Source organism: Streptomyces sp. NPDC025651, assembly GCF_055558735.1.
The window spans coordinates 57,552-114,537 of the sequence record NZ_JBVHLZ010000014.1 but is presented as its reverse complement, the minus strand read 5'-3'; the positions used below and the strand labels follow the sequence as shown (position 1 = coordinate 114,537).

Annotated in this window: 50 protein-coding genes (1 of these 50 running past the window's edge); 30 read left to right on the top strand and 20 right to left on the bottom strand. The window is 71.6% G+C overall.

Annotated features, from left to right (window positions below; translation table 11 throughout):
• Positions 1-79: 79 nt before the first annotated feature.
• Positions 80-793 carry a TetR/AcrR family transcriptional regulator gene (locus ACZ4D5_RS37320; RefSeq protein ID WP_467776916.1) on the bottom strand — a complete coding sequence of 238 codons (714 nt, stop codon included), beginning with the start codon at positions 791-793 and terminating at the stop codon, positions 80-82.
• A 136-nt stretch (positions 794-929) separates the two neighbouring features.
• Between ACZ4D5_RS37320 and ACZ4D5_RS37315 the strand changes: the two genes are divergently transcribed.
• From ACZ4D5_RS37315 to ACZ4D5_RS37300, 4 genes are all read left to right on the top strand, one after another.
• Positions 930-2,540: an ABC-F family ATP-binding cassette domain-containing protein gene (locus tag ACZ4D5_RS37315; RefSeq protein WP_467776915.1), complete on the top strand. Its 1,611-nt coding sequence runs from the start codon at positions 930-932 to the stop codon at positions 2,538-2,540.
• A 34-nt stretch (positions 2,541-2,574) separates the two neighbouring features.
• Positions 2,575-3,252 carry a histidine phosphatase family protein gene (locus ACZ4D5_RS37310; protein ID WP_467776914.1) on the top strand — a complete coding sequence of 226 codons (678 nt, stop codon included), beginning with the start codon at positions 2,575-2,577 and terminating at the stop codon, positions 3,250-3,252.
• Between the two features lie 12 nt (positions 3,253-3,264).
• A complete protein-coding gene (locus ACZ4D5_RS37305) occupies positions 3,265-4,173 on the top strand; it encodes an ADP-ribosylglycohydrolase family protein (protein WP_467776913.1) in 909 nt (302 codons plus the stop codon).
• 306 nt (positions 4,174-4,479) lie between these two features.
• Positions 4,480-6,282, top strand: a complete 1,803-nt coding sequence (locus ACZ4D5_RS37300; protein ID WP_467776912.1) for a DUF4153 domain-containing protein — start codon at positions 4,480-4,482, stop codon at positions 6,280-6,282.
• A gap of 93 nt (positions 6,283-6,375) precedes the next feature.
• On the opposite strand, the gene ACZ4D5_RS37295 is transcribed toward ACZ4D5_RS37300, so the two are convergent.
• From ACZ4D5_RS37295 to ACZ4D5_RS37285, 3 genes are all read right to left on the bottom strand, one after another.
• The gene (locus ACZ4D5_RS37295) at positions 6,376-7,860 is read right to left on the bottom strand and encodes an MFS transporter (RefSeq protein WP_467776976.1); all 1,485 of its coding nucleotides are present in this window, start codon (positions 7,858-7,860) and stop codon (positions 6,376-6,378) included.
• A gap of 223 nt (positions 7,861-8,083) precedes the next feature.
• Complete coding sequence (locus tag ACZ4D5_RS37290) at positions 8,084-8,692, bottom strand: rhomboid family intramembrane serine protease (protein WP_467776911.1); 609 nt, start codon at positions 8,690-8,692, stop codon at positions 8,084-8,086.
• Between the two features lie 123 nt (positions 8,693-8,815).
• Entirely contained in the window at positions 8,816-9,853 is a 1,038-nt protein-coding gene (locus ACZ4D5_RS37285) for a class I SAM-dependent methyltransferase (RefSeq protein ID WP_467776910.1), read from the bottom strand.
• A 136-nt stretch (positions 9,854-9,989) separates the two neighbouring features.
• Here ACZ4D5_RS37285 and ACZ4D5_RS37280 point away from each other — a divergent pair, with 136 nt between their 5' ends.
• On the top strand, positions 9,990-11,216 hold the full coding sequence (locus ACZ4D5_RS37280) for a nucleotide disphospho-sugar-binding domain-containing protein (RefSeq protein ID WP_467776909.1): 1,227 nt from the start codon (positions 9,990-9,992) through the stop codon (positions 11,214-11,216).
• A 71-nt stretch (positions 11,217-11,287) separates the two neighbouring features.
• On the opposite strand, the gene ACZ4D5_RS37275 is transcribed toward ACZ4D5_RS37280, so the two are convergent.
• The 4 genes from ACZ4D5_RS37275 to ACZ4D5_RS37260 form a co-directional block, all read right to left on the bottom strand.
• Positions 11,288-12,007: an ABC transporter permease gene (locus ACZ4D5_RS37275; protein WP_467776975.1), complete on the bottom strand. Its 720-nt coding sequence runs from the start codon at positions 12,005-12,007 to the stop codon at positions 11,288-11,290.
• 5 nt (positions 12,008-12,012) lie between these two features.
• Positions 12,013-13,002 carry an ABC transporter ATP-binding protein gene (locus ACZ4D5_RS37270; protein ID WP_467776908.1) on the bottom strand — a complete coding sequence of 330 codons (990 nt, stop codon included), beginning with the start codon at positions 13,000-13,002 and terminating at the stop codon, positions 12,013-12,015.
• 19 nt (positions 13,003-13,021) lie between these two features.
• Positions 13,022-14,062 carry a ketoacyl-ACP synthase III family protein gene (locus ACZ4D5_RS37265; protein WP_467776907.1) on the bottom strand — a complete coding sequence of 347 codons (1,041 nt, stop codon included), beginning with the start codon at positions 14,060-14,062 and terminating at the stop codon, positions 13,022-13,024.
• Between the two features lie 128 nt (positions 14,063-14,190).
• Positions 14,191-15,174, bottom strand: a complete 984-nt coding sequence (locus ACZ4D5_RS37260; RefSeq protein ID WP_467776906.1) for an aldo/keto reductase — start codon at positions 15,172-15,174, stop codon at positions 14,191-14,193.
• Positions 15,175-15,371: 197 nt separating this feature from the next.
• On the opposite strand from ACZ4D5_RS37260, the gene ACZ4D5_RS37255 reads away from it, so the two are divergent.
• From ACZ4D5_RS37255 to ACZ4D5_RS37220, 8 genes are all read left to right on the top strand, one after another.
• Positions 15,372-16,349 carry an aromatase/cyclase gene (locus ACZ4D5_RS37255; protein WP_467776905.1) on the top strand — a complete coding sequence of 326 codons (978 nt, stop codon included), beginning with the start codon at positions 15,372-15,374 and terminating at the stop codon, positions 16,347-16,349.
• Positions 16,342-18,048: a class I adenylate-forming enzyme family protein gene (locus ACZ4D5_RS37250; RefSeq protein WP_467776904.1), complete on the top strand. Its 1,707-nt coding sequence runs from the start codon at positions 16,342-16,344 to the stop codon at positions 18,046-18,048. Before ACZ4D5_RS37255 ends, ACZ4D5_RS37250 begins: the two co-directional genes overlap by 8 nt.
• An 83-nt stretch (positions 18,049-18,131) precedes the next feature.
• Positions 18,132-18,434, top strand: coding sequence for an antibiotic biosynthesis monooxygenase family protein (locus ACZ4D5_RS37245; RefSeq protein WP_467776903.1), 303 nt, complete (start codon positions 18,132-18,134; stop codon positions 18,432-18,434).
• 42 nt (positions 18,435-18,476) lie between these two features.
• Positions 18,477-20,153, top strand: a complete 1,677-nt coding sequence (locus tag ACZ4D5_RS37240; RefSeq protein WP_467776902.1) for an FAD-dependent oxidoreductase — start codon at positions 18,477-18,479, stop codon at positions 20,151-20,153.
• Between the two features lie 58 nt (positions 20,154-20,211).
• Positions 20,212-21,117, top strand: coding sequence for an SDR family oxidoreductase (locus ACZ4D5_RS37235; protein WP_467776901.1), 906 nt, complete (start codon positions 20,212-20,214; stop codon positions 21,115-21,117).
• Between the two features lie 63 nt (positions 21,118-21,180).
• A complete protein-coding gene (locus ACZ4D5_RS37230; RefSeq protein WP_467776900.1) occupies positions 21,181-22,461 on the top strand; it encodes an FAD-dependent monooxygenase in 1,281 nt (426 codons plus the stop codon).
• A 9-nt stretch (positions 22,462-22,470) separates the two neighbouring features.
• Positions 22,471-23,253 (top strand): cyclase family protein, encoded by a 783-nt coding sequence (locus ACZ4D5_RS37225; protein WP_467776899.1) that lies wholly within the window; start codon positions 22,471-22,473, stop codon positions 23,251-23,253.
• Between the two features lie 158 nt (positions 23,254-23,411).
• Positions 23,412-23,915 (top strand): nuclear transport factor 2 family protein, encoded by a 504-nt coding sequence (locus tag ACZ4D5_RS37220; RefSeq protein WP_467776898.1) that lies wholly within the window; start codon positions 23,412-23,414, stop codon positions 23,913-23,915.
• A gap of 126 nt (positions 23,916-24,041) precedes the next feature.
• On the opposite strand, the gene ACZ4D5_RS37215 is transcribed toward ACZ4D5_RS37220, so the two are convergent.
• Positions 24,042-24,890: an ABC transporter permease gene (locus ACZ4D5_RS37215; RefSeq protein WP_467776897.1), complete on the bottom strand. Its 849-nt coding sequence runs from the start codon at positions 24,888-24,890 to the stop codon at positions 24,042-24,044.
• Positions 24,887-25,843, bottom strand: coding sequence for an ABC transporter ATP-binding protein (locus ACZ4D5_RS37210; RefSeq protein WP_467776896.1), 957 nt, complete (start codon positions 25,841-25,843; stop codon positions 24,887-24,889). The genes ACZ4D5_RS37215 and ACZ4D5_RS37210 overlap by 4 nt, the downstream gene beginning before the upstream one ends.
• Before the next feature lie 274 nt (positions 25,844-26,117).
• On the opposite strand from ACZ4D5_RS37210, the gene ACZ4D5_RS37205 reads away from it, so the two are divergent.
• From ACZ4D5_RS37205 to ACZ4D5_RS37155, 11 genes are all read left to right on the top strand, one after another.
• The gene (locus ACZ4D5_RS37205; protein ID WP_467776974.1) at positions 26,118-27,389 is read left to right on the top strand and encodes a nucleotide disphospho-sugar-binding domain-containing protein; all 1,272 of its coding nucleotides are present in this window, start codon (positions 26,118-26,120) and stop codon (positions 27,387-27,389) included.
• A 131-nt stretch (positions 27,390-27,520) separates the two neighbouring features.
• Positions 27,521-28,792, top strand: coding sequence for a nucleotide disphospho-sugar-binding domain-containing protein (locus ACZ4D5_RS37200; RefSeq protein ID WP_467776895.1), 1,272 nt, complete (start codon positions 27,521-27,523; stop codon positions 28,790-28,792).
• Entirely contained in the window at positions 28,789-29,754 is a 966-nt protein-coding gene (locus ACZ4D5_RS37195) for an NAD-dependent epimerase/dehydratase family protein (RefSeq protein ID WP_467776894.1), read from the top strand. The genes ACZ4D5_RS37200 and ACZ4D5_RS37195 overlap by 4 nt, the downstream gene beginning before the upstream one ends.
• 122 nt (positions 29,755-29,876) lie before the next feature.
• Positions 29,877-31,187: a lipopolysaccharide biosynthesis protein RfbH gene (gene rfbH, locus ACZ4D5_RS37190; protein ID WP_467776893.1), complete on the top strand. Its 1,311-nt coding sequence runs from the start codon at positions 29,877-29,879 to the stop codon at positions 31,185-31,187.
• Positions 31,188-31,316: 129 nt separating this feature from the next.
• Positions 31,317-32,342, top strand: coding sequence for a ketoacyl-ACP synthase III family protein (locus ACZ4D5_RS37185; RefSeq protein WP_467776892.1), 1,026 nt, complete (start codon positions 31,317-31,319; stop codon positions 32,340-32,342).
• Between the two features lie 35 nt (positions 32,343-32,377).
• A complete protein-coding gene (locus ACZ4D5_RS37180; RefSeq protein ID WP_467776891.1) occupies positions 32,378-33,985 on the top strand; it encodes a class I adenylate-forming enzyme family protein in 1,608 nt (535 codons plus the stop codon).
• Between the two features lie 49 nt (positions 33,986-34,034).
• Positions 34,035-34,292, top strand: coding sequence for a phosphopantetheine-binding protein (locus ACZ4D5_RS37175; protein WP_467776890.1), 258 nt, complete (start codon positions 34,035-34,037; stop codon positions 34,290-34,292).
• A 141-nt stretch (positions 34,293-34,433) separates the two neighbouring features.
• Positions 34,434-35,183, top strand: coding sequence for a glucose 1-dehydrogenase (locus tag ACZ4D5_RS37170; protein WP_467776889.1), 750 nt, complete (start codon positions 34,434-34,436; stop codon positions 35,181-35,183).
• Between the two features lie 10 nt (positions 35,184-35,193).
• Positions 35,194-36,444, top strand: coding sequence for a nucleotide disphospho-sugar-binding domain-containing protein (locus ACZ4D5_RS37165; RefSeq protein WP_467776888.1), 1,251 nt, complete (start codon positions 35,194-35,196; stop codon positions 36,442-36,444).
• 225 nt (positions 36,445-36,669) lie between these two features.
• Complete coding sequence (locus ACZ4D5_RS37160; RefSeq protein WP_467776887.1) at positions 36,670-37,734, top strand: methyltransferase; 1,065 nt, start codon at positions 36,670-36,672, stop codon at positions 37,732-37,734.
• An 84-nt stretch (positions 37,735-37,818) separates the two neighbouring features.
• Positions 37,819-39,297: an NDP-hexose 2,3-dehydratase family protein gene (locus ACZ4D5_RS37155; RefSeq protein WP_467776886.1), complete on the top strand. Its 1,479-nt coding sequence runs from the start codon at positions 37,819-37,821 to the stop codon at positions 39,295-39,297.
• A 98-nt stretch (positions 39,298-39,395) separates the two neighbouring features.
• Here the strand turns inward: ACZ4D5_RS37155 and ACZ4D5_RS37150 are convergent, their stop codons facing one another.
• Entirely contained in the window at positions 39,396-40,022 is a 627-nt protein-coding gene (locus tag ACZ4D5_RS37150; protein ID WP_467776885.1) for a dTDP-4-dehydrorhamnose 3,5-epimerase family protein, read from the bottom strand.
• Between the two features lie 193 nt (positions 40,023-40,215).
• On the opposite strand from ACZ4D5_RS37150, the gene ACZ4D5_RS37145 reads away from it, so the two are divergent.
• From ACZ4D5_RS37145 to ACZ4D5_RS37125, 5 genes are all read left to right on the top strand, one after another.
• Entirely contained in the window at positions 40,216-40,461 is a 246-nt protein-coding gene (locus tag ACZ4D5_RS37145; protein WP_467776884.1) for a DUF6059 family protein, read from the top strand.
• Positions 40,454-42,250: an acyl-CoA dehydrogenase family protein gene (locus ACZ4D5_RS37140; RefSeq protein ID WP_467776883.1), complete on the top strand. Its 1,797-nt coding sequence runs from the start codon at positions 40,454-40,456 to the stop codon at positions 42,248-42,250. The genes ACZ4D5_RS37145 and ACZ4D5_RS37140 overlap by 8 nt, the downstream gene beginning before the upstream one ends.
• A gap of 131 nt (positions 42,251-42,381) precedes the next feature.
• Entirely contained in the window at positions 42,382-42,678 is a 297-nt protein-coding gene (locus ACZ4D5_RS37135) for an acyl carrier protein (protein WP_467776882.1), read from the top strand.
• Positions 42,675-43,472, top strand: coding sequence for a 4'-phosphopantetheinyl transferase family protein (locus ACZ4D5_RS37130; RefSeq protein ID WP_467776881.1), 798 nt, complete (start codon positions 42,675-42,677; stop codon positions 43,470-43,472). Before ACZ4D5_RS37135 ends, ACZ4D5_RS37130 begins: the two co-directional genes overlap by 4 nt.
• Positions 43,473-43,524: 52 nt before the next feature.
• Positions 43,525-44,133: a response regulator gene (locus ACZ4D5_RS37125; RefSeq protein WP_467776880.1), complete on the top strand. Its 609-nt coding sequence runs from the start codon at positions 43,525-43,527 to the stop codon at positions 44,131-44,133.
• A 49-nt stretch (positions 44,134-44,182) separates the two neighbouring features.
• Here ACZ4D5_RS37125 and ACZ4D5_RS37120 read toward each other — a convergent pair whose 3' ends face one another.
• The 9 genes from ACZ4D5_RS37120 to ACZ4D5_RS37080 form a co-directional block, all read right to left on the bottom strand.
• Positions 44,183-44,959, bottom strand: a complete 777-nt coding sequence (locus tag ACZ4D5_RS37120) for an oxidoreductase (RefSeq protein WP_467776879.1) — start codon at positions 44,957-44,959, stop codon at positions 44,183-44,185.
• Positions 44,960-45,031: 72 nt separating this feature from the next.
• Positions 45,032-47,209, bottom strand: a complete 2,178-nt coding sequence (locus tag ACZ4D5_RS37115) for a prolyl oligopeptidase family serine peptidase (RefSeq protein ID WP_467776878.1) — start codon at positions 47,207-47,209, stop codon at positions 45,032-45,034.
• A gap of 30 nt (positions 47,210-47,239) precedes the next feature.
• On the bottom strand, positions 47,240-47,698 hold the full coding sequence (locus ACZ4D5_RS37110; RefSeq protein WP_467776877.1) for a hypothetical protein: 459 nt from the start codon (positions 47,696-47,698) through the stop codon (positions 47,240-47,242).
• Positions 47,699-48,153: 455 nt separating this feature from the next.
• Complete coding sequence (locus ACZ4D5_RS37105) at positions 48,154-48,750, bottom strand: flavoprotein (RefSeq protein ID WP_467776876.1); 597 nt, start codon at positions 48,748-48,750, stop codon at positions 48,154-48,156.
• Positions 48,747-49,739: an LLM class flavin-dependent oxidoreductase gene (locus tag ACZ4D5_RS37100; protein ID WP_467776875.1), complete on the bottom strand. Its 993-nt coding sequence runs from the start codon at positions 49,737-49,739 to the stop codon at positions 48,747-48,749. The genes ACZ4D5_RS37105 and ACZ4D5_RS37100 overlap by 4 nt, the downstream gene beginning before the upstream one ends.
• A 116-nt stretch (positions 49,740-49,855) precedes the next feature.
• Positions 49,856-49,999, bottom strand: coding sequence for a hypothetical protein (locus ACZ4D5_RS37095; RefSeq protein ID WP_467776874.1), 144 nt, complete (start codon positions 49,997-49,999; stop codon positions 49,856-49,858).
• A 154-nt stretch (positions 50,000-50,153) separates the two neighbouring features.
• Entirely contained in the window at positions 50,154-51,080 is a 927-nt protein-coding gene (locus ACZ4D5_RS37090) for a T3SS effector HopA1 family protein (protein WP_467776873.1), read from the bottom strand.
• 95 nt (positions 51,081-51,175) lie between these two features.
• Positions 51,176-52,267, bottom strand: coding sequence for a class V lanthionine synthetase subunit LxmK (lxmK, locus tag ACZ4D5_RS37085; protein WP_467776973.1), 1,092 nt, complete (start codon positions 52,265-52,267; stop codon positions 51,176-51,178).
• A gap of 76 nt (positions 52,268-52,343) precedes the next feature.
• Positions 52,344-52,913, bottom strand: a complete 570-nt coding sequence (locus ACZ4D5_RS37080) for a helix-turn-helix domain-containing protein (RefSeq protein ID WP_467776872.1) — start codon at positions 52,911-52,913, stop codon at positions 52,344-52,346.
• A 453-nt stretch (positions 52,914-53,366) separates the two neighbouring features.
• On the opposite strand from ACZ4D5_RS37080, the gene ACZ4D5_RS37075 reads away from it, so the two are divergent.
• On the top strand, positions 53,367-56,986 hold the 5' portion of the coding sequence (locus ACZ4D5_RS37075) for an nSTAND1 domain-containing NTPase (RefSeq protein ID WP_467776871.1). The gene runs 64 nt beyond the window's last position; 3,620 of the gene's 3,684 nt are visible here — the first part of the coding sequence; its start codon is at positions 53,367-53,369; its stop codon lies beyond the right edge, outside the window.

The window sequence follows — 56,986 nt, the reverse complement described above, 5'->3', positions numbered from 1 at the left end:
CCATGGCTACGGGTGCCGGTGTCGGCGCGGAACTCGACGTCCGTTTTCAGCACTTCAGTTGACTGAGGTCCCGACGTCGTCACCGCCTGGCGTACGCGCCTTCGCGGGTGGCGGCGAAGGCTGCCGCCGCCGACTGCTCGGCGAGTGCCATGTCGATCGGCTCGCGCGTGATGAACACGCGGAGCAGCAGCGGGGCGGACACGGCGCGGACGAGGGCTGCCGCGTCGGTGTCCGGATCCGCCTCGCCCCGCGCCACGGCCCGCGCGACGACCGCCTCGCAGCGGCTGAACCGCTCGGCGTAGAAGGAGTGCAGGGCATCGGCGGCCCGTGCCGACTGGAAGGACGCCGCGACGAAGGCGGTGGGCGCCGCGGCCGCCGCGTCGTCGGAGAAGGAGTCGACCACCTCCCGGGCGAGCTCGCGGAGATCGCCCTCCAGGCTGCCGGTGTCCGGTGGCGTCCATGTGTCCTCGCCCGCCATGTCCAGGGCGTCGGCGACCAGCCCTTCGAGGCCGCCCCAGCGGCGGTACAGCGTGGTCTTGTGGACTCCCGAGTGATCGGCGACGTACTCGACGGTGAGGCCGGGGTAGCCGTGGTCGGCGAGGCCGCTCAGTACGGCGTCGCGCACGGCCGCGCGGGTGCGGGCCGTGCGGCCGCCGGGGCGGCGGGTGCCGGGCGCGGGTGATGCCGCCTCGGCTCGGTCAGGCTGCCCGGGTCCGTCGGTTCCAGGCTGTTCCGTACCCCCCGTACTCCGCGCGCCGTCGTTCCGGTCGGCCGTCATCGGCTTGTCCGCCATCGGTTCGTTCCTTCTCCGTCGCCCTGCCTCACAGGCAATCGCAACTCGTGTTGCGTTAGTCCGAGCAGTGTGCCACACTCGTCGTAATGCAACTGAGGTTGCGTTTGTTCGAGTGGATGCGAAACCGGGGGTGCTCTTGCCTACTCAGATCTCTCTGCATGGCGTGACCAAGGCGCGTGGCGAGCGGCTGCTGCTCGACGGAGTGTCGCTGGCGATCAGGCCGGGGGAGCGCATAGGCGTCGTGGGGGAGAACGGCGCGGGGAAGTCCACGCTGCTGCACCTGATGGCAGGCGACGAGCGGCCCGACGAGGGGGACGTCGTGACCGTCGCCGAGCGAGGGGCGGGGCTTCTCGCGCAGACTCCCCAGCTGCCGGCCGACCGCAGTGTCGGCGACGCGATCGACGCCGCGCTGGCCGAACTGCGGTCGATGGAGGGGAGGTTGCGTGATCTCGAGGCGGGCCTCGGCTCCGCGACCGAGCGGGAGATGGGGGAGTACGGCGATCTGCTGACGGCCTTCGAGCTGCGAGGTGGCTATGAAGCGGACGCGCGCGTGGACAAGGCGATGCACGGCCTGGGGCTCGGGCGCATCGGCCGGGACCGGGTCCTTGGCAGTCTGTCCGGCGGCGAGCAGGCGCGGCTCGGTCTGGCCTGCCTCATCGCTGCCGCACCCGAGGTCATGCTCCTGGACGAGCCGACCAACCACCTGGACGAGGGGGCGCTGGACTGGCTGGAGAGCGCCCTGTCCGCGCACCGCGGGACCGTGGTCGCGGTCTCTCACGACCGCACCTTCCTGGAGCGCGTGGCCACCGCGATCCTCGAAGTCGACGCCGACCGCCGGACCGTGGTGCGGCACGGCGGGGGCTATCAGGGACTGATCGCGGAGCGGGAGGCCGCCCGGCTGCGCTGGGAGCAGGAGTACGCGCAGTGGTGCGAGGAGACCGGCCGACTCCAGGAGTTCATGGCCACCACCGCCCACGCCGTCGCCGGCGGACGTGGCATGAAGGACAACAACAAGATGGCGTACGACCGGGCGGGTGGCCGGGTACAGGCCTCCGTCGCGGGACGCGTGCGCAACGCGCAGGAACGGCTCCGCAGACTGAGGGAGCGGCCGGTGCCCAAGCCTCCTGAGCCGCTCGCCTTCGCGGCGCGCCCTGTGGCGGGTGCCACCGAAGGGGCCCTGGTCACCCTGCGGGACGTGCGTGTGGGCGAGCGACTGGCCGTGGACGAGCTCACGGTGTCGGCAGGTGAACGGCTGCTGATCCACGGGGGCAACGGCGCGGGGAAGTCCACGCTGCTGCGCACCATGGCGGGCGTACTCGAACCCGACGAGGGCACGGTGGTCCGCAGAGGCCGGATCGGCTATCTCGCCCAGGAGATACCGGTACGACGCCCCACCGAGCGCGTCCTCGAGGTGTTCGGCAGGGGCTTGGGGCTCACCGAGGAGGAACAGACGGGGCTGCTCCTGTCGTACGGCCTGTTCCGCCCCCGTGACCTGCATGTACCCGTAGGCGCGCTGTCCGCGGGGCAGCGCAGGAGGCTGGCCCTCGCGCGGCTCCTGGCGAGGCCCGCCGACCTGCTGCTGCTCGACGAGCCCGCCAACCACCTGGCGCTCGGCCTGGTCGAGGACCTGGAGGCGGCGCTCGACCAGTGGACGGGAGCCCTGGTCGTCGTCTCGCACGACCGGTTGCTGCGTCGGCGCTTCACGGGCCGAATACGCCGGATGGAGTCCGGACGGCTACCCGACTGAGCCGCCCGCCGGTGAGCCGATCTAGGGTTTCCGCATGGCACGCCCACGGCGCATCATCCTGGTCCGGCACGGCGAGTCGGCCGGCAATGCCGACGACACCGTGTACGAGCGCGAGCCCGACCATGCGCTCGCGCTGACCGAGACGGGGTGGTCCCAGGCGGGGGACACGGGTAAACGCCTGCGGGAACTGCTCGGGCGCGAGCGGGTGAGCGTGTACGTCTCGCCGTACCGCCGCACCCATGAGACGTTGCAGGCGTTCCGGCTCGACCCCGAGCTGATGCGCGTACGGGAGGAGCCGAGGCTGCGCGAGCAGGACTGGGGGAACTGGCAGGACAGGGACGACGTGCGGCTGCAGAAGGCGTACCGCGACGCGTACGGGCACTTCTTCTACCGCTTCGCCCAGGGCGAGTCGGGGGCCGACGTCTACGACAGGGTGGGGGCTTTCCTGGAGAGTCTGTACCGCAGTTTCGAGGCGCCGGACCATCCGCCGAACGTCCTGCTGGTCACGCACGGGCTGACCATGCGGCTGTTCTGCATGCGCTGGTTCCACTGGTCGGTGGCCGAGTTCGAGTCGCTGTCCAATCCGGGAAACGGGGAGATGCGCATGCTCGTGCTCGGCGAGGACGGCAAGTACACGCTGGACCGGCCGTTCGAACGCTGGCGCGAGCCCGAGCCGTACGGCGTCACCGGATGGAACGGCGTCACCGGATAGAGTGGCAGGGCGATGACCGCTGACTCCTCTCCCGACCTGCGCCTGGAGCGCGCTCTGGCCAGCCTGCGCGGACTGGCGGTGGGGGACGCGCTGGGCTCACAGTTCTTCGTGCCCGCGCACTACCCACTGCTCAAGCGCCGACAGCTGCCCGACGCTCCTTGGCAGTGGACCGACGACACCGAGATGGCCTGCTCCGTGCTGGCCGTTCTCATCAAGCACCGACGGATCGATCAGGACGCGTTGGCCCAGTCGTTCGCCGGGCACCACGACTTCGACCGTGGCTACGGCCCCGCCGTGAACCGCCTGCTCAGGCAGGTGCGGGAAGGCGGGGACTGGCGGGAGCTGGCCTCCGCGCTCTTCAAGGGGCAGGGGTCCTGGGGCAACGGCGCCGCGATGCGGATCGCCCCGCTCGGCGCCTGGTACGCCGACGACCCGGAACAGGCGACGCACCAGGCGGAGATCTCGGCCTACCCCACGCATCAGCACCGCGAGGCCGTCGTCGGGGCCATGGCCGTGGCGGCGGCCGCCGCGTTGACGGCCGACCCCGTGGGGCCGCCGACACCCAAGGCGCTCCTCGACGGCGTCATCGCGCTGGTGCCGCGCAGCGCCGTGGGAGCGGGGCTGCGCCGGGCGCGCGACATGCTCGACTACGGCGACGCCGGGACGGTCGCGGCGGTGCTCGGGTGCGGGCGGCGCACGACGGCCCATGACACGGTGCCGTTCGCGCTGTGGTCGGCCGCCCGTGGCCTCGACTCGTACGAGCGGGCCATCTGGGACACCGCGCAGGTGGGCGGCGACATGGACACGACCTGCGCCATCGTGGGCGGCGTGGTCGCGTCCCGTGAGAGCGGGGCGCCGCCCGCCGAGTGGCTGGAGCGGACCGAGGCGCTGCCCGGCTGGGTTCCCCTCGGGGCGGTCTGACGGGGAGGGGAAGGGCCCGATTTCCGGGGCCCCGGCTTCCGGGGGGGCCTGCTTTCCGGGAGGCGAGCGGATTGCGTGTGCCTGGTTTCCCGAGGCCCGGTCTGCGGGAGGCCGCACTGTCACGGTCGTGCCACAGGCGGGACCGGGCCGGGGGCCATGGGCCGGGGTCCGGCTAGCCTGGGGCGGGCCGCTGGTTGATCTTGGCTTGCGTGCGTTGAACGAGATGCCGGTTCGGGCGGCCCTGCGGCCGCCTGCGCGCGCCGTGCGGCCTGCGCTGTGCGCGTGGACCGGCCGGGAGGGGGTCCCGTGTCCGAGGAACCAGTCAGACGTGATGCGTCCGGTGCGTCCAGTGAGCCCAGTGCATCAAGGGCATCAAGCCCATCCAGTGAGCCCAGTGAGCCCAGTGAGCCCAGTGAGCCCAGTGCGCCCAGTGCGCCTAGTGCGCCTAGTGCGCCTAGTGCATCTCATCCATCCAGTGCGTCCGGTGTGCCCGATGCGACAGATGCTCTGGGAGTGACTGGTGGCGCTGGTGTGACTGGTGCGACTGGTGTGGGTGAGCCGCGTGATGCCGTGCCCGTGTCGGGGGCGCCTCGGCCGCATGCCACCTGGAATTACCCCGCGCCCCAGCGCACGCCACTGCTCGATGACCTGAGGGCAGGGGCGCCCGGTCCTGTCCGGACGGCGACGTTGGGCTGTGTGCTCGCCACCGGTGTGCTGAGCATGCTGTTGCTCGGCGACGGCCTGGCGTTGAATCTGCTGATCGTCGCCGTCCCGGCCGCGCTCGCCGCCTGCTTCGCGGCCCGGGCGGCCGGTCGCCGGCCCCGTCCGTGGTCGCTGACCTGGGCCGTCGGTGCGCTCGCCCTGCTCGTTGTGCCCGCCCTGCGTGACGCGGGATGGCCTTCGTTCCTCGCGATCGTCGCTTCGGTCGGGCTCGCCTCGCTCGCGCTGCACGGCTGCCGGACCTGGCCCGGCGTACTCCTGAGTCCCCTCGGCATCTTCGACGCGGTCCTCAGCGGTCTCGGCTGGGGCTGGCGCGGGGTGCGTGAGCGCGCGGGCGGTGCGCGCGGCGCCGGGCCCGTGCTGCGGGCGGTGGGGGTGGCCGCCGTGCTGCTCCTGGTCTTCGGGGCGCTGTTCGCCGGTGCCGACGCCGCCTTCGCCGACCTGCTCGGCGAGCTGATGCCCGACGCCTCCCTGACCGGAAGCCCTTGGCGCGTCCTGCTGCTGGTCCTCGGGGTGGTCGGCGCCCTCGCGGCGGCGCACACCGCGGCCGCTCCCGTGCGCTGGGACCGGCTCGTGGTGAAGCCGGGCCGAGCCCGCGGACGGGTCGAGTGGGCGTTGCCGCTGATCGTGCTCAACGTGCTGTTCGCGGCGTTCAACGCGGTCCAACTCGCCGTCCTCTTCGGCGGGTACGACACCGTCCTCGACAAGACGGGCCTCTCGTACGCCGCCTATGCGCGGCAGGGCTTCTGGCAGTTGCTGCTCGCCACCCTCCTCACGCTGCTCGTCATCGGGTTCGCGCTGCGCTGGGCCCCTCGCGACACCCCTCGCGACCGCAGGCTGGTGCGCGCGGTGCTCGGCACGCTGTGTGCGCTGACGCTCGTCGTGGTGGCGTCGGCGGTGCGCCGCATGGACATGTACGTGGAGGCGTACGGCCTGACCAGGCTGCGGATCTCGGTCGTCGGCGTCGAGCTCTGGCTCGGCGTGGTCATCCTGTTGATCATGGCAGCCGGGGTGTGGGGCGCACGGTGGCTGCCGCGTGCCGTCGCCGCCAGTGCGGCAGCCGGTGTGCTGGCCTTCGGGCTGCTCTCGCCCGACGCCCTGATCGCCGAGCGCAATGTGCAGCGCTACGAGGACACCGGCAAGTTCGACTTCGACTACACGCGGCAGCTGTCCGCCGACGCGGTTCCGGCCCTGGACGAGCTGCCGGAACCGCAGCGCTCCTGTGCGATCAAGCCCATCGCCGACGGTCTGGGCGCCGGGCGCGGCCCTTGGTACGCGACGAGCCTCGGGGAGTCCAGGGCCCGGCGGATCATCGAGGAGCGGCCGCCGTCGGTCGACCCGGGGGTGTGCGCGGAGAGCGTGGACACCTCGTACTCCCCGAACCGCTAGGGTCCCCGTGTTCCTCGAACCGCTAGGTTCCCCTTACTCCTAGAACCGCTGGTTTCCCCGTACTCCTCGAACCGCCAGGTCCCGCGTGCCGGGTCAGCCGGCCGCGGGCCCCGCGGCGCCCGCCGTGCCGGACAGGGCGTCGAGGTCGCTCTTGCGTACGCGGATCACGAGCGTGGCGGTGGCCAGGGCGATGAGGGCCATGGCCACCGCCGGCAGGAAGGCGGTCGAGATGCCCTCGGAGAGCACCTCGTGGCCCCACGGCGCGGGGAGTTCATGGGTCTTGGCGAACTCGGCCTTCTGCTCCGGTGTGGCACGGGCCATGAAGTCGGCCATCTGTTCCTTGCCCTCGTCCCGGCTCGCCGTGCCGAAGACCGTGGTGAGGATGGAGAGGCCGAGCGAGCCGCCGACCTGCTGGGTGGCGTTGAGCAGTCCGGATGCCGCGCCCGCTTCGTGGGGAGCCACTCCGGAGACCGCGGTCAGCGTCAGCGTCACGAAGTTCAGGCCCATGCCGAAGCCGAACAGCAGCATGGGGCCGAGCACTCCACCGACGTACGAACTGTCCGGTCCGAGCAGGGTCTGCCAGCCGAGCCCCAGGGCGACGATGACCGAGCCCGTCACCATGAACGGCTTGGGGCCGAGGACCGGAAGGAACTTCTGCGACAGGCCCGCGCCGATCGCGATCACGACGGTGACCGGCAGGAAGGCCAGGCCCGCTTCGATCGGGGTGTAGTTCAGGACGTTCTGGACGAAGAGCACGATGAAGAAGAACATCCCGAACATCGCGGCGGCCAGGCTGAGCATGATCACATACGTGCCCGACCGGTTGCGGTCGGCGAACATGCGGAGCGGAGTGATCGGTTCCTTCGCCCGGTTCTCGACCATCACGAACGCCAGGAGCAGGACGACCGCCGCGCCGAACGACCCCAGGGTGAGGCTGTCGCGCCAGCCTTCCTCGGACGCGCGGATGAATCCGTAGACCAGGGCGGCCATGCCGGCCGTCGAGGTCAGCGCGCCCAGGAAGTCGAAGCGGCCCGGGTGGCGCTGGGATTCGCTGATGTAGAGCGGGGTGAGGACGGCGATCAGGATGCCGATGGGTACGTTCACGAACAGGACCCAGCGCCAGTCGAGCCACTCCGTGAGCATGCCGCCGGCCAGCAGGCCGATCGCGCCACCGCCCGCGGAGACCGCGGCGAACACACCGAACGCGCGGTTCCGCTCGGGGCCTTCGGGGAACGTCGTCGTGATGAGCGCCAGCGATGTGGGCGACGCGATGGCGCCGCCGACGCCCTGGAGGGCGCGCGCGGCCAGCAACTGCCAGGGCTCCTGGGCGAATCCGCCGAGGAGCGAGGCGAGGGTGAAGAGGAGGATGCCGGTCATGAAGACGCGGCGGCGTCCCAGGATGTCACCGGCCCGGCCGCCGAGGAGCAGCATGCCGCCGAAGGTGAGGGTGTACGCGCTGACGACCCAGGTGAGGTCCGTCGTGGAGAAGTCGAGCGCGCCCTGGATGTGGGGCAGCGCGATGTTCACGATCGTCGCGTCGAGCACCACCATCAGCTGGCACGCCGCGATCACGGTCAGGGCGACGCCGGGGCGCGGAGGGCGCGAGGGGCGTGCGGTGCGGTGGGGCTCGGGTGTGGATGATTTCGTGCGTGTCTGATCGTGGGTCACGAGCGTTCCCCCGGAAGTGTGTTAGTGAACGCAGCCGTTCACTACGGGGGATGCTAGCGAGCGCGTGAGTGTGAACACAAGCGTTCACTAAGGGAGTTGGGCCCGCTGTGGGCGCCGTCACAGGGCGGCTGTGTCAGGAGCGGCGGCGGCGTCGCAGGAGGAGGGCCGCGCCGAGCGCCGCGCCGGTCAGGGTCGGCAGGCCGTGGATGTCGCGGAACGCGGTGTCCACCACGGCCCCCGCGAGGACCGCGCCGCCCCAGATCCTGACCCGGTTGAGCAGCGGGCGGGGCCAGCCGCGCCCACCGGCCGCCAGGAAGAGCCAGGCGACGAGGCCGCCGGCCAGGCCCAGGACCGCGATCGAGTTCCCCGCGCCGTGCGGCTGCCAGCGGTATCCGAGGGCTTCGCCGACCGCCGCGGGCACCAGGTACAGGGCCAGCATGGCCTGGGAGCCGAGGAGCCGCTCCACCGGTACGCCGAGGAGCGCGATCCCCGGCACGGTGACCGCCGCCTGCCACGCGGGGCTCTGCACCAGGAGCGGGGTGAACGTCCGCCACCACTCGCCCGACGCGAGCGCGTCGGGGTCCCGCCGGAGCGCGTCGAGGACCCCCGGGTGCACGAACTGGGACGCGGTCACCACGCCCGTGACCAGGAGCACGACCGCCGTCGCCACCGGTACCCGGCGTCCGCGGGGCGTGGTCGCCGGGGCGGGGCCGCCTGCTGTCGGGGGCTTGCTGGTTTCCATGTACGACGTACTCCTGTCGCCTGCTGGTCCGGTGGGGGCCGGGAGTTCAAGGGATACCTCATCCCCGTGACCATGCTGCACGGCCCGCTCGAGCAACGCCGGAGGCGGGCCGGACCGGGGTCCTCAGGGTGTGCCGGGACGGCTCGCGACCAGGATGCGCAGCGGCAGCCCCGGGCGGGCGGTGAGCTCGGTCTCGGTCAGCCCGGCGGCGCTCAGCATCGCGCGGTGCGCGGCGGTCGAGTGCATCTCGCCGCCCGCCGTCCAGGAGAGCATCAGGAGCCCGAGGAGATGGGCGTGCGGCTCCTCGGCGTGCGGCTGGTCGCCGGTGGTGAAGCCGAGCACGACCAGACGGCCGTCCGGCTTGAGCGCGCCCGCCAGGCGGCGCACCAGCTCCGCGGCGCGCTCCGGCGCGAAGTGGAAGAGCAGGTTGCCCACCACGATCACGTCGTACGGCCCGTCGAGCGGCACCTCGAAGGCGTCCCCGGGAAGCAGCTCCACCCGGTCGCGGACCCCGAGCCGCTCGGCGTGCCCCTCGGCGACCGCGAGAACGCTCGGCCAGTCCTGCGAGTGGATGACGGCCCGCGGCAGGCGCTGGGCGAGGACGTAGCCGGAGAGGCTGTGGCCGCAGCCCACGTCGAGCACCTTCGGTGCGGGCCGCCCGGCCGCCCAGGGTTCGAGCACGTCGGCGAGCAGGCCGGCGGCGCGCAGGGTGCCGAAGGTGGTGTGGGTGGCGAAGTCCGTCCAGTACGGGAAGTCGGGGCGCAGCGCGTCGACGCCGGGCACCGGAGTGCCTTCGCGCACGGTCGACGCGAGCCGCCCGAGCGCCTCCCACTCGCCGGTGCTCGCGGCCACCGCGGTGATGCCGCCGCAGTACGAGGGGGTGCCGGGCACCAGCAACTCATCGACGCCCGGGGCGAGTTCGTACCGCCCTTCGCGCTCGTCCAGGAGGCGCAGCGCGGCCAGGGCGCCGAGCAGCAGGCGGGTGCCGCGTTCGTCGGCGCCCAGCCGCGCGGCCACGTCGGCGGCGTCGGCCGGCCCCTCGGCCAGCGCTCCGAAGACACCCAGCTCGACACCGGCCCGCAGCACGGCGGTGGTCTTGAAGCCGGCCATCATCTCGAACAGCCGCTGCGGGGTCAGCTTCGCGGGTTCCGCTTCGGTCATGGTCACTCCTTCCGACGGGCCGCCGGACGGTCGGCCGCCGTCATCGTGGGTGCGGCGGCTGCAGTACGGCTCGAGCTCCGGTCCAGCGCCGTCGGTGATGCTGCGCTCCCATCCGACCCCCTGAGGAGGGCGCCACGTGCGTGTGCTGTTCACCGTTTCCGCCTGGAGAGGGCACTGGTATCCGCTGGTGCCCCTCGGCTGGGCCCTGCGGTCCGCGGGGCACGAGGTGCGGGTGGCGTGCGCGCCGTCCCAGAGCGAGGGGATCGCGAGGGCGGGGCTGACCCCGGCACCGGTCCTCGGCGAGGTCGACATGGTCTTCCTCGGCCGCCTGCAGAATGTGTGGAACGCCCAGGAGGGCAGCTGGCCCTACCCCGCACTGCCCCCGCACCCGGTCACCGGCGAACCGATGGGCGCGCTCGGCGACTTCTCCTTCGCCGAGTTCGCCAGGGAGAGCGGCGGCAGGCTCGCCGAGCCGACCCGGCAGGGCTTCGACGCGGTCGTCGACTTCGCCCGGCAGTGGCGCCCCGACCTGGTGGTCCACGAACTGCTCAGCCTGGAAGGGGTGTTGGCGGCCCGGGTGCTCGGCGTGCCCTCGGTGCTCCACCTGTGGGGCCCGGTCGGCACCGAGGAGGACGAGCCCGGTCTGCGGCTGCGGCCCGAGGACCCCACCGGCGCGTTCCGCCGCCACGGGGCGGGCGACTTCAGGCCCGACTTCATCGAGTACGTCATCGATCCCTGCCCCGCCGCCCTGCGCCCGCCGACCTCCGCGACCCGGCTGCCGATGCGCTACGTGCCGTACAACGGACCCGGCGCGGAGGTGAGACGGAGTCCGGGCCGCTCGGAGCGGCCGCGGGTCTGTGTGGTGTGGGGGAACTCGGCCACCCGGATGGTGGGCCCGCAGGCGTTCGTGCTGCCCGACGTGGTCGAGGCGGTCGCGGGCCTCGGCGCGGAGGTGGTCCTCACCGCCAACGCGGACGACGTCCGGGCCCTGGGTGAACTGCCGGAATCCGTAAGGGTCCTGGAGCAGACGCCGCTGCATCTGCTGCTGCCGCACTGCGACGCCGTGGTGCACCACGGCGGTGCGGGCACCGTGATGACGGCGGTCGCCGCCGGGGTGCCGCAGCTCGCGCTGCCCTGCGCGATGGACCAGTTCCTCAACAGCCGTCGGGTGGCGGCCACGGGCGCGGCGATCGACCTGCCCGCCCACCGGGTGGACGTGGCGTCGGCGCGGGCCGCGGTCGCGGAACTGCTCGGACGGGCCTCGTACCGTACGGCGGCGGCCGCGCTGCGCCGGGAGTCCGGCGAGCTGCCGAGCCCGCTGCGCCTCGTCCCGCGTCTGGAGGAGCTGGCGGCGGCGCGCTGAGCGGTCGCCCGAACGCCGACGGCCCGCCCGGATCTCCGGGCGGGCCGTCGGCGTTCGGGCCGGGGCGCGGGTCAGACGCGGACCTCGTCACGGCGGTACATCCAGGCGGCGAGGGCACCGAACAGGGCGAGATAGGCGCCGAGCACCAGGACGTCGGAGACCGCGGGGGCCTCGCCGAGCTGGGCGTGGTGCCCCAGTTCGGCCAGGTGGTACGTGGGGGTCAGCTCGGCGACCGTCCGCATCCAGGACGGGAAGAGCTCCACCGGCCAGAACAGCCCGCCCACCATGGAGAAGCCCATGTTCACCACCATCAGCCCGATGGTGATGGACGTGGTGTTGAACATGTAGCCGAGCATCACGCTCAGCGCGCAGAAGACCAGGCTGCCGAGCCACACCGCGACGGTGGAGCCGAGCCAGTGCGAGGCGGGCATCCGTACGCCGTTGAGCAGCCCGCCGAAGGCGAAGATGGCCACCGTGGCGCTCAGGCTGACCACCGCGGCGGTCAGCACCTTCACGGCGATGTACTGACTGCTGGTCATCGAGGTCAGCCGCAGCTGCCGGGTCCACCCCACCTCGCGCTCGGCGGCGATCCGTGGTCCGCCGGTGTTCAGGGCGGCGCCGATGGCGCTGAACACCGCCATGGAGACCAGCAGGTAGTTGGCGGCCGATGTGCCGCCGAGGGACGAGTCGTGCCCCCGGGCGGTCGACAGGTAGATCACGATCGGCATGCCGATCGTGAACAGGATGAAGCGCCAGTCCTTGAAGGCGCGCTTGATCTCCAGTTCCAGCATGACGGTCAACGGACCTTCTCCTTGTCGGAGTTCGTGCGGGGGGAGTCCGGGCCGGTGCCACCGGGATCCGGCTCGGCCGAGGCCTCGGCCGTCAGGCTCAGATAGGCCTGCTCCAGGCCGAGGCCGGTGATCTCCAGGTCCCGCGGCCGCAGTTCGCCGAGGACCAGGGCCTCGACGGTGGCGTCGGAGTCGGAGCTGTGCAGCTCCACCGACTCGTGTCGCAGCTGGGCCTGGACGACGCCGGGCAGCCGGTGCAGGTCGTCGAGGGCCGCGGTGGCGGAGGAGAAGGTGAGCCGGCGCAGTCCGGTACGGGCCTTCATCGCGGCCGGGGTGGAGTCGGCGAGCAGCCGGCCCTGGTGCATCACCAGGATCCGGTCCGCCGCGCTGTCGGCCTCCTCCATGTAGTGGGTGGCGAACAGCAGGGTCCGCCCGGCCCGCGTCTGGGCGCGCATGTTCTCCCAGAACCGGTTGCGGGCGGCGACGTCCATGCCCGCGGTGGGCTCGTCGAGCACGATCAGGTCGGGGTCCTCCACGATGGCCAGCGCGAAGCGGATGCGCTGGCGCTGGCCCCCGGAGAGCTTGTCCACCCGGTGGCCGGCGATGTCCTCGATGTCGGCCTGGCGCATGATCTCCGCGATCGGCAGCGGATGCCGGGCGAGACGGTGCACCAGGCGGATGAGGTCGCGGACCTTCACCTCGGGCATCAGCCCGCCGCTCTGCAGCATCGCGCCGACCCGGCCCTCGCGGATGGCCTCTGCGGGCCGCAGCCCGAAGAGCCCGACCCGCCCGGAGTCGGGGCGGATCAGCCCGAGCAGCATGTCCAGGGTGGTCGACTTGCCGGCGCCGTTGGGGCCGAGCAGCCCGACGGCCTGGCCGGGCTCGACCCGGAAGTCGATGCCGGTCACGGCGTGGACCTCCCCGTAGCGTTTCGAGACGCCCTCGGCGGAGATGGCGGGCGCCCCTTGCGATACCGGGTGCCCGATGGCGGATCCCATACGGATCGGTCCCTTCGGCTCAGTTGTCGTACGTGGCCCAGGCGGGCCGGCGGAGGATGTCGACGACGGCGCTCGACCAGGTGAATCCGGCGCCGATCCCCATCAGCAGGCAGCGGTCGCCGGGCCTCACGGTTCCGGTGTCCACGAGGTGGCCGAGGCTGGCGAACTGGTCGCCCGCGCCGAGGTGGCCCACGGTCCGGAACCAGGACCAGGCGGTGCGGTCCGGGTCGATGCCGAGCGGGGCGGCGTAGTTGGCGTCGAAGCGGCGCCGTCCGAAGTGCGGCAGGACGAACCAGTCGATGGCGTCGAGCTCGGTCTCCGCGTCCTTGAGCGCCCGCTGGAGCGCCTCGCGCTGACCGGCGGCGCTGCGGGTGACCGTCTCGCTCATGCTCGCGGTGGCGAGGAACCCCTTCTGGCAGGCCTTCACGTCCAGCGGGGTGCGCAGCGTGAAGGGCGCGGGGCCGAACGGGTCGGTGCCGCGGTGCATGCCCTCGAGCTCCGGGTCGGAGACCGTGCTCAGGCTGACCAGCCGGGCGTAGCCGTCCTGGTTGGAGAGCACCAGGGCGGCGGCGCCGTCCCCGAACACGGTGCCGGGGTCGCTGAACCAGCGGTCGATGCCCGGCGCGCAGAACCGGTCGGCGGCGGCGGTCAGCACGGCCGAGGGGCCGTGGGCCGCGGTGAGATGGGTGGCGGCCAGTTCGAGGGCGGCCATCCCGCCGTTGGACATCTGCCGGATCTCGACGGCGGGGCAGCTGTTGCCGAGGGCGACCCGCTGTACGTAGGAGGCGGGCGGCCACATGTCGTGGCCCTGGTAGTAGACGTTGGCGTACAGCAGCAGCTCGATGTCGCCGGGAGCGAGACCGGAGCGCTCCAGGGCCTGGCGGGCGGCGTGCGCGGCCATTTCGGGGGCCGCCTCGTCGGCGGAGACCGTGGCCGAGACGAAGTCGGTGCGCGCCACCTGCTCGGTGCGGCACTGGCCGAGGGCGGCCGCGTCGGCCACGGTCAGCGCGGGCGGCAGCCGGCTTCCGTTGCCGGCGACGTACACGTCGTCGTACTTCATGCGAGCCTTTCGCTGTGGGTCGGGTCCCGGCGGCGGGACGATGGTGGCCGTCGGCCCTGGAGCCTCGGTGGGGTCGGAATGGAGCCGTCCGGCTCTGCGTCCGGCTCCGCTGTGCAGGGCAGGGGGGATCAGGCGGGTCGGGGGCGTGCGGGCCGTTGCGGGAGCCGGGATCCGGCGACCGCGTCGGCCGGGAAGCAGGCGGCGAGCCGCTCCAGGTGAGCGGGGCCGAGCCGCTCGGCGGCGGCCGCGATGTTCTCCAGGAGGTGGGCGCGGCGCACGGTGCCGGGGATCGGGACGACGTCCGTGCCCTGGCCGAGCACCCAGGCGAGCGCGATCCGGTCGAGCGGGACGCCCGCGTCGGCGGCGACCGCGGCGGCCTCGGCGAGCAGGGTCCGGTTGTGCCGGGCGTTGGCCGGTTCGAAGCGCGGGTGGTTGCGCCGGTAGTCGTCCGCCGCGAGTCCGTCGGCGGCCAGCGTGCCGGTGAGGAAGCCGCGCCCGAGCGGGCTGCAGGCCACCAGGCCCACGCCGAGCTCCCGGGCCGTCGGCAGCACCTCGTCCTCCACGTCGCGCGACCACAGCGAGTACTCGGTGGCGACCGCCGCGACCGGGTGGACCGCGTGGGCCCGGCGCAGTACGTCCGCGGAGACCTCGGACAGGCCGATGTGGCCGATCTTCCCCTCGGCCACCAGCTCCGCGAGACCGCCGACGCTCTCCTCCACCGGCACCGCCGGGTCCACCCTGGCCAGGTAGTACAGGTCGATGCGGTCGGTGCCGAGCCGTCGCAGCGAGGCCTCGCAGGCCCGGCGCAGGAACCGGGGCGAACCGTCGAACGCGGTGGGCCGTCCGGGACCGGAGAAGACCGCGCCGCCGCGGGTGGCGAGCACGGCCTCGTCGCGCCGTCCGGCCAGGGCGCGCCCGAGGAGCCGCTCCACGCTGCCGCCGCCGTAGAAGTCGGCGGTGTCGAGGAACGTGACACCGCGGTCGACGACCTCCCGCACGAGATCGAGCGCGGCGGCTTCCTCGATGCCGCCGTAGCCGCCCGTCAGGCCCAGACAGCCCCAGCCGATGGCGGAGACGAGGGGGCCGCCGGTGCCCAGCTGCTTGCGTTCCATGGCGTCCTTCCGTAGGGGCCCGCTTCCGTGGGGGCCCAGCCTGACGGGACCGGCTAGAGGTCCGGTCGACCCTCAACTGCCCTGGTCCCGGCCGTCCTTACGGCGTCCAGTGCGCCTCCAGTGACCTTGGATCCGGGGTTGCGAACGTGCGACGCGGTGGCAAGCCGCCACCCGACCCCTGATCGAGAGGACTGGCCGTGTCGAAGCCGGAACCCCAAGTCGTCGAGCGGAGCGTCGAGGTCCAGGCGCCCGCGGAGGTCGTGTTCGATCTCGTCGTCGATGTCGAGCGCTGGCCCCAACTGCTCGGTTCGGTGGCCCATGTGGAGCGCACGGCGCGCGGTGACGCCGCCGACGAGGCGCGGATCTGGGCGGTGCGCGGCACCGACCAGGTGGCAGCCTGGACCTCGCACCGCACGCTGGACCACGAAGGCCTGCGGATCGCGTTCCGCAACGACCCGCCCGCGGGCCCCGCCACCGAGTCCGGCGGCGAGTGGCAGGTGGTGGAGCGGGCGGACGGCACCAGCGTGCTGACGGTGCGTCATGTCTTCACACCGGCGGCCGACATGCCCGCCCCCGCCGTCGAGGCGATGGCCGCGGGCATCGACCGGCACTGCGAAGTGCAGCTCGGCGAGCTCAGGTACGCGGCGGAGTGCCGCGAGGAGCTTGCGGAGCTCACGATCTCCTTCGAGGACCCGCTGTTCATCGGAGGCACCGCCGAGGACTCGTACGCCCTGCTCTACCGCGCCCGCGAGTGGCCGGAGCGCTTCCCGCACGTCACCCGGATCGACATGACCGAGGACGTGCCCGGCATCCAGTTCTTCGACATGGACACCCTCAGCCCCGACGGGCGTGCGCACACCACCCGTTCGGTGCGCGTCTGCACCCCGTACAACAAGATCGTCTACAAGCAGATCAGCCTGGCCCCGCTGCTCACCGCCCACACCGGGCACTGGCTGTTCACCGAGACGCCCGAGGGCGTCGTCGCGAGCGCCCGTCACACGGCCACCATCAACCCGGCCGCGCTCGACCTGCTCGCCCCGGGGGCCACCGTGCAGGACGCCCGCCGCTATCTGCGCAAGGCGCTCAGCGCCAACAGCGTGGCCAACCTCCGGGCCGCCAAGGAGTACGCGGAGGAGCGCTACGAGCGCCGCGCGCAGGAGCGTACGCATGCCTGACGGCGCGAAGGCCGAGCAGGGCGCGGCGACCGGGCAGGGTGCGACGGCTGAGCAGGGCGCGACGGCCGAACGCGTCGCGTCGACCGGGCAGGGCGCGACGGCCGAGCACGTTGCGACGGCCGACCGCTGGCGGCGGCCCCTGGAGCTGCCCCGGCTTCCGCTGGGTGACCTGCCGCGGCGGGCCGCCGGGCGCTGGCCCGACCGGGTGGCGCTGCGCCGCGGCCAACAGGCCTGGACCTTCGCGGAGTTGGAGGCACGGACGGCCCGTTGCGCGGCGGCCGTGGCCGGTGCGGCCGGGCCCGGCGCGGTGATCGGCGTGGCCACCGTCCTCGATCCGGTCTTCGCCCCCCTCTACTACGGCGTGGCCCGCGGCGGCGGTACGGCCGTGACGCTCAATCCGCTCGTCGGCGGCGAGGCGCTGTGCCACGTCCTCGCCGCGTCCGGCGCCCGGCTCGCCTTCCTCACCCGGGAGATGGCCGAGAAGATCGCGCCGCTGCGGGACCGGCTGCCGGACCTGGCGACCGTGGTCGTGCTCGACGGGGAGGCCGCCCCGCCCGAAGGGACGCTCGCCCTCGACACGCTGCTCGACGAGGCGACGCAGGCATCGGCCGCGTCGGGCGCGTCTGGTGCGTCGGCGGTCTCCGGCGCCTCCGGCGCCGGGGTGCCCGACCTGGACGCGACGGCCTGTCTGCACTTCACCAGCGGGACCACCGGAGCCCCCCGGGCCGTCCGCCTCAGCCACCGCGGCCTCACCGCGAACGCCGCGCAGACGGCGCAGGGGCAGGGGCTCGACGACACCTGTGTCACCCTCAACCAGCTGCCGCTGTTCCACATCATGCATCTCAACTCGGCGGTGTGGGCCGGTGCCACCCAGGTGCTCTGCCCGGACGGCGACCCCGCGGCCGCCGTCGCCGCGGCCGACGAGCACGGCGCGACCCACTGGTTCAGCATCCCCGTGCGGCTGGCCAGGATGGCGGCCGATCCCGGCCTCGCGAGGCTGAAGCCCCGGACGGTGCGCGGCATCTTCTGCGGCGGCTCGGCGCTGCCGCCCGGTCCCGCGCGCGTCCTCGCCGAGCACTTCGGCTTCCCGGTGGTGCAGGGGTACGGCCTCGCCGAGGCGTCCCCGACCGTCACCCTGGACCTGCCCGAGCGCCCCAGGCCCGGCTCCTGCGGCCCCCCGGTCGCGGGCACCGAGGTGCGGGTGGTGGACATCGAGACCCGGCGGGTGCTCGGCGCCGGAGCGCGCGGCGAGATCCAGATCAGGGGACCGCAGCTGATGTCCGGGTACCAAGGGCCGGACGGGGGCGCGGAGTTCGAGGCGGACGGCTGGTTCTCCACCCGCGACGTCGGCCATCTGGACGGGGACGGCTACCTGTTCGTCGCCGACCGGCTCGGCGACGTCTTCAAGTGCGACAACGAGATCGTCGCGCCCGCCGAGGTGGAGGGCGTACTGGCCCGGCACCCCGCCGTCCGCGACTGCGTGGTCTTCGGCCACCCCGACGAGTTCAGCGGCGCCGTCACGCACGCCCTCGTGGTGCTCGCCGGGGACGTCGAACCCGCCGACGTGGCCGAGGCCGTCAACCGCCACCTGGCGCCGTTCCAGCGGATCCGCTACATCGACGCGGTCACGGCCGTGCCGCGCGGCCCCGGCGGCAAGGTCCAGCGCCGCCGACTGCGCAGGGACACGCTCGGCGTCTGAGAAGCCCCTGCGAAAACCCGCGGAAGCAACCGCGGAAGACCCACGGAAGACCCACGGAAGAAACCAAGGAAAGAGGAAAAGAAATGGCCACGCTCATCAACGAACTCAAGGTCATCGGCTCCACCGAGGACTTCGAGCGCATCACCGCAGGCATCACCGAGTACATGCGCGAACAGCCCGGCTACATCGGCCACAAGATGCTCCGCTCGCTGCGCCGCCCCAACGTCTTCGTCGAGATCGCGGAGTGGGAGAAGCCCGAGGACCACGTCCGCGCCGTCACCAGCGAGGGCTTCCGCAGCCGCGTCCAGGCGCTGGCCGGCGTCATCGAGAAGCCGTCCCCCGACCTGTACGAGCTGCTCCACGACAGCGAGGCCCCCGCGGCCTGAACCCCGGGCGGCGGTCAGTACGAGAGGAAGGCGTGAGAACACGTGCAGGAAACCGTTGAAGTCCTTGTTGTCGGCGCCGGCCCGGTCGGTCTCACCGCCGCCTACGAACTCACCAGGCGAGGCGTCAGGGTGCGGCTGGTGGACGGGGCCGACGGCCCGGCCACCACCAGCCGGGCCATCGCCACCCATCCACGGACCTTGGAGACGTACGACCAGATCGGCGTGCTCGACGAGATGCTCGCCCGGTCGCGGCGGATCACCGCGTTCACCGTGTTCCAGAACGGGCGGCGCCTCGCCCGGCTCGACGCCGACTACGGCGCCAGCCCCACCCGCTTCCCCTTCACCGTCACCATCGACCAGGTCACCACCGAGGAGGTGCTGCGCACCGCGCTCGCCGGGCTCGGCGTGACCCCCGAGTGGGGCGTGCGCCTGGAGACCTTCAGCCGCCGTGCGGAGGGCGTCACCGCCACCCTGCGGCACGCCGACGGCACCGCGGAGAGCGTGGACGTGCCGTGGCTGGTCGGCGCCGACGGCGGCCACAGCACCGTACGCAAGGTGCTCGGGCTGCCGCTGATCGGCGAGTCCAACGAGACCTGGCTGCTCGCCGACGCCACCGTCGAGACCGAACTGCCGCCCAACAGCATCTACTTGATCCGTGCCGAGGGCGGCACCCTGATGATGGCGCCGATGCCCGGCGAGAACCGCTGGCGGATGCTCGACACCGTCGACGTCGACTACGACGGGGACGGCGAGGCGGTCGCCGCCCGCTTCGCCCGCAAGCTCAGCGCGGGCGTCGGTCACCCGGTGCGGGTCGCACGCCCCGGCTGGGTCTCCGTCTTCACCGCCCAGCAGCGGATGGTGCCGTCCATGCGGCTCGGCCGGGTCCTCGTGGCCGGTGACGCCGCGCACGTGCACAGCCCCGCCTCCGGCCAGGGCATGAACACCGGCATCCAGGAGGCGTACAACCTGGCCTGGAAGCTCGCGATGGTGCTGCGCGGCCAGGCCGCCGACGCCCTCCTGGACACCTACGGCACCGAGCGGGTGCCGATCGGCCGTGCCCTGCTCGGCTCCACCAAGCGCGCCACCCAGCTGGTCGCCCTGAAGAACGCGCTGGCCGGCCTCGCGCTGCCGGTGGTCTTCGGCCTCGTACGCCGTATCGCGCCGCTGCGCGTCAAGATGCAGCGCACCGCGCTCGGCCGGGTCTCCGGCCTGAACGTCGGCTATCCCGAGAGCCCGCTGACCGCCACGGCCGGTGCCGCCGGTGCCGCCCGTGCCGCCCGTGCCGCCGAGGCGGCCCCGCGCGGCCCGCGCCCCGGTGAACGGATCTGTCAGGTCATGCCCGAACGGGCCGCCGCCACCGGCTGGCGTGCGCTCTTCGACGAACTGCGCGATGTGCGCTGGACCCTGCTCGTCCACGAAGGGGGCCAGGCCGCCGCGCGGGCCGCCCGCGAGGCCGCCGCGGCGTACGGCCCCTTCCTCTCGGTCCGCACCGTCGGCGCGGCGGGTCCCGACGAGGGCACGAAGCCGCTCGCCGACCCCGACCGCGTCCTGCGCGACGACCTCGCCACCGTGCCCGGCGGCTGGCTCCTCGTCCGCCCCGACGGCTATGTCGCCGCCCGCGGCACGGCCCTGACGGAGCGGGCGCTGGCGGCGGCGTTCGCGCCGGTGCTCGGGGACCGGGTGCGCGAAGCGGTTCCGGCCGCCACCGCCGATTCGTGACCGGCCCCGCCGCGCGGGCGCGGGCCCGGGGCACGGGCCCAGAACTTCCGGAGGAACTGTGAACGCCACGAATGCCATAGACGTGAACGCCGTGGACACCACGAACGCCACAGACGCCACGAACGCCACAGACACCAAGAGCACGGAGAGCACCGAGAGCACCTTGAACGCTGCGAACGCCGCGCACACCGTGAATGCCCCGACTGAGGCCTCGACGCTGGGACTTGACGGGCGAGTCGCCCTGATCAGTGGTGCCTCCCGAGGGCTCGGCCTGGCCATCGCCAGGAAGCTGTGCGCCTCGGGGTGCGACGTGTACCTCAACTACGCCACCAGCGACGCCGACGCCCAGGACGCCGTCGCGTCGCTGCGCGGCCTGAAGGGCACCGCCACCGCGGTGAAGGGCGACATCACCCTGCCCGGCACGCTGCCGGAGATCCTCGCGCGGATCCGCGCCCGCCACGGCCGCCTCGACGTCTTCGTGCACAACGCCGCCTCCTTCCACCCGATGCGCACCCTCGCCGCCTCGGTGCCCGACGTCCACCGGGACGTCGCCGCCGCGCTCGACCCCCTGCTGCACGGGGCCGCGCCACTGGCCGAGGCGATGGCCGGCGGGGCGGGCCGTGTGGTGGCGGTCTCCAGCCTCGGCGCCCGCGCGGTGGTCCCGCAGTACCTGGGCCTCGGCCTCGCCAAGGCCGCGCTGGAGAGCCTCGTCCGCTACCTCGCGGCCGAGCTCGCCGGACAGGGCATCGCGGTGAACGCCGTGTCCACCGCCAAGCTCGACAAGGGCGGCCCCGGCGGGATCAACCCGGAGGCGGCCAGGGCCCTGGCCGCGAGGACCCCGGCCGGACGGCTGACCAGGCCCGAGGACGTCGCCGACGCCGTCGCCCTGCTCTGCACCGACGAGGCGGCCTGGATCCACGGCCAGGTGATCGCGGTGGACGGCGGCTCGCGGCTCCGTGCCTGAGCGCTCCGCCGGAAGGCCGGTGCCCCGTCCGAGGGCCCGGTTCGACAACGTGAAGGACGACAAGTGAGCGACATCGAGACGGACATCTGCGTCGTCGGGGGCGGCCCGGCGGGTCTCACCCTGGCGCTGCTCCTGCTCAGATCGGGCGTCCGCGTGACGGTCGTGGAGAAGAGCCGCAGCCTGGACCGCGAGTACCGCGGCGAGATCCTCCAGCCCGGCGGCCTCGCCCTCCTCGACCGCCTCGGCGTGCTGGCCGGGGCCAGGGAGCGGGGCGCCTACGAGCTGAGCCGGTTCCGCCTGACGGAGCGCCGACGGGTCCTGATGGACTTCGACTACGGGCGGCTGCCCGCCCCGTACGACCACCTCCTCAGCCTGCCCCAGCGCCATCTCCTCGAGGAACTCCTCGACTCCTGCGGGAAGTTCGACGGATTCCGCTACCTGCCGGGCCAGGGGCTCTCGGAACTGGTACGGGACGGCGGCGCCGTGCGCGGCGTCACCACGACCGGCCGCGACGCGGGCCACTCGGTCGAGGCGCTCTGCGTGGTCGGCGCCGACGGACGCTACTCCAAGACTCGGGCGCTCGCCGGCATCACCAACCAGCGGCACGACGTGTTCGACATGGACGTGCTCTGGTTCAAGCTGCCGATGTCCGAGCAGCCCTCCGGCGTGGTGCGCATCCACCGCGGCGAGGGCGGCCCGGTCATCGCGTACGACTCCTTCCCCGGCAGCATCCAGGCGGGCTGGACCCTGCCGCACCGCAGCTACCGGGAGATCTCCGGGCGCGGCATCGACTACGTACGGGAGGCCGCGGCGCGGTCGCTGCCGGAGTACGCGGACCGGATCCGGGAGCACGTCGGGGTGCTCACCGACCTGACCCTGCTCGACGTCTTCGCGGCCCGCGCCGAGCGGTGGGCGCTCGACGGCCTCGTGCTCATCGGGGACGCCGCCCACACCCACAGCCCGCTGGGCGCCCAGGGCATCAACCTCGCCGTCCAGGACGCCGCCGTGCTGCACCCGGTGCTCCTCGACGCGGTGCGCAGACGCACCGCCACGGCGGAGGTGCTCGGCGCGTACGAGAAGGCGCGGTCCGCCGACATCGACGCGGTCATGCGGCTCCAGGTCATGCAGAGCAAGGGCATGTTCGCCACCGGCAAGGTGGCGGCCGCGGTGCGCCCGCGCATCGCCAAGGTGGTCGGCCGCACGCCGCTCGGCCGCCGCGTCACCCGCCGCATCGCCTTCGGCAACCCCGACATCCGGGTGCGCGACGACCTCTTCACCGCTGCCCCGAAGCCCGTTGCCGCCCCGAAGCCCGTTCAAGAACAGCACAAGACCTGCAACTCCTAGGAGGAGAACGTGCGTTACATCGACCTCTCGACCCCCATCGACGCCTCGCAGTGGGAGCCGGAGCCGGTCACCCACGAGATCGTCACGCCGGCCGAGGGTGCCGCTCACATGGCCAAGGAGATGCGCGAGAACTTCGGCATCGATTTCGACCCGGCGGACCTGCCCGACGGCGAGCTGCTCTCCATCGACAATCTGACGCTCAACAGCCACACCGGCACGCACATCGACGCCCCCGCGCACTACGGCACGCGCGCCGACTACGCCGCCGACGGCCGGCCCCGCACCATCGACGAGATGCCGCTGGACTGGTTCTTCCGCCCGGCCTTCGTCCTCGACCTCACCGGCGCGGGCGTCGGCACGGTCGACGCGGAGTTCGTCGAGAAGGAGCTGGCGCGGATCGGCTACGAGCCGCAGCCGTACGACATCGCGCTGATCAACAGCGGTGCCTGGCGCAACGCGGGAACCATGGCGTACTTCACCGACTTCGTCGGGCTCGACGCCTCGGCCACCAACCTGCTGCTCGACTACGGCATCAAGGTCATCGGCACCGACGCCTTCAGCCTCGACGCCCCCTTCGGCCACATCCTCAACACGTACGCGCAGACCAAGGACAAGAGCGTCCTGTGGCCGGCCCACTTCGCGGGCAGGGAGCGCGAGTACTGCCAGATCGAGCGGCTGACCAACCTCGACGCGCTGCCGAAGCCGTACGGCTTCCACGTCTCGGCCTTCCCCGTCAAGATCACCGGCGCGGGCGCGGGCTGGTCGCGCGCCGTGGCCGTCGTGGAGGAGTGAGCCGGGGACTGCAGAGGGCGGTGCCGGTCCGCCGACCGGCACCGCCCTCTGGCGTACGGGGCCCGCGCGGCACCGCACGAACGCTCCGTACGCCCCGATGCCATGAACCAGATCATCCGCCCGACCGTATGCCCGACCACCTGCCAAGGAGCGACCGCATGACCACCGAAACCGCCACCACTGCCACCACTGCCACCGCCGCGCCCCGCACGCAGCCCGACCGCGCCGCCTTCGCGCAGCTCTACGCCGAGGTGCAGCAGTTCTACGCCCACCACTTCCACCTGCTCGATGCGGGCCTCGCCGAGGAGTGGGCCCAGACCTTCACCGAGGACGGCTTCTTCCACCCCGAGACGCTCCCCGAGCCGGTCCGGGGCCGCGCCGCCCTGACCGAGGGCGTCCGCCGTACCCACCAGGACCTCGTCGCGGCGGGGGAGCAGCGGCGGCACTGGCACGGCATGGTGTCCGTGGTGCCGAGGGACGGCGCCGAGGTGCTCGACGTACGGTGCTACGCGCTGATCTTCGCCACGCCGAAGGGGGGACCCTCGGGGCTGCGTCTCGCCTGCGTCTGCGAGGACGTGCTCGTCCGGGTCGGCGACGCCTGGCAGGTCAAGGAGCGCAAGGTCACCCGCGACGACAGGCCCGGCACGCCGCCGTCCGTCTGACCCCGTCCTGACCTCGTCCTGACTCCGTTCTGACCTCGGCGCGGACGCCGAAGCCCCCGCGCCCTCCGGAGAACCGGAGGGCGCGGGGGCTTCGTGGTGTGAGGGGCGGGAGGTGAAGCGGCCGGGTCAGCCGGTCACCCGGCGCTTGAAGTTGCGCAGCGCCAGACCGCCGAGGAGGACGGTGCCGCCCACCTCCGCGAGGAGGATGGCCCAGATCGGCATGTGCCCGACCTCCGGCGTCAGCGAGGCGCGCAGCCCCTCGCCCATGTAGACGACCGGGTTGAGCAGGGTCAGGTACTTCAGCCAGGTCACGCTCTCCAGGGCCGACCAGGGGAAGTAGACGCAGCCGAGCACGGTCAGCGGCGTGATGACCGCGGCGAACAGGTGCTGCACCTTCTGTACGTCGAAGACGGTGCCGAGCAGCAGCCCGGTGCACGCGGCCAGCAGGCAGGCCAGCAGCAGAGTGACCACGAACAGCGGCCAGTTGTGGACCCGCACCTCGGGCGCCTGCCCGTCGGCGTGCACCAGCAGGACCACGGGGAAGACCACCAGACCCGCGAGGAGCGCCTGGAACGCCGCGGAGACGATCTTCTGCAGCCCGATCACCCACAGCGGCACCGGAGCCAGCGCCCGGTCCTCCATCTGCTTGGTGTACGTGAGTTCCATGAGCAGCGGGATCATCACCGCGGTGATGGCCTGCACCGCGATGGTGATGGCGATCAGGCCGGGGACGAGCACCGTGGTGAACTTCGGCGCTCCCGGTGCGCCGCCGCCGAAGCCGCCGCCCATGCCGATCTTCGGGAGGACGTAGGCGAAGCCGAACGTGAAGGCCAGCGGCTGCATGACGGCGCGCAGCACGAGCGAGCCCAACTGGCGCCGGGTCACCCGGACATCGCGGCTCAGCAGCGCCATGAAGGTGTGCAGTCCGGTGGCGAACCGCCCCGATCGGGGCGGCGAAGCGAAGGTCGTGGTCATTCCCGGTACTCCCGTCCGGTGAGGTTGAGGAAGGCGGTCTCCAGGCTGGGCGGCAGCGTGGCGGCGTTGCGGACCGCGAGGCCGTGGTCCAGGCCCGCCGCGATCAGCTCGCCGAGCAGCCCGTCCGCCGGGGCCGCGGCGTGCACCCTGAGTTCGGCCCCGTCCGTCTCGACGCGGCGTACGCCGTCGAGCTTGGCCGCGCTCTCGCGCGCGGGCCCGGCCGGACCGTCGAAGGTCACCGTGATGACGCTGTCCGCACCGGCCGACGCCTTGATGCCGTCGACGGTGTCGCAGGCGAGCACCTTGCCGTGGTCGACGACGGCGACCCGGTCGCAGAGCTCCTCGGCCTCTTCGAGGTAGTGCGTGGTGAGCAGAATGGTCTGCCCCGCGGCGTTGAGCCCCCGCAGCAGCTCCCAGAGCCTGCGCCGGGCCTGCGGGTCGATCGCGGCCGTCGGCTCGTCCAGGAAGAGCACGTCCGGCCGGTGCATCAGTGCCCGGCAGACCATGGCCCGCTTGGACTGGCCGCCGGAGACGTGGTCGTCGAGGCGGCCGGCCACGTCGGCGAGCCCGAACTCCTCGAAGAGCTCCATGGCGCGGCGGCGCGACTCCTTGCCGCTCATGCCGAAGAAGCGGCCGCGGAACTCCAGGTTCTCCAGGAGGTTGACGGCCCGGTCCATGGTGTTGGCCTGGGTCACCACACCGATCCGTTGCCGTACGTCGACGGGGTTCTTCGCGACGTCGAAGCCGGCGACGGACGCGCTGCCCCCGGTGGGGACGATCCGGGTGGTGAGCATGCCCATGGTGGTGGACTTGCCGGCCCCGTTGGGCCCGAGCAGCCCGAAGAACTCGCCGGGCCGCACCTCCAGGTCCAGTCCGTCGACGGCGGGCACGGGGCCGTTCCCGCCGGTGTAGGTCTTGCGTAGTGCGGTCGTGCGGATGGCGGCATCGGTCATGGCCGGCGTTCTCCTTCGGAAGCGGTCGGATCCGGCACCTGCCGCGCGGGGCGACCGGGCCGCGCGGCCCGGCCGGTCCCCGTCGCGGCACCCGGTGAACATGGCGGGCCGGAGTGGAGACCCGCTCCAGCAGGGCTGGAGACCCGGTGTCCCCGCCGCCGCACGGCATCCGCGCGGGGCCGCCTCCAGGGGAGTTCGACACAGGATCGAGGCCGCGTCGGCAGGATCCGCCGCACCGCGGGAACCGCCCGCCGGTAACGGAGAGGGCTTGAGGATGCGAGTGCTGTTCGTGGTGTCGGACTGGTCCGCCCACTACGCGCCGATGATCCCGCTGGGCTGGGCGCTCCAGGCGGCCGGCCACGACGTACGGGTCGTCTGCACCCCGGCCCAGGCCGGTCCGGTGAGCGACGCCGGGCTGACCCCGGTGCCGCTGATGGGCGGGCCCGACATGGTCACCCAGACCCGGTTGCTCTACTTCTGGCAGGCCAAGGCAGGGGACCGGCCCTACCCGGGCCTTCCGCTGCACCCGGACACCGGCGAGGAACTCGGCTCCCTCGACGACTTCGACTTCGGCGACTGGATGAAGGCCAACAAGCGGGAGATCGCGACCGCGGTCAAGGGCAACTTCGAGGGCACGGTGGACTTCGCCCGCTTCTGGGGCGCCGATCTGGTCGTCCACGATCCGCTCGCCATCGAGGGCCTGCTCGCCGCCAAGGTCGTCGGGGCGCCCGCCGTGCTGCACGCGTGGGGCCCGGTCGGCACCGACGAGGAGGACCCCGCGCTGCGGCTCATGCCGCCGGACCCGGCCGGGTTCTTCCCCCGGCACGGCGTCGGCGAGCTCGGCCCGCACCTGGTCGACCACGTGGTCGATCCCTGTCCGGACGGCCTGCGGCCGCCCACCTCGGCCGACCGGCTGCCGGTGCGCTACGTCCCGTACAACGGGCCGGGGGAGATGCCCGACTGGGTCCTGGAGCCGCCCGCCCGGCCCAGGGTCTGCGTCATCTGGGGTAGTTCGCTGACCCGGATGTTCGGCCCGCGGTCCTTCGTCGTACCCGAAGTGGTCCGCGCGCTGGGCGGACTGGACGTCGACGTGGTCCTGACCGGCACGCCCGAGGACACCGCCGCGCTGGGCGAACTGCCCGCGAACACCCGGGTCTTCGCGCGCCTGCCGCTCAGGTTCCTGCTGCCCGGCAGCTCCGCCGTGGTGCACCACGGCGGAGCCGGCTGCACCATGACCGCGGTGGCCGCGGGAGTGCCGCAGCTCGCCCTGACGTTCGCGGCGGAACAGCAGGCCAACGGGGTCAGGGTGGCCGCCGCCGGGGCGGGCCTGCAGCTGCGCGGCGACCTGGCCGACGCCGACCGGATCCGCGCCTCGGTGCGGCGGCTCCTGGACGAGCCCTCCTTCCGCGCGGCCGCCGGCCGGCTGCGCGAACAGAACCTGGCGCGGCCCACCCCGGCCCAACTCGTCCGCACCCTGGAGCGGTTGGCGACAGGGCCGACCGCGGCGGCCGCCGTCCCGCGGCCCGCCACCGGCCGCGAGGTCTGACGGCCGCGAGGTCTGACGGCCGCGAGGTCTGACGGCCGCGAGGTCTGACGGCCGCGAGGTCTGACGGCCGCGAGGCCGCCGCGGCACCGGAGCGGTGCCGCGCACTCATGTGAAAGGCGCTGGAGAACCCCATGCGTGTGCTGTTCACAGTCTCCGACTGGCCGGCCCACTACTTTCCGATGGTGCCCCTCGGCTGGGCACTGCAGGCGGCGGGCCACGAGGTCCGGGTGGTCTGCGCACCGTCCCAGGCCCGCGCCGTCGGCCATGCCGGGCTGACCCCGGTCCCCGTCCTCGGCGACCTCGACATGGTCTTCCTCGCCCGGTTCAAGAACCTGAGCGACATCGAGGCCGGCACCTGGCGCTACCCCGAACTGCCCGGACTCCACCCCGACACCGGGGACGAGCTCGACTCGCTCGACGGCTTCGACTTCGACGGGTACGCCCTGGAGTGCCGGCGCAGGATCGCCGGGGAGACGGCCACCGGAGTGCGGGGCGTCCTGGACTTCGCCCGCGCCTGGCGGCCCGACCTGGTCGTCCACGACCGGCTGAGCATGGAGGGCGTGCTGGCCGCCCGCGCCCTCGGCGTCCCGCACGTCGCCCACCTGTGGGGCCCGGTCGGCACCGACGAGAGCGACCCCGAACTGCACCCGCTGCCCGTCGACTACACCCGTGCCTTCCCCCGCAACGGACTGCCCGAGATGGGTCCCGAGCTCATCGAGTACGTCATCGACCCCTGCCCGCCGAGCCTGGCGCCGCCCACCGGCGCGACCCGGCTTCCGGTGCGCTACGTCCCGTACAACGGGCCCGGCGCGATGGCGCCCTGGGCGCTGGAGAAGCCGGAGCGGCCCCGGGTGTGCGTCATGTGGAGCAACTCGGTGAGCAGTTCGTACGGCCAGGGCTCCTACCTGGTGCCCCGGGTGGTCCGGGCACTGGCCGGCGTCGACGCCGAACTCGTGCTTCCCGTGCACCCCGACGACGTGGCCGGGCTGGGTGAACTGCCGGGCAACGTAAGGGTCGTCGAGCAGTTCCCGCTGCACCTGCTGCTGCCGACCTGCGCCGCCATCGTGCACCACGGCGGCGCGGGCTCGGTGATGACCGCCCTCGCCGCGGGGGTGCCGCAGCTGGCCCTCACCTTCGGCCCCGAACAGGACGCGGACGGCGCGCGGCTCGCGGCGACCGGGGCCGGGCTGCACCTCACCGGCGACCGCGCCGACGAGGCGGCGATCCGCGGGGCGCTCACCCGGCTCCTGACCGACCCGGCCCACCGGGCGGCCGCCGCGCGGCTGCGGGAGGAGAACGAACTGCGTCCGGTGCCGGGGGAGTTGGTGGACCGTCTCGAACGGATCGCCCATACGGGAGACGGGGCCGCCGAGGGGCCGCGCAGGGGGAGTGCGCCGAGGTGAACCGAGACAGCACGGCGCCGCGCGCGCTGGTCCTGGGCGGCGGGGGGTTCGTGGGGCGGCACGTCTGCGCCGCCTTCACCGCGGCCGGCTACCAGGTGGTGACGGTCTCCAGGCGCCCGCGGCCGCACACGCCGGGCCTCCTGGGCGTCTCCCTGGACCTGCTGGCCGCCGAGCCGCGGGAGATCGCCGGACTGCTGGGGGCCGTCGCCCCCGCCGTGGTGGTGAACGCCACCGGAGCGGTCTGGGACGTGACCGTGCGGCAGCTCACCGACGTCAACGTGCGGCTGGTGGAGCGGCTCGCGGGGCCGCTCGGCGCGCTGCCCGCGCGTCCTCGCCTCGTCCACCTCGGGTCCGTGCACGAGTACGGGGCGGTGCCGCACGGCGCCGCCATCGACGAGCACGTGCCGGAGTGCCCGTCCACCTCCTACGGGCGCACCAAACTCCAGGGCAGCAGGGTGGTGCTCGACGCCACCGCGGCCGGGCTGCTCGACGCGGTGGTGCTGCGGATCTCCAACGTGGTGGGGCCGGGAACGCCCCGCGGCAGCCTTCTCGGCCGGGTGGCCGGGCAGTTGGCGGACGCCGCCGAGCGGGGGGAGCCCGCGTTGCTGCGGCTCGCTCCGCTGCGCGCCAGACGGGACTTCGTCGACGTGGGCGACGTCACCGACGCGGTGGTGGCGGCGGCCCGGCGGCCGGTGTCCGGGCGGGTGCTCAACCTGGGGCGCGGCGAGGCCGTCGGCGTGCGGCGGATGGTCGACGGGCTGATCTCGGCCAGCGGCATCGAGGCGCGGGTCGTGGAGGAGGGCGGTCAGGAGGCCCGCAGCGAGGGCGTGGAGTGGCAGCAGGTCGACTGCGCCGCGGCACGCGCCGCCCTCGGCTGGGCCCCCAGGCGGCGCCTGGAGGACTCGCTGCGCGCGCTCTGGGAGGAGACGCGGGAGCACTGCCGGGCGTCGAGGGCTTCTTGAGCGCGGTGCAGCAGCGTGTGGGACGAGCGGGCGCCGGAGGACGGTGCCGGCGGCTCCCTGGTTCGGCGCGGAACGAAGCAGGTAGGCGGAGGGCCGTTCGGCCCGTATGCGCGCGGGAGGCGATGCAGGTGAGCGACGCAAGAGCGTTGCTGCTCGAGCAGGTTCGCAAGTACCACAGGCAGGCGGCGGAGCCGGAGCGGTTCGAGCCCGGCGTCACCCCGCTGCTGCCCGCGGGGGCGGTGCTCGACGAGAACGACCGGGTGGCGCTCGCGGAGGCCGCGATCGATCTGCGGATCACCTCCGGCTTCCACACCCAGAAGTTCGAACGCGCCCTGGCGAAGGCCCTGGACCTGCGCAAGGCGCACATGACCAACTCCGGCTCCTCGGCGAACCTGTTGGCGATGACCGCGCTGACCTCGGGACACCTGGAGGACCGCAGGCTGCGGCCGGGCGACGAGGTGATCACCGTCGCCGCCGGGTTCCCGACCACGGTCAATCCGATCGTGCAGAACGGCCTGGTGCCGGTCTTCGTCGACATCGAGCTCGGGACGTACAACACGACGGTCGACCGCATCGAGGCGGCGATCGGCCCGAAGACCCGGGCGATCATGGTCGCCCATGCGCTCGGCAACCCCTTCCCGGCCGCCGAGGTGGCCCAACTGGCCCTGGATCACGACCTGTTCCTGATCGAGGACAACTGCGACGCGGTGGGCTCCCGCTACCAGGGGAAGCTGACCGGCACCTTCGGCGACATGAGCACGGTGAGCTTCTACCCGGCCCACCATCTGACGACCGGCGAGGGCGGCTGCGTACTGACGCGCAATCTCGCGCTCGCCCGCATCGTGGAGTCGCTGCGCGACTGGGGCCGCGACTGCTGGTGCGAGCCGGGCGAGGACGACAAGTGCCTCAAGCGGTTCAAGCACCGGATGGGCGATCTGCCGTACGGCTACGACCACAAGTACATTTTCTCGCACATCGGTTACAACCTGAAGGCCACCGACCTGCAGGCCGCCCTCGGGCTCGCCCAGCTGCCCAAGCTGGACGACTTCGGCCGGGCCCGGCGGCACAACTGGCAGCGGCTGCGCGCCGGTCTCGACGGCACGCGGGGCCTCCTGCTGCCGGAGCCCACGCCCGGCAGCGATCCGAGCTGGTTCGGCTTCGCGATCACCGTACGGCCCGACGCCCCGTTCACCCGCAAGGGACTGACGGACTTCCTGGAGTCCCGGCGGATCGGCACGCGGCGGCTGTTCGCGGGGAACCTCACCCGCCACCCGGCCTATGTGGACACCCCGCACCGCGTGGTGGGCGGCCTGCTCAACAGCGACACCGTCACCGAGCACACCTTCTGGATCGGCGTCCATCCGCTGCTCACCGGCGAGATGGTCGATTACATGATCGATTCAGTACGGGATTTCTGCGCGGGCCGCCGCTGAGACCGGGTCACTTCTGAGACCAGGTCACCTCCGAGACCGCGGCACTTCTGAGACCGGGTCACTTCTGAGACCAGGTCACCCCGTACGTGTGCACCGGACCCCCATCGACTCCATGACGAGGCAGGAACCATGAAGTGGGATCAACTATTCGTCGCCGGCCTCGGCACCTGGCTGCCCGAGGCGGTCGACGTCCAGGAGGCCGTCGACGCGGGACGGTACGGCGAGGAACGCCGCGCCGCCCGGGGCTATCGGTCCATCTGCGTCGCCGAGGACGTCGCACCGCCCGACATGGCCGTCCGGGCGGGCCGTTCGGCCATGGAGCACGCCGGTACCGACCCCCGGGACTTCTCCCTCCTGCTGCACAGCAGCCTCTGGTACCAGGGCCTCGACATCTGGCCGACCGCCTCCTACGTGGCGAACGGCACGGTGGGCAGGACCGTGCCCGCCTTCGACGTCCAGCAGCGCTGCAACGGCGGCCTCGGCTCCATCGAACTCGCCGGGGCCCACCTCGCCGCCGGGGTCGGCAGGGGCAGCGCCGCGCTGCTCACGACCGGGGACCGGTTCGCGCCGCCCGAGGTCGACCGCTGGAACATGCACGACTACAACGTGTACGGCGACGGCGGCACCGCCATGGTGCTCTCCACCCGGAGCGGCTTCGCCCGCGTCCTGTCCACCGCCACCGTGGTCGACAACTCCCTGGAAGGAGCCGCCCGGGGCGACGCCCCGCTGCGCACCGCCCCGGTCTCCGGCACCCCCATCGACCTGGTCGCCCGCGCGGCACAGCACGCGGCCGCGAACGACCCCAAGCAGACCGAACTGCGCACCGGGCGCCTCATCAACCAGGCGCGCAACCAGGCGCTCGCGGACTCCAGGACCCACCTGCGCGACCTCGCGCGAGTCGTGATCGGGGCGACCGGGCTCTTCGAGGGCGGCTGGCACTTCCACCATCTGCTGTCCGTCCCCGAGTCGGCCACCACCTGGGAGTACGGACGCACCACCGGGCACATCGGCGCGGGCGACTGGAACGCCGGACTGGCCTGGCTGCTGCGGACCGGGGCCGTCGGGCCCGGCGACCGGGTCATGCTCTTCGGCGGCGGTGCGGGCTACAGCTGCACCGCGGTCGTCCTGGAGATCACCGAAGTGCCGCAGTGGTGAACGGCAGCCCCACGACCGAAGCGGAGGAGACCGCCATGACCGAGCCACTGCGGGCCCCGGGCCAAGGGGCCCTGGCCCAGGAGACCCCGGCCCAGGAGACCTCGGGCCAGAAGGCCGCGGGGACCGGATCCGTGCAGGCGCTGCTCGACCGGGCGGCGGCCCTTTCGCCCGCCGCCCCCGCCGTCCGCGACACCGAAGGCGTCTGGACCTACGCCGAACTGGACGCCGCGTCCGACGCCTGGGCGAACTGGCTCGCCGGACAGGGCGTCCGGCGGGGCGACCGGGTCCTGGCCAGGCTCGGCAACAGCCGGGCCTTCGTCGCCCTGCTCTTCGGAGCGCTGCGCGCGGGCGCGGTGTTCGTCCCGATCGGCACCGCGATGAAGGACTTCCACCTCGCCCGGGTGCTCCAGGACGCCGAGCCCGTCCTCGTGCTGGGGGCGGGCACCGACACCGAGTCGCTGCGGGCACTCACCGACGTGCCGGTCCACGACGTGGCCGGGGTGCGCCTCCAGGCGTACGGGAACGGCGCGCCGACCGGGCCGGGTAACGGCGCGCCGACCGGGCCGGGGACCGGCGGGCGCGCGGACGGCGACGACCTGGCGCTGCTCGTCTACACCTCCGGCAGCACCGCGAGCCCCAAGGGCGTGATGAGCCCGCACCGGGCGGTGCTCTTCGCCACCGCGGCCATCGCGGACCGGCTGCGCTACCGGCCCGACGACGTGGTCCTCAACGCCATCCCGTTCTCCTTCGACTACGGCCTGTACCAGATCTTCCTCACGGTCGCGGCCGGGGCCGAACTGGTGCTCGCCGGCACGGACTCGCACGTCGGCCTGGTGGCCCGGCTGCACGAGGACCGGGTCACCGTCGTCCCCGTGGTGCCCTCGCTGGCCGAGCTGCTGCTGCGCCTCGTCGCCCGTGACCGGCGATCCGCGCCCCCGGTCAGGCTGTTCACCAGTACCGGGGCGGCGCTCTCCCGGGGCGTGCTGCAAGGGCTGCGCAGCGCGTTCCCCTCGGCCGAGGTGGCGCCCATGTACGGCACCACCGAATGCAAGCGGATCACCATCCTGGAACCCGGCGAGGAGGAGGCCCGCCCGCTCTCCGTGGGCCGCGCGCTCGACGGCACGGAAGTCGTCGTCCTGGACGCCGCGGGGCAACCGCTGCCGCCCGGCGAGACCGGTGAGATCGCGGTGCGCGGACCGCATGTGATGGCCGGCTACTGGCGGGCCCCCGAGCTGACCCGCGAACGCTTCCGCACCGACCCCGAGACCGGTCTTCCGCTCCTGCACACCGGTGACTTCGGGCATCTCGACGCGGACGGCTACCTCTACGTCCAGGGGCGCAGGGACGACCTGTTCAAGCGCCGCGGGGTGCGGACGAGCGCCCTGGAGATCGAGGCGGCGGCCCTCGACGTGCCCGGGGTGCGGGCCGCCGCGCTGCTGCCGCCCGCCGGGGGGAAGGACATGCTCCTGGCCGTCGCGGGCGGCCTCTCCGCGGCCGAGGTGCTCACGGGCCTCGCCCAACGACTGGAGCCCGCCAAGGTGCCCACCGTCTGCCACGTCCTGCCGGAACTCCCCCTCACCCCCCACGGCAAGACCGACAAACAGCGCCTGTCCACCCTCCTGGCGGACCGCCCCGCGGCCTGACCCGCCGCGGCCGCCCGCCCGTCAACGCCCTTGGAAAGGAACCCGATCCATGTCAGTCCCCTGGGACGCCCCGTTCGAGACGACCCTGCGCGAAGCGCTGCCCCTGCTGCCCGCCGACGTGCCGCTGGAGGGGGAGACGTGCCTCAGCGACCACGGGCTGGATTCGATGGCCACCATCGACACCCTGCTCCGACTTGAGGAGCACTACCGGGTGACCTTCCCCGACGAGGCCCTCACCTCCGCCACGTTCGCGACCCCCGCCAGCCTGTGGGGCGTGCTGAGCGGCCTTCGGGCCGACGCCGCGTAGCCGACGCCGTCCCCCCTTCCCCCTCTCCCTCTCTCATCTGTTCCTCTGCTCCACCTCTCCACCTCTCCACCTCTCCACCTCTCCACTTCTCCACTTCTCCACCTCTTCTCTTCTCCACGTCTCGACCCGAAAGGCAGTGCCATGGGAAAGCTCGACGGCAGGGTTGCCCTGATCACCGGAGGGGCCAGGGGCCAGGGCGCCGCGGCGGCCCGCGCCTTCGTCGCCGAGGGCGCCGACGTGGTCCTCGCCGATCTCCTCGACGAAGAGGGCCGGCGGCTCGCGGACGAACTCGGCGACGCCGCCGCCTATGTCCACCTCGACGTCCGCGACGCGGACCAGTGGGCCGAGGCCGTCGCGTTCACCCGCGCCACCTTCGGCAAGCTGGACGCCCTCCTCAACAACGCGGGCGTGGTGGACGTCGGCACCGTGGAGGAGATGCCCGCGGCCGACTTCATGAAGGTCGTCGAGGTCAACCAGCTCGGTGTGTTCCTCGGCATGCAGGCCGTGGTGCCGGCCCTGCGCGAGGCGGGCGGGGGGAGCATCGTGAACATCTCCTCCATCGACGGCCTGATCGGCCTCAAGTACCTCTCCGCCTACTGCGCGTCGAAGTTCGCCGTGGTCGGGATGACCAAGGTCGCCGCCATGGAGCTCGGCCCCGAGGGCATCCGCGTCAACGCGGTCTGCCCCGGCGTCATCCGCACCGAGATGACCAAGGACCTGCACGAGATGCAGAACAAGTGGCTGCACAGGACCCTGCCGCTGCGCCGCCTCGGCGAGGCCGACGAGACCGCTTCCGTGGCGCTCTTCCTCACCGCCGACGACTCCTCGTACGTCACCGGCACCGAGGTGGTCGTCGACGGCGGCTGGACCGCCGGCCACCTGACCCCCTGAGGAGCCCACCGTGCGCGTGCTGTTCACCGTGTCGGACTGGCCCGGTCACTACTATCCGCTCGTCCCGCTCGGCTGGGCGCTCCAGGCGGCGGGCCACGAGGTCCGGGTGGTCTGCGCCCCCAGCCAGGCGGGCACGCTGCGCCGCACCGGCCTGACCCCGGTCCCGCTCGTGGAGCCGGGCCTGGAGATGACGGTCCAGTGCAGGCTGCGCAACTTCTGGGACGCCCAGCAGGGCAGTTGGCCCCATCCCGAGCCGCCGCCGCACCCGCTGACGGGCGAACCGCTGGCCCGCCTCGACGACTTCGACTTCGCGGCGTTCCGCGCGGCCAACCGTCCCCGGATCACCCGGGCCACCGGCGAGAACTTCGACGCCGTCGTCGACTTCGCCCGCGCCTGGCGGCCCGATCTGGTCGTCCACGACCGGATGAGCATCGAAGGGCTGCTCGCCGCCCGGGTGTCGGGGGTGCCCGCCGTCCTGCACCTGTGGGGTCCGCACGGCACCGCGGAGCCCGAACCGGAGCTGCGCGTCATGCCCGGCGACCCCACCGGGTCCTTCCCGCGGTACGGCGTACCGCCCATGGGTCCCGAGCTCATCGAGTACGTCATCGACCCCTGCCCGCCGGGCCTGGAACCGCCCACCGACGCCCGCAGGCTCCGGATGCGGCACATCGCGTACAACGGTCCGGGGCCCGACCCGGGCATCGGGCCGCCGCCCGCGGGGCGGCCGCGGGTGTGCGTGGTCTGGGGCCACTCGATGACCAGGATGTACGGACCGAGCTCCCGGCTGCTGCCCGAGCTCGCCGCGTCCTTCGCGGGATCGGGCGCCGAGGTCGTGCTGCTCGCCGGCCCGGACGATCTCGCGGCGCTGGGTGAACTGCCGCCCGGTACACGGGTGTTGGAGAACATTCCGCTACGCACCGTGCTGCCGGGTTCCGCCGCGGTGGTCCACTACGGCGGCTCGGGCTGCACCATGACCGCGGTCGCCGCGGGGGTGCCGCAGCTCGGCATCCCGTTCTCCGCGGAACAGGCCCTGAACGCGGGCAGGGTCGCCTCGGCGGGCGCCGGCCTCGTGGTCCCCGCGAGCAGCCGGGAGCGGTCGGCGCGGACCCGTGCCGCGCTCGGCCGGCTTCTGGGCGAACCCTCCTTCCAGCAGGCCGCTTCCCGCCTCCGCGAGGAGGTCCTCGCCACTCCCGCACCGGCCGACCTGGTGCCCGTACTCGAAGAACTGGCCGCAGGTGCCCGGCTTCCCGCGCCCCGCTGAGCCACGCCCCGCTGAGTCACGCCGCGCTGAGCCGCGCCGCTCCGTGCTGAGCCGCTCCGGTTCCGGCCTCGCCCCGGGTGCCGCACCAGCCGGAATCCATGCTTCCGCGAGGCGGCCGGGCGACCGTCGCCCCATCAGCCGCCCCCTATCAGCCGTCCCCCCATCAGCCGCCCCCGTGATCCGCCCCCGGATACCACCATCCGCCCTCAGAAAGAGGTATGTGCCATGACGACCCATGCAAACGTCGAGTCCGAGTCCGAGTCCCGGCTCCGGGCCGAGACCCGGATCCGGGAGATGGCGCTGAGCGTGGCCGTCGCCTCCGCGGTCCAGGTCGCCGTCAAGCTCGGCGTGGCCGACGCGATCGGGGACGAGGACGCCGACGCCCGCGACCTGGGCCGGGCCGTCGACGCCGACCCCGACACCCTCGCCCGGCTGCTGCGCGCCCTCGCCTCGCACGACGTGTTCGAGGAGACCGCCACGGGCAGCGGCCGCTTCCGCCACACCGAACTCTCCCGGCTGCTGCGCACCGACGCGCCGGGCGGCATGGCCGACATGGTGCTGTGGGCCGGCGCCGCCTGGACCTGGGACGCCTGGCCGCGCCTGGAGCAGGCCGTCAGGAGCGGCAAGCCCGTGGTGCCCGAGCTCTACGGCAAGGACTTCTTCAGCTACCTGAAGGAGGACGCCGGGGCGGACGCGCAGGTCTTCAATCGGGCCATGACCCAGGCGAGCGAGCTGACCTCGCGTGCCGTCGCCGACACCCTCGACCTCGAAGGCGCCCGCACGGTCGCCGACATCGGCGGCGGCCACGGTCATCTGCTGCGCACCATCCTGGAGCGCCACCCGCACGTGTCGGGCGAGCTGTTCGACCTGCCGACCGTCGTCGCCGGTGCCGACGCGGCGCTCCGCGAGGGCGGCGCGCTGGCCGACCGGGCCGGGGTCACCGCGGGCGACTGCCTCGACGCGGTGCCGGTGACGGCCGACGTGTACGTCATCAAGCAGATCCTGAAGTGGGACGACGAGCGCTCGGTCCGGGTGCTGCGCAACGTCGCGGCGAACGCCCGCCCCGGCGCGCGGATCGTCGTCGTGCAGAACCTCGCCGACCTGAGCCCGGAGCCCAGGGTCACCACCGCGATGGACCTGTTCCTGCTGCTGAACGTGGGCGGCCGCGAGCACGACAAGGGTGACTTCGAGGAACTGTTCCGCCGCGCGGGCCTGGAGTTCGCCGGTGTCACCCAGGCGCGCAGCGCGCTCTACCTGATCGAGGCCCGGGTGCCCGCCGCCCGGCCCTGAACCACCGCACGACCACCCGTCATCCTTCGCTGTCATCCCTTGCTGTCATCCCTCGTTGTCGTCCCCAAGGCCTCGGAGGCCCTCGTGTCAGCTCCCACCACCGGACGGACTCCGGCACCGGTCCGCGCGCGCAGACCTCTCACACGGCGTGCGGACGTCACGCTGCCGGACCGCCTCGCCCGCTCCGCGGGCACCACTCGGGGCACCCGGTTCGACACCGCGGAGTTCCACGCATGGTTCGCCGCCCAGTGCGCTGCGGGCGACTACCGGGTGACCCGGGCCCCGCTCGCGGAGCTGCCCGGCTGGTCCTTCCAGGACGGCACGGGCAACCTGGTGCACCGCAGCGGGCGCTTCTTCTCCGTCGAAGGGGTGCATGCCACCTGGGACACGGGGCCGGTGCGCGAGTGGCACCAGCCGATCATCCGCCAGCCCGAAGTGGGCATCCTCGGCATCCTGGTCAAGGAGTTCGACGGCGTCCTGCACTTCCTGATGCAGGCCAAGATGGAGCCCGGCAACCTCAACGTGCTCCAGCTCTCGCCCACGGTTCAGGCGACGCGCAGCAACTTCACCAAGGTGCACGGCGGCGCGGCGGTGGAGTACATCGAGTACTTCGCGCAGGAGGGCCGGGGCAGGATCCTCGTCGACAGCCTGCAGTCCGAGCACGGCTCCTGGTTCCTGCACAAGAGCAACCGCAACATGGTGGTCGAGGCGTTCGGAGAGGTCGAACTGCGGGACGGCTTCTGCTGGTTGACGCTCGGACAGATCGGCGAACTGCTGCGTCACGACAACCTGGTCAACATGGACTCGCGTACCGTGCTCGCCTGTCTGCCCATGGGGCGGGCGGGCGGCGGGCAGGGGCGTCCGGAAGTCTTCGCGGAGTCCTTCGGCCGTTCCTGGGACCAGGGCTGCGGCGCGCTGCACTCCGATGTGGACGTCGTGTCCTGGCTGACCGCGGAACGCTCCCGGCGCGGCCTGGTGACCCGGGCCGTGCCGCTCGCGGGCCTGCCGGGCTGGACGTCCGGCGAGTACGCCCTGAGCCACGACGAAGGCCGCTACTTCGACGTGGTCGGCGTGCACGTCGAGGCGGGCAGCCGGGAGGTCACCAGCTGGAGCCAGCCGCTGATCGAGCCGCGCGGGGTGGGCGAGGTCGCCTTCGTCGTCAAGCGGGTCCACGGCGTGCTGCACGTCCTCGCGCAGGCCAGGGCGGAGGCGGGCTTCCAGGACACCGTGCAGGTCGGCCCCACCGTCCAGTGCACCGGCGCCAACCACGCATGGCTGCCGCCCGGCGACCGGCCGCCCTTCCTCGACCTGGTCCTCGGGGCCGCGGCCGACGCGGTGCGGTACGAGGCGGTGCACTCGGAGGAGGGCGGCAGGTTCCTGAACGCGCAGGCCCGCTGCCGGGTCGTCGAGGTCGGTGAGGACTTCGCCGCCGAGGAGCCGCCCGGCTTCCGCTGGCTCACGCTCTCCCAGCTGGCCATGCTGGTCCGCCACGGCAACTCCGTGAACGTGCAGGCCCGTACGCTCATGGCCTGCCTCAACCTCCTGGCGATCAACTGGAGTTGAGAGCCGACGCCGGAGGCCGGCCACCCCGCGACAGGGGTGGCCGGCCTCCGGCGTCGTACGTACGGCATGCGCCGCATGTGCTGTATGCGGTGCGGCCCTCAGGCGGCGCCCCCCGCGCCGAGCGCCGCGTAGTGGGCGAGGCACTCCTCGTACGACGTGAGCAGCCCGGCCCGCTCGGCCTCGGCCACCGTCGGGGCGTCCCGGTCCTTCGGCGAGCGGAGCAGCTCGCTGTGGGCCAGGCCGCTCTCGCGCGTCCAGGGCAGGTCGAGCGCCGGGTCGAGGGCGTCCAGGTCCACCTGGGTGCCCGGCGCGAACGTGGTGGAGCAGAGGTAGTTGACGCAGGCGTCGTCGGTCAGGGCGAGAAAGGCGTGCCCGAGTCCCTCGGCGGCGAACACGGCCGCACCGTTGGCCGCGGAGAGCCGGGTCGCGGTGTGCCGGAGGTAGGTCGGCGAGCCGGGCCTGATGTCGATCACCACGTCGAGGACCTCGCCCCGCACGCAGGAGACGACCTTGGCCTGTCCCGGCGGCATGGCCACCCCGTGCACCCCGCGGAGCGTGCCGTAGCGGGAGACGGAGTAGTTGCTCTGCAGCGGCAGCATCGGGCGGCCGATGGCCTCGGCGAGGACATCGTGGCGGAACGCCTCGAAGAAGCAGCCGCGTTCGTCCTCGATCGCCTCGGGCACCAACGTGTAGGCGTGCGGAACTGACGTCCGGTGGATCTGCATGGCGCGACGCTAGAGGCACTCTCTCGTATCCCGGTCGAGCCCGGAGACGGCGTCCCCGGCCGGTTCGGCCGTTGCTGGACCGAGCCTTGAGGGGGGCCGCGCAGCCTGGGCCGATCAGTGCTGACGGCCGGGGGCGAAGGAGACATGACGGGTGAAGACGGGTTGGCGTGCCCTCGGGCGAGCGGTGTCGAGGGTGCTGGATTCGCCGGGGTTCCAGGCCCTCGCGATGCTGGGGGCGTGCTTCGGGACGATGTCGCCGGGCCCCTTCTGGATGGCGGAGCCCGAGGAGCCGCCGACCGGCGGGGCGCTCATGGAACCCCCGCCGCGCCACCCCGAGCGGCTCTGCTCGGAACGTCCCCTGACCGCACTCGAACTGCGCCTTGAGCGTGAGCTGAGCGTGCCCGCCGACGCCCACCGGTGGCCGGACCGCCGTGGCTGAGCGGCGGCGCGGGGAGGCCGCCGCGGCCGTCGGCGGGACGGGACCCCCGCGGGAGCCGGCCGCGCGGCTCGAAAGGGCGCTGGGGGATCCGTACGACGAGCGGTCGCCGTTCTCCTACCGGCAGGCGCTGCGCCACGACAGGGACGCGCGTTTCCCGTCGGCGTTCTGCGCGGCCCTCGACCGGTGGGGGCTCCCCGCGCACTACGTGCCGACCGAGTACGGCGGCGCGCTGCGGGACTACGCCGAACTGCACCGGCTGCTGCGGGTGTTGGCGCGGCGCGACCCCACGGTGGCCACCGCGCACGGCGCGACGTTCCAGGCCATGGCGCCCGTGTGGGTGTCGGGCGACCACTCCGCGGCGCGCCGCCTCGGCGCGCTGGTCGGGGCGGGCGCCCGGGTGTCGTCGAGACTCGCGGGGCCCGGCGTTCTCGGGCGGGCGGGCGGCAACCTCACCGCGTACCCGGCCGCCGACGGCTACCGGCTCGACGGCGAGGAGTGGCTGGTCGGCGATGTGGCGCGGTGCGACGTCCTGCGCGTGCTCGCCCGTACGTCGCCGGTGGACAGCCCACGGGCGTACTCGCTGCTGCTGGTGGAGAACGGGAAGCTGCCCCCCGACGTGTACCGGCCGCTGCCCGAGCTGACCCCGGAGGGGCTGCGCGGCGGCGGAACGAGCGGGGTGGTGTTCCGCGACGCCAGGCTCGGCGCGGAAGCCGTCGTCGGAGGCGAGGGCGGCGGTGTCGAGGCCGTCCTGAAAGCCGGCCAGGTGGCGTGGATCCTCGGCTCGGCCTGCTCGCTGGGGGCGGCCGAAACCGCGTTGCGGATGGCGCTGCGGTGCACCACCGGGCGGCGTACGCCCCGCGAACGCGAGCTGGAGCGAAGGGAGTTGGCGAAGGACTACGCGGACGCGCTGCTCGCCGACGCGCTGAGCGAGGTCGGCGTGCGCGGCATCCACCTGTTGACCAGCGAGCTGAGCGTGACCGCGGCGGCCGTGGGCTTCCTCGTGCCCGAGCTGGCCGCGGGCGTGGCCCGGCAGGAGCGGGCACACCGCGGCTGCGGCGCCGGGCCCGACGGCGACCTGCCGCACGGCATGCTGCGGAAGCTGGCGCGCGACCGCCGCACCATGGCCGCGGCCTTCGGCGGCGGCCCCCTCGCGCTCCGTGCGCTCGCGGCCCAGGCCCGGCCGCTGGCGCGCGGCTATCTCTCGCCGTCCGATCATCTGCCGCGCCTGGACCGGCTGTTCGGCCTCGACGCGGAACTTCCGCCGCTGGACGCGGAACGGCTCACCCTGTTCTCCCGGTACGGAAGCGCCGTGCTCGGCTGCCTTCCCCGGTCCGTCGTCCGGCTCAGGGAACTCGCCGCGGACACCCCCGAGTTCGCGGGAGCCGCCGCCCTCGCCTCTCAACTCCTCTCCCGCGCCGACGAGTTGCACCGGCGGCTCGGTGCCCGGCCGGGCGGTTCCCGGCCCTCGCGGGAGCGGCTCTCCGACGCGGCCGCGTACGCGTGGTGCTTCGCGGGGGCCGCCTGCATCGGCCGGTGGCTGGCCGACAGGCCGATGACCGGGCACGGCTCCGCGGGGCTTCGGCAGGACGGACTGTGGCTGGAGGCGTGTCTGGCACGGGTGGTGGGGCGCCTCGGCGCCCGCCCGGCCGACGACCGGCTGTTCGACCGGCTGGCGGCCCGGCTGATCACGGACTACGAGGCGGGCCGTCCCCTCTTCTCGCCGTCGTGCCCTCAGGGGAAGCGGGCGGCCGGGCCGGGCGGGCCACCGCGCGGACCCGGCGGGCGCTGAGCGAGGCGCTCGACCGGTACCACAGCGTCCGCGGCTACGACTTGGCCGCGGACGACCTGTACGGGTCGGGACCGGCGTACCGACCGCCGGCGCACCCGGGGCGGGGAAGCACAGGAGGGCAGGAGCGACACGTGGAAGACAGCGAACTCGTCCGCCGGGAAGAGCGGCGATGGGACCGGTGGCTCAGGAGCCGCCTCGCCGAGCGGGTGGGGCTGGCCGCGGGGGACATCGACACCGGCACGCCGTTCGAGGCGTTCGGGCTCGATTCGCTCGGCGTCCTCGCGCTCACCGAGGAGGCGGGCAGCGAGCACGGTCTGCTGATCGAACCGACGGTCGCCTGGGACCATCCGACGGCCGCCTCGCTCGCCCGCCGGCTGGCCAGGGAGTCGGCCGCGCCCCGCACGGACGGCCCGGGGGAGCTGTGGTGAGCGACGGCACGGCGCTCGGCCGACCGCTCGGGCTCCGCGGGCCGCAGGGCCCGTGGCGGCCGCTCCTGCGGAACCTGCGGGAGCACGGCGGGGCGCTGGCCCTCGGGACGTCGGCGGAGTGGGCCGCGGACGACCTGGAGGGACCGGAACTGAGGAGGCTGCTCGGGCCGGACCTGGCGCGCCACGACGCCATGGCGCACGAGCGGGCGCGGGCCCGCTTCGCCGCGTCGCGCCGCTTCCTCAAGCATGTCGTGGCCTGCGCCGTCGAGGTGGAGCCGTACGAGGTGGAGCTGGCGTACGAGCCGGGCGGACGGCCGTACGTGCGAGGCGGCGGCCGGATCGACGTCAGCCTCAGCCACACCGGTGAGCTGTTCCTGGTGGGCGTCACCCGGCTCGGCCGGATCGGCGTGGACGTCGAGCCGACCGCGCGCCCGATGAGGGTGCCCGGGAGCGATCGCCGGTTCTGGACCCCGTACGAGGCCGAGGCGCTGGCCGCGGTCGACGAGGCGGCGAGGCAGGGCGAGAAGGTGCGGCTGTGGACGCTCAAGGAGGCGTACGGCAAGGCCACCGGGCAGGGCATGCGCCTCCGCTTCGGCGACTTCGGGTTCGGACCCGGCGCCGCGCCGCGGGTGCTGACGGCGACGGGGGAGCCGGGCGCGGGCGCCGAGTGGTCGTTCGGGACGGCCCGGGTCGAGGGCGCTCGGGTCGTCGAGAACGCTCGGGTCGAGGGCGCGTACACCGTCGGCTGGGCCCTGCGCAGGCACCCCCTCACCCCGCCTGCCCGGAAAGGGTGAGGCTTCGGCGACACTGGATGCAGGAACGCGTGACAAAGCACGGGGGAGCACATTGAGCATCAAGGTCTTGCTTGCCGAGGACATGCACATGGTGAGAGGGGCGCTGGTGGCGCTCCTCGACCTGGAGCCCGACATCGACGTGGTGGCGGAAGTGGCCAACGGCAACGACATCGTGCCCAAGGCGCTCGCCTGGCGTCCCGATGTCGCGGTGATCGACATCGACCTGCCGGGCACCGACGGGCTGACCGCCGCGGCCGCGCTGCGCGACGAGCTCCCCGCCTGCCGGACCCTGATCCTGACCAGCCTCGGCCGCCCGGGGACGTTCCGCAGGGCCCTCGCGGCGGGCGTCCGTGGCTTCATCCTCAAGGACGCGCCGCCCCAGCAGCTCGCCCAGGCGATCCGCCGGGTGGAGAAGGGGGAGCGGGTGGTCGATCCCGAGCTGGCCATGGCGGCCTGGGACAGCGGGGACAACCCGCTCACCGAGCGTGAGGCCGAGGTGCTGCAGCTCGCCGCGGACGGCGCGGAGGCCGCAGAGATAGCGGGCCGGCTCTATCTTTCGGTGGGCACGGTCCGCAACTACCTGACGTCCTCGGTGGTCAAGCTCGGCGCCCGCAACCGCCTGGACGCGGTGCGCATCGCCCGCGAGGCCGGCTGGGTGTGATCCACGGGCCCGGCGGCCCGTAGGCGAACGCATGGAAGCAGGACGGCCTTCAGACGGTCTTGACCGTCCCTCCGTCAATGATGTAAGCGGCACCCGTGATGCTGTTGGCCCTGCTGGAGAGCAGATAGGTGATCAACGAGGCAACCTCATGTGCTTCTGTCATACGTCCCGTCGTGACGCCGCAAGCTGCCGGTAGCTGACGGAGCAATTCCTCCAGTTCCATTCCTGCCTCAGCGGCAGCGCTGCGGCCGAACCCATCCGCTCCCTCCCACATGTTGGTTCGGACGAGCCCGGGCGAGACGGTGTTCACACGAACCCCCTGCGGCCCGAACTCTTCCGCGAGGCTTTTTCCCAGAGCTATGAGGGCTGCCTTGGATGCGCTGTAGGCAACGGGCCCTGCCGCAGGGAGGGAGGCTGTGATCGATGAGACATTGACGATCGCGCCGCGCCGGTCGATCAAGCTGGGCAGGGCTGCTCGGCTTACACGGATCGCGGTGAAGAGGTTGAGATTGAAAGTGTCTTGCCAGGTCTGGTCATCGACCTCGAGGAAACTGCAGGGACGTGCCGCCGCACCGACATTGTTCACCAAGAGGTCCAGGCCTCCCAGTTCGTCGGAAGCCAGGTCCATCGCTTCCCGCACAGCATCGGGGCTGCTCAGGTCGGCCTCTATGACTGACGCGCCGGACTCCTTGAGCTCGGCCGTCGTGCTACGAGTGATCCCGGCGACGCGTACACCTTCTGCCATCAGCGACGTGACGGTCGCGAGTCCGATTCCTCGCCCGGCTCCGGTCACCACGGCCGTCTTCAGTCGAAGATCCAGATCCATGACTCTCCTTCGTGGTTCTTTGCGCGTACGACGTGAGTTTGAGCTTCTTCCAGCACGGCCTACTCACACGGCCTACTCACCGGAGCGGTCCAGGACGTCCGGCAGTACCAGTCCGGACTGCCAAGCCGCGAAGGCCAGCTGATCCACCAGTAGCTCCAACGCGGTGCTCACCGTGCTCATCCCGTGGCCCAGGCCGTTGTCCCGGCGCAGAAGTGTCAGTCCACGTCCGTTGTCGGGCAGGGGAACAGGCGCCGCATGCTGGAGGGCGGCGCACATCTTCCGGGCATGCATCGGGTCCACCAAGACATCGCCGTCGCTGACGCTGAAGAGCACTGCCGGATAGGACTTTCCTGCGTTCACGTGGTGGTACGGCGAGTACTCGATGAGCCACTGGAACTCATCGGCCACCGAGACGGATCCGTATTCGGTGCGCCAGGACGGGCCGAACCCGAATCGTTCGTACCGGATCATGTCCATGAGCGGTGCTTCGCAGATCGCCGCCCGATACTGCTCAGGGCGTTGCGTGAGAGCGGCTCCCATCAGCAGTGCACCGTTCGACTCACCGCTGATCACCAGTTGGTCCGTCTTCGTCCATCCCTCGTTCACCAGGGCTTCGGCCGCTGCGTGGAAGTCATCGATGGATCGCTGTTTGTTCTGTCTGCTTCCGGCGGTGTGCCAGTTCGCACCCTCTTCAGGGCCACCGCGTACGTGCGCCACGGCGTACAGGCCGCCGGCCTCCACCCAGGCGAGGATCTGGGGGTTGTGGGTTGGCGCGGGGGACAGCCCGAAGCCGCCGTATCCGTAGAGGATGGTTGGCCGTGGCCGGGCCGGGCCATGCGGAGCGACGATCGTGATCCGTACCGGAGTCCCGTCGGCGGACCTGCACACCATCTGCCGCGTTGTGCCTGTCGTCAGGGGTTCGGAATCCGTCGTGTGCGCAGTGATCTGTCGCTCGTGCGGCGAACGCCAAGGGGAGGCCGAGCGAGTTCGGGCATTCCACTCGAAGACGGTGACCGGTGTGAAGGGGTCGGTGTACGTGAACCACGCCTGACATCCCTCGCCCCTGAGTTCACCCACAGTGCCGAGACCCGGAAGAGGAATCTCTTCGAACCGTTGTCCCGTCACGCCGTCGTGCACGGTGATCTCACTGATGGAGTGCCGTTTCCATGCCGCGAGGACGAACGGCCGTTCCAGAGCGGAGTCGTCGAGTACGGCCACCTGCTCCAGACATGCCTGTGCATCCTGGCGGAGCAGCTCTGTCCACCTGCGGTCGTTCCCACCGATGACGTCGCCCACGTCGCCGACGAGCAGCCTGCTACGTGGAGCATCGCGATCGGTGAGCAAGTAGAGGCTGCCGTTCCGGCCGACGGTGAGATGAGCGTTGGCGGAACGGTCGACCAGAAAGAAGTCCGGAAGAGCGGCTTGGGACAGCGTCAGGTCCGCTATCCAGAACTCATTGTTCCCCACGGCTCCGTTCGTACTGGTCACGGTCAGGTAGCGGCCGTCGCCCGTGACCTCAAGGTTGTATGCGGTGGTGCGATCGAGGCCGTCGCCGAATACCATGCCGTCTTCTGTGTCCGGGGCGGTGCCGATCCGATGGAGATGGACGCGCCGGTAGTAGCGCCCGTCCTCCGGAGAATCGGCCGCTGCGGGCAGGCTCTTCACGTAGTAGAAGCACTCACCGCCCGGCAGCCACGCGATCGGGGTCCTCCGGCACCGGAAAATGGGTCCGTCCACGAGGTCACCCGTCGATATGTCCATGACGAACAGCGCGCTTTCCGTACCCGCGCGGGACACCTGATAGGTGAGTCGCTCTCCCTCCAGGCTCGGAAACCAGCGGTCCAGAGTCGTGTCTCCGGTGGGGTCCAGACCCATCGGGTCCAGGAGCACGCGTTCACTGCCGTCGGGCTCCTCAACGCACAGGACCGCGTGCTCCTGGCCCTTCATACGCCGCATGAAGAAGAGACGGGTGCCGCGCCGCACGGGCGGGCCCGTGACCCCCCTGTCGAGCACCGCCCGCATGTGGTCGCGCAACCAGGTGCGCCCGGGCAGTTCGCTCAGAACCGCACGGTGCAAGTCATCCTGAGCCCGTAGCCAATCCCGTGTTTCCTCGCTCTCGGCATCCTCCAGCCAGCGGTACGGGTCGGCGACAGGTTGTCCGTGGTAGGTCTCCGTGCACACCGCGCGTCGGGCCGCAGGATGGCCGTCGATTCGCGGGGGTGCCTGCCGGGCCGGTGTCGCCTTGCTCATCGGTGTCTCCTTGCGCATGTCCGTGTGGGTTCAGCGCCATTCCGCCACGAGGTCGGCCAGCAAGGCTGCATGACGCTGAACCGCGGTGCTGTCCCAGGTGATGAAGGTGCAGAAGTCATGCAGATGCAGCAGGATGCGCAGGGTTGCCGCGTGGTAGGTCAGCAGGTCGAGTTCACGCCCGTACCCGTCCTGGAGGGCGGCCATGAGAAGGCCGAAGCCCGCGGGATCCGACGGCCCGCGCCCACTGCCCTCGGCACGCAGTTCGAGCAACTCGCCCAGAATCCATCCGACGTCCCACTGCCAGGGCCCGGTCCCGATGTCCTCGCCTGTCAGCAGCGCGACGTCGTCCCCGCTCTCGGAGGGCACCAGCTGACCGAGTCCGGGACCGCCGTGGAGCAGTGAGCTCTCGGCACGGTCGAGGTCGTCGAGCCACTGCCAGAGACAGTCCAGGCGGGCGGCGCCCATGGTCTGCCGCAGTGCGGAGTGCAACGGGGCACCCGGTCCGTCGTAGGGGTGCTTGGCCCAGGCGGTGAGCCGTTGCCAGGGAAGTGGACGTTCCAGGTCTGGGGCGTGTGGCGCGGAGTGCAGGGTGCGAAGCAGTGTGCCCACGCCGTGCAACACGTCAGGAGCCGCACGGGCGGTCCGGCTGTCGCCGGAGACGAGGAGACCCGCCAGCGAGCGGTACCCGCCCACCGTGTACCGGAGGCTTCCGTCGTGGAGTTGCGGCAGAGCCCACTGCACCGGTCGGCGTGGGGATCCATGCGCCGCAGGCCAGGACCGGTCGAAGGGCAACTGGCCGAATGGCTGGGTGCGTACGTCGCCCGGGCGTCGTATCCATACGAACCAGTTGTCGTGGTCGGCAAGGATCCGGGTACGGACGTGCCCGCTGCCGTATTCGTCCATCAGCTTCCCGGGCGGGGCGGGAGGGGGGCCCGAGACCGTGCTCATGTCGCGGATCGCTGTGTGTGGTGCTGCTCGATCAACTTCAGCACGCTCGGCAGAGGTGCGGCGGTCGCGGCATCGAGGCGTCCCGTGGTGGCACTCGGCCCGACACCTGGTTCGGCGATGACGACATTGGGGCGTTCGCGGAGCACAGCGAGGTGAGAGCGCATGGCATGGCTGTCAATCCCGGCGGGCGGGAGGGAGGGGGCCAGGGCGATCGTGGCGCTGGTGCACTGCAACGCCAGCATCGCGGGGGTGTCGGCCAGGCCCAGTGCGAATCGGCCGAGGAAATGGAAGGTTGCCGGGTAGACCGCTACGGCATCGGGCCACTGGGCAAGTTCCACGTGCATGGCGGTGGTTCGGGGCGTCGAAGGCCACGAGTCTTCGAGGACTGGGCTGCCGGTGATCGCCGTCAGCGCGGCGGGCGCGACGAACTGCTGGGCCTGGCGGGTCAGCAGCACTTTTGTTTCGAGGTGCGGATAGCTCTCGCGCAACCAACCGAGCCAACCGGGTAGCGAGGACACACCCAACGCTCCGGTTCCGACCAGCAACAACCTGAGGGGCGAGAACGCCGGTTGCCCGGCTGGTCCCCCCGTCATGGCCGCACCGGGCAGGCATCGTTCGGAGCCGCTGCGGAGGAGGCCGTCAGGATGGCCCTGAGCACGTCCAAGGATGCGGACGTCCCCTCCTTCGCCTGTATACCGAATGTGCTGAGGACGACCTCGTCCACTCCGGCGCGGCGGTAGACGGCCAGGGACCGGAGGACCTCGTCGAGGCTGCCGACCGCCGCCGTGCCGCTGCCGATCAACTGGGAGGCAGCGCCGAGCAGATCCTGGGGGTCGACAGTGATGCCGGCCCGATTCAGCATGTCGACATAGTGGGGAGCCTGCAGATGAGCGTGGGACGCGGCCCGCACGACGTGTGAGTGGTCGCGTCCCGGAGAGTCCAGCGAGACATGAACGACTGCCGTCACCCGCGGACGGGCGCGCCCAGCGCGTTCTGCTCCCTTGTCAAGGGCGGGGACGATGACGTCCTTGATGTAGGACGGAGGCGCGAGCCAGGTGATGGCGACATCGGCCGTTTCACCGGCCAGCTCTGCCATCTTGGGACGCAGCACGCCCAAGCCGATCTCGACCGGGGGGCTCTTGAAGGGCGGGAGCCCGCCGCCCATCGCGAAATAGTCGCCGCTCCGCCGGCTCAACTCGCCCTCGAGGAGATCCCGCATGATGGTCACGTACTCGCGTACGGCGCCCAGCGGGCTGGCATAGGCGGTGCCTCGCAGCGCCTGGACGAACGGTCTGGGGCCCGTTCCCAGACCGGCGACCACGGAGTGACCGGTGAGCGCGGCCAGGGACCGAGCCTGGAGAGCCGCCTGGAACGGATGGCGCAGAGGCAGGAGGGCCACGCTGGTGCCGACGGGGATGCGCGCCCCGGCCCCCGCGGCGTAGGCCAGGGCGGAGTGTGGCTCCACGATCAGTGACTGACCTGTCCACAGCCGATGGGCGTCGCCCTCGCCGACGATCCTGGCGAACGGCATGAGCTGCCTGCCGTCGGTGGGCATGAAGGGGAGTATGACGGAGATGTCCATTCGAGGCTCCATGAAATTCATTCGCCCTGCCGAATGTCAACGAGGCCGGGTCGAGGAGGCGGCGCTATGGCCGACGGAACTCCGTCGGCCATAGCGGACCTGTGGGTGATTCTGGTTCAGCAACCCCACTTGATGCTGGCGATGACCGTGACCGAGATGCTGGTCAGGGCCGAAGGTGCCTCGTCGGCGGTTCCCTCGGCGGCAACCTCCTCGACGCTCGTGTAGGTCTCGAATTCCCCGGCAAGCTCGATGTCGTTCATTTCTTCTCCCTCGTGTGGATTTCTTCTGGTCCTGCCCGCAAGAAGGCCGTCGTCTCGGGCGCCTCTTGTTCTCGGTTCAACTTGAGCGGGCAGTCATGAATGTAGGAGGAGAAACGAGGGTCGAGGAAGGTTCTTTTGATGACAGGTTGAACGGCTACGACGTTTCATAAAATCCGTCGGGGAGCAGTGGGGAGGAGAGGTTGCGGGCCGGCTCCAGAGGGTCGACCCCCGCCCGCAACAGGGCCTCTCGCACCGTCGACCTCCGAGAGCGGTCCCTTTGGCGCAGCGCGTGGTGGACCAGTCCTTCCGCCAGGGCGCGTGCACGGTGTTCGCCCAGACTGGTGTTGCGCATTCCGGGCCGGTCGTCCGCGGGTTCCCAGGCCACGGCGATGCCCGGGGCCAACGGGTGGGTGAACGACGAGGCGTCCGCGCCGAGGCCTTCCACATCTGCGACGGCGTCAGCAATTCCGCGCAGCAGTCCTCGGCCATGGCGCCTCAGATAGATGACAACGCCATCTCGACGCGGCAGCGCGCCTGCGCCGGAAGCTGCCTTGGCCCGGTAGCCGATGCCTTGTGCCTCCAGATAGGCGAGCGTGCGGGTCCACGCCTGGACAGTGGCGTCGGCTGTGGTCACGTGCAGATACACCCGCAGCACCGGCCCCTCGGCGGCCAACGGCCGCGAACCGTCGACCAGGAAGAAGCCGGGAGAGAGCCACGGTCGCATGGAGGTCACCCGGACCCCTACTTCCGCGGGCGGCGGTGAGACGGGCGGGGAGTCGGCCACGCGGTCCTGCCCGGCCCGGACTCGAACGCCTCCCAAGTCGACGATGAAGTCGTTCTGGAGCATGCCCAGGACCGGCACGCGGTGGAGCGTGTGCCGATGGGGTACGGCATGAGCCAGCCGGGCCTGCAGGCCGGCATCGACCAGGTCCTGCTGCGGCGTCGGTTCCAGCGAGCGGCGACCGACATGCACCAGGTGGTACAGGGCCGTGGCGAGCGGCGGTATCAGCGCTCGCAGGTGCGGTGCGGTGACGGAGTGACCGAACACGGTCGCCGACGGGCCATCCGTGTCGATCTCCACCGCGTCGAGTACCGCGGTGAGGTGCTGGGACAGCAGAGGACCAGCCGCGTCCTCCGCCGACTGGCCGGTGCCGCTCGCAGCAGATGCACTCCTGGTCATGAGCCGCCCTCCGTAAGCCCCACAGTGGCGACGAAAGCGGACGGGGTGAGCAACAGCTTGCGGCCGATGCCTGCGACGGCGCGAGGAAGGGGTGCCAATCGAGGCGCGGACCGAGCTCCGGCGAGCAGTCGATCGAGCAGATGCCAGCCGGCGAAAGCCACGACGCGGTTCACCAGATCCTTGCCCGGGGCCTGTGCGCCGCGGTAACCCGACCAGAACGCCGCTGTCCGAGGGCGGGACGACCTGATTCCCTCGCTCATCAGCTCCACCATCCGGGAGCGGTTGTCTGCCGCCTCGCCTTCCTCGAAGGCTTCCGTGTCGAAGGAATCCAGGAGGCTCCGGTGCAGGATGTCACCGACGACGCCGCCCAGGTCGCGAGCGGCGTCCCCCGGCCGGAACTCTTCCAGATCGGTGAGGAAGACCTCGCCCCGTGAGAGCAGGAACTGGTCGAGCCGAAGGTCGCAGTGGGCCGCCACGGGATCCGCCCGTCCCTCGCTCCGCTCCAGTTCACGCAGGGCCCCCGCGAGCGCGACGTCGTGCTGCATCAGACTCCAGACCTGGAGCTCGGCGGCTGACAGAGATTCGTACAGGCCGAGGGGCATGCCGTCGAGGACTTCTGAGGACGGCAAGAGGGGAGTCGGCGGCGGACCGGCGGGCAGCGAGTCGACCGGCAGCTGATGAAGTCGCGCCGAGGCCAGCCCCACGACGCGCAGCAGTTCCTCGGTCAGCTCACCGCGCTTGGCGCGATCCGCAGCCGACTCGGCGTCCTCGACCAGCTCGAACACCATCACCTGGGCCGTCTCGTCGGTACCCAGGCATCGGGGCGACGAGATCCCACAAGGAGTACTGTCCGTCAGTAACCGCTCAAAGTCTCGGCATTGACGAATACGCGCCTTGGACACCTCGTGCGTCCCCTGCAACTTCTTTACGAAGACCTTCCTCCCGCTGTCTGTCCAGCCGCTCCAGTTGGTGTTCCGGCCAGGATGTCTGCGTACCCTCGTCCCGGCCTTCAACGACCCCAATCCGAGCCGTAGAAGAACGTGATCGACCTCCTCCAATCCGTCACGCGAATCGGCAGCAACTGACATCTCTTTCACTTCCACAGATTTCCTTTCCATCGGTCTGATGTGACGCGGAGGTTTCCTGACGGACGCCCGGCGGCACTCATCGGGCGTTACCGAGCGCCCTGCCGAGGAGAAAGCCCCATGCCAGGCACCCTCCAGCCATGATCGTTTCCGCGGGGCCCCGAGACGCCAGGCGGGTGACACCAACAAGCACGGCGGCTCCGGCGATGCCTATCACCGCGGGCTGAGACCGCAGAAGGAACCGCATGTCGTCCTCCGTGCCGGGTGTCACCGCCGTCACCAGGCCGTGGAGAGGCTCCGTGGCATGTATCGCGGCTTCGTCGGGGCAGCTCTCGTGGCTCTCGCTCTGAGCGGAGATCGCAGATTCGGTTTCCCTCCAGTTCTTCTCCCACCGCTCGACGTCGCCATCGCAGGCAGCCACGTATGCCAGAGTCAATTTCAAACTGGGCAGACGTATCCCCCGAGCCGCGTCGGAAAGTGATGCCCCTGAGTAGTTGGCACGTGCTGCGAGCGCCCTGTACGGCGGGCTTCCAGCCCTTCTTCTGAGCTCGCGTAACTCGTATGCAAACTCCTGCAGTGGCCCACTCGACGGGTCCAGATGCGATTCAGGCCGTCCCATGGCTTTCAGGTACCTCCCCTTTGCTCTCATGAGGCGATTGGAAAAGTGCGAAAGGACAGTCCCGGACGTACGCCGGCCTGTTGTTCAACTGCCGCCTTGCGCACGCACGCTGACGTCATGTCGGTACACCCGCGCAGCCCGGCGGTGCCGTTCATGGGCGGTCTTCCGGATGGGGCAGGCAGGGGCACGCACTCCGGCTCACACACCCGGGCCGATGCACATCAACTTTGATTGATTGATTGATTCGGCTGGCACGGCCTGTGCCGGAGCTCGGTCCCGGCCGGGGCCGCACCATCCCCCCGTTGGTGGCGGCGGGCCGGTCCTGCCCCACAGAGTTCAGTGGCGTTGTCGTTGTCTCGCACCCCGTTGACGTGCTGTGAGACAAAAAAACAGGCAGCCGGCGGGGTTGGCTGGTGATCTCCTTCTGCCGCCCTGTGGTGGCGTGCTGAGATCATGTGGGGCCGGTCTACGGGGGAGGGTGCGGTGGGGCGTCGTGAGAAGCCGGTGGATCCGGGGGCGGGTCCGGGCGCGCGGTTCGCATACGAGTTGCGAAGTCTGCGCGAGGAGGCGGGTGCGCCGACCTATCGGGTGATGGCGGGGAAGGCGGGGTATTCGGTTGCCGCTTTGGCACGCGCGGCCGCGGGGGAGAAACTGCCGTCCTTGCCCCTGGCGCTGGCGTATGTGAAGGCGTGCGGCGGGGACGTCGAGGAGTGGGAGCGGCGCTGGCGTGACGCCCGGCGTGAGCAGGCCGCCGCCGAGCCGCCGAGCGAGGACGAGGAGTCGGCCGTCTCGCCGTATCGGGGTCTGGCCCGGTTCGAGGTCGGCGACAGTGACCGGTTCTTCGGCCGTACCCACTTGACCGACGTACTCGCCGACCTGGCCGGCGCTCACCGGTGTGTGATCGTGTTCGGGCCCTCGGGCAGTGGCAAGTCCTCTCTGCTGCGCGCCGGCCTCATTCCCCGATTGCTGAATGCCAAGGACCCGGCGCTGCGCCCGGCGGCGGTCCGGATCCTCACCCCCGGCGCCCGGCCGCTGCGCACCCACGAGCAGGTGCTCACCCCCGCTGACGCGCCTGGGGACACCTGGCTCGTGGTCGATCAGTTCGAGGAGGTCTTCACCCTCTGCCAGGACCCCGAAGAACGCGACCGGTTCATCGACCGGTTGCTGACCGCTCGGCAGGCCGGTAGCCGGCTGAGGGTGGTGCTGGGTGTACGGGCGGACTTCTACGGCCGCTGTCTGCACCACGGCGACCTGGCCAGGGCCGTCGGTGAGGCCAGCACGCCAGTAACGCCGATGAGCCCCGCCGAGCTGCGCGCGGCCATCGTCAAACCGGCCGCGGCCCACGGGCTGATCGTGGAACGCGCCCTGACCGCCCGGTTGATCGAGGAGACCGCGGACGAGCCCGGCGGACTGCCGCTGCTTTCCCACGCGCTGCTGGAGACCTGGCGCCGACGCAAGGGCCGGGCCGTGACGGTCGAGGCGTACGAGGCGTCTGGTGGGGTGACCGGCGCGCTCGCCCGCACTGCCGAAGACTTCTACACCCAGCTCTCCGCCGACCACGCCGATCTGGCCCGCCGTATCCTGCTGCGCCTGATCACTCCAGGCGACGGCGTCCCTGACACGCGTCGCCCCGTCGAACGCGCCGAACTCGGCCCCGGCGACTCGGCCGCCATCAGCCTGGTGCTGGACCGGCTGGCCCGTGCCCGCCTGGTCACGCTGGACCAGGACACCGTCGACCTGGCCCACGAGGCCGTCATCACCGGCTGGCCCCGCCTGCACACCTGGATCGAGGAGGACCGCGAGCGCCTGCGTGTCCACCGGCGCCTGACCGAGGCTGCCACCGTGTGGACCGAACTCGACTGCGACCCCGGTGCCCTCTACCGCGGCGCTCGCCTGGCCGACGCGGAGGAACACTTTCCACGTCCCCATCAGCACGAGGACCTCACTGAACTGGAACGGGATTTCCTCACCGCCAGCACCACCGCCCGAGAAAAGGAACGACAGGCAGCCGCCCGTACCACCCGCCGACTGCGCAGGTTCACCGCGGGCCTGTCCGTCCTCCTCGTCCTCGCCCTGACCGCGGGCCTGGTCGCGTGGCAGCAGAGTCGTAACAGCGACCGGGAGCGCAACAGGGCTGTCGCCGCACAGCGCGTGGCCCTGTCCCGGCAGATGGCTGCGCAATCGGACACTTTGCGCGGCGGCAATCCTGACCTGGCGTCCCTCCTGGCGGTCCAGGCCTACCGGGTCAACCGCACCCCCGAGGCCGTGGCCAGCCTCTACTCCGCCGCCGGTCTTCCTCTCAAACTCCGCCTCACCGGTCACACGAAACCGGTGGACGCGATGGCGTTCAGCCCAGATGGCCGGACCCTGGCCTCCGGAGGCAGGGACAGCACGGTACGGCTGTGGGACGTAGCCACAGGGAGAACCAAAGCCGTCCTCACCGGCCACACCGACGACGTCTATTCCGTGGACTTCTCCCCGGACGGGAAAACCCTGGCCACTGCAAGCCATGACAAGACAGCACGGCTGTGGGACGTGGCAGAGGGGAAGAGCGAAACCGTCCTCACCGGCCACACCGGCAAGGTCCAAGCCGCAGTGTTCAGTCCCGACGGGAAAACCCTCGCCACGGGAAGTGCTGACCACACAGCACGGCTGTGGGACGTGGCGACGAGGAAAACGAAAGCCATCCTCGCCGGCCATATCCGTTCCATACCCGACTTGAAATTCAGTCCAAATGGGAAAATCCTGGCCACTGCGAGCACCGACAAAACGGCACGACTGTGGGATGTTGCTACGGGAAGGGAAAAATCTACTCTCTCCGGTCACAGTGGTGCCATCTACCAATTAGGATTCAGCCCTGATGGGGAAACCCTGGCCACTGGAGGCTGGGACAAGTCAGTGCGACTGTGGGACGTGGGCACGGGGAAAGCCAAGACCCACTTCAACTACCCTGACGGAGTTTTCTCCCTGACGTTCAGTCCTGACGGGAAAACCCTGGCTGTCGGCGTCCGCACCAAGGTGCAACTGGAGGACGTCCATACCGGCAGAACGCAAATGACACTCTCCGGTCACACCGACTCCGTATTCTCCATAAAGTTCAGCCCCGATGGGCAAACCCTGGCCACCGCAAGCGCGGACAAGACGATACGACTGTGGGATGTGGCCGCCAGTAAAACCAAGGCCACCCTCTCCGACCACACCGGCGACGTCTACACTGCGGTATTCAGCCCCGACCGGAAAACCCTCGCCACCGGGAGCGTCGACAGAACAGCACGACTGTGGGACGTGAAGACGCGCCGAACGCGAGCTGTCCTTACCGGCCACACTGACTGCGTCTTCGACATGGCGTTCAGTCCTGATGGGAAGTTCCTGGCCACCGCAAGCTGGGACAACACGGTGCGAGTGTGGGACACAGCCACAGGAAAGACCAGATCCGTCCTCGCCGGCCACGCCGATGACGTCACGGCAGTGGAATTCAGCCCCGACGGGAGAACCCTGGTCACCTCAAGTTGGGATAAGAAAGTCCGGCTGTGGGATGTCACCACGGGGAAGGTGAAAGCTACCTTCACCGGCCATGACGACTACGTCTACGCCGTTGCCTTCTCCCCTGACGGGAAACTTCTGGCATCTGCAAGTCGTGACAGAACAGCACGACTGTGGAACGTATCGACAGGGAAAACTGTAGCCGTCCTTACCGGCCACACCGATGCCGTCTACGCCATCGCATTCAGTCCCGACGGGAAAACTCTCGCCACCGCAGGCCTCGATAATGTACTACGGCTCTGGGACACGGCCACGGCAAAGGCCAAGGACACCCTCACCGGCCACAGCAACGAAGTTACATCTGTGGCATTCAGTCCCGACGGGAAAACAGTAGCGTCGGGGAGCATGGACAAGACCGTACGGCTGTGGGATGTGGCTACATCCAGAACGCGAGCAACCCTCACCGGCCACACCGATGAAATCGAATCCGTGGCGTTCAGTCCTGACGGGAAGACTCTCGCCACCGCAAGCTATGACGAGACGGTTCGGTTGTGGAAGGTCGTCCTGCCCACCGCGGAAGAATCCGTCAAGAAGATATGCAGGGCTGTTCGTCGAGACCT

What these genes read in the sequence shown, in the direction of transcription:
- ACZ4D5_RS37320 (WP_467776916.1), bottom strand. Translation starts at nt 793, where the DNA reads ATGGCGGACAAGCCGATGACGGCCGACCGGAACGACGGCGCGCGGAGT.
- ACZ4D5_RS37310 (WP_467776914.1), top strand. Translation starts at nt 2,575, where the DNA reads ATGGCACGCCCACGGCGCATCATCCTGGTCCGGCACGGCGAGTCGGCC.
- ACZ4D5_RS37305 (WP_467776913.1), top strand. Translation starts at nt 3,265, where the DNA reads ATGACCGCTGACTCCTCTCCCGACCTGCGCCTGGAGCGCGCTCTGGCC.
- ACZ4D5_RS37290 (WP_467776911.1), bottom strand. Translation starts at nt 8,692, where the DNA reads ATGGAAACCAGCAAGCCCCCGACAGCAGGCGGCCCCGCCCCGGCGACC.
- ACZ4D5_RS37285 (WP_467776910.1), bottom strand. Translation starts at nt 9,853, where the DNA reads ATGACCGAAGCGGAACCCGCGAAGCTGACCCCGCAGCGGCTGTTCGAG.
- ACZ4D5_RS37275 (WP_467776975.1), bottom strand. Translation starts at nt 12,007, where the DNA reads ATGCTGGAACTGGAGATCAAGCGCGCCTTCAAGGACTGGCGCTTCATC.
- ACZ4D5_RS37270 (WP_467776908.1), bottom strand. Translation starts at nt 13,002, where the DNA reads ATGGGATCCGCCATCGGGCACCCGGTATCGCAAGGGGCGCCCGCCATC.
- ACZ4D5_RS37265 (WP_467776907.1), bottom strand. Translation starts at nt 14,062, where the DNA reads ATGAAGTACGACGACGTGTACGTCGCCGGCAACGGAAGCCGGCTGCCG.
- ACZ4D5_RS37260 (WP_467776906.1), bottom strand. Translation starts at nt 15,174, where the DNA reads ATGGAACGCAAGCAGCTGGGCACCGGCGGCCCCCTCGTCTCCGCCATC.
- ACZ4D5_RS37250 (WP_467776904.1), top strand. Translation starts at nt 16,342, where the DNA reads ATGCCTGACGGCGCGAAGGCCGAGCAGGGCGCGGCGACCGGGCAGGGT.
- ACZ4D5_RS37245 (WP_467776903.1), top strand. Translation starts at nt 18,132, where the DNA reads ATGGCCACGCTCATCAACGAACTCAAGGTCATCGGCTCCACCGAGGAC.
- ACZ4D5_RS37220 (WP_467776898.1), top strand. Translation starts at nt 23,412, where the DNA reads ATGACCACCGAAACCGCCACCACTGCCACCACTGCCACCGCCGCGCCC.
- ACZ4D5_RS37215 (WP_467776897.1), bottom strand. Translation starts at nt 24,890, where the DNA reads ATGACCACGACCTTCGCTTCGCCGCCCCGATCGGGGCGGTTCGCCACC.
- ACZ4D5_RS37210 (WP_467776896.1), bottom strand. Translation starts at nt 25,843, where the DNA reads ATGACCGATGCCGCCATCCGCACGACCGCACTACGCAAGACCTACACC.
- ACZ4D5_RS37205 (WP_467776974.1), top strand. Translation starts at nt 26,118, where the DNA reads ATGCGAGTGCTGTTCGTGGTGTCGGACTGGTCCGCCCACTACGCGCCG.
- ACZ4D5_RS37200 (WP_467776895.1), top strand. Translation starts at nt 27,521, where the DNA reads ATGCGTGTGCTGTTCACAGTCTCCGACTGGCCGGCCCACTACTTTCCG.
- rfbH (WP_467776893.1), top strand. Translation starts at nt 29,877, where the DNA reads ATGCAGGTGAGCGACGCAAGAGCGTTGCTGCTCGAGCAGGTTCGCAAG.
- ACZ4D5_RS37185 (WP_467776892.1), top strand. Translation starts at nt 31,317, where the DNA reads ATGAAGTGGGATCAACTATTCGTCGCCGGCCTCGGCACCTGGCTGCCC.
- ACZ4D5_RS37180 (WP_467776891.1), top strand. Translation starts at nt 32,378, where the DNA reads ATGACCGAGCCACTGCGGGCCCCGGGCCAAGGGGCCCTGGCCCAGGAG.
- ACZ4D5_RS37175 (WP_467776890.1), top strand. Translation starts at nt 34,035, where the DNA reads ATGTCAGTCCCCTGGGACGCCCCGTTCGAGACGACCCTGCGCGAAGCG.
- ACZ4D5_RS37170 (WP_467776889.1), top strand. Translation starts at nt 34,434, where the DNA reads ATGGGAAAGCTCGACGGCAGGGTTGCCCTGATCACCGGAGGGGCCAGG.
- ACZ4D5_RS37160 (WP_467776887.1), top strand. Translation starts at nt 36,670, where the DNA reads ATGACGACCCATGCAAACGTCGAGTCCGAGTCCGAGTCCCGGCTCCGG.
- ACZ4D5_RS37150 (WP_467776885.1), bottom strand. Translation starts at nt 40,022, where the DNA reads ATGCAGATCCACCGGACGTCAGTTCCGCACGCCTACACGTTGGTGCCC.
- ACZ4D5_RS37120 (WP_467776879.1), bottom strand. Translation starts at nt 44,959, where the DNA reads ATGGATCTGGATCTTCGACTGAAGACGGCCGTGGTGACCGGAGCCGGG.
- ACZ4D5_RS37115 (WP_467776878.1), bottom strand. Translation starts at nt 47,209, where the DNA reads ATGAGCAAGGCGACACCGGCCCGGCAGGCACCCCCGCGAATCGACGGC.
- ACZ4D5_RS37105 (WP_467776876.1), bottom strand. Translation starts at nt 48,750, where the DNA reads ATGACGGGGGGACCAGCCGGGCAACCGGCGTTCTCGCCCCTCAGGTTG.
- ACZ4D5_RS37100 (WP_467776875.1), bottom strand. Translation starts at nt 49,739, where the DNA reads ATGGACATCTCCGTCATACTCCCCTTCATGCCCACCGACGGCAGGCAG.
- ACZ4D5_RS37095 (WP_467776874.1), bottom strand. Translation starts at nt 49,999, where the DNA reads ATGAACGACATCGAGCTTGCCGGGGAATTCGAGACCTACACGAGCGTC.
- lxmK (WP_467776973.1), bottom strand. Translation starts at nt 52,267, where the DNA reads ATGTCAGTTGCTGCCGATTCGCGTGACGGATTGGAGGAGGTCGATCAC.
- ACZ4D5_RS37080 (WP_467776872.1), bottom strand. Translation starts at nt 52,913, where the DNA reads ATGAGAGCAAAGGGGAGGTACCTGAAAGCCATGGGACGGCCTGAATCG.